Here is a 57,671-nt window from a genome sequence, read left to right on the forward strand (position 1 = left end):
CCTTCGTGCCGAGCCCTTCGCGTTCCGCGAGCGAGGCCAGCATCTCGGTCAGGTCGCCGATCGACTCCACGAACTCACGGAAGTCCTCCGGGCCGTACGCGGCCAGTCCGACGACGTAGAAGAAGCCACGGGTGCGCGACAACTGCTCCGGCCGGGTGTAAGCGCGCCAGATCGCCCCGACGAAATCGTCGAAGGTGCCCTGCTGGGCGGCCTCCAGGAGTGACTCGTTGTCACGGGACCGCTGCGCCTTGAGCATGGCGGCCAAGACGCCCGAGAGCGACCCGAAGTGGTATCGCAGCAGGGCGTGGCTGGTCTCGATCCGGGCGGCGATCTCACGGAGTGACATCTCCGGCGGGGGAAGGGCCTCGCCGAAGGCGTCGAGAAGCCGTCCCAGGAGTCGCTCGCGCGCGCTGCCCTTGCGTTCCGAGGTTGACAGGATCACTCCCACAGTTTATCCATTGGAAAAGATGGATGAGCGGTTCCGTGTTGCTTCGCACATGGTCGCAGTCAGCTCGCAACGACGGAGGATCGACCTTGGGACCTGCTCATGTAGTCGGCGCGACGGTCATCGACGGATCGGGGCGCGATCCCAGCAACCTCGACATCACCATCGAAGACGGCCGCATCACCCAACTCGGTGCCTCCAGCGCGCACGGCGAGCGTCTCGATGCCGAGGGGCTGACGATGACGCCCGGCCTGATCGACGCTCACGTCCACCTGGGTCTGTCGAGCCCGATCCAGCCGCACTTCTCGTTCCGGGTAAGCGCCGCCGAGATCGCGGCGGACATCTTCGCCACGGCCGGTGCGACGCTCGACGCCGGCTTCACCACCGTTCGCGACACCGGCGGGATCGACGGCGGTGTCGTCACCGCGATCGCGAAGGGCAAGGTCAGAGGGCCGCGCGTCCTGTCGTGCGGACCTGTTCAGTGCCAGATCGGCGGGCACGGCTACTACGGAGCCGAATGGGAACCCACCGAGCTGTGGAGCAGCCACCACATCCCGGGCCTGTGCGCCCTCTCCATGATGGCGGGCAACGCGGACGAGTTGCGGCACAACGTCCGCGAGGCCTTCCGTCGCGGAGCCTCTTTCCTGAAGCTCTGCGTGACCGGCGGCGTGGTGGGCGCACATGACCGGCTGACCGACACCCAGTTCACCGTCGAGGAGATCGCCGTCGCGGTTCAAGAAGCTGCGGCACGGAACACCTATGTGACGGTTCACGCCCACAACAACGAGGGCATACGGAACGCGGTCGAGGCCGGGGTGCGCTGTGTCGAGCACGGCACCGGTCTCGATGAATCCACAGCGGCTCTGATGGCCGCTCGCGACGTTGCCCTCGTGCCCACGTTCGCCGTCGTCGAGCAACTGCTGCACGACACCGCCGGAGCCGGACTCGCCGAGTCGACCCGCGACCGGGCCAAGGGCACACGTGAGCGGATGACGAAGGCACTCGCTGCCGCCAAGCACGCGGGAGTACGGATCGGGCTGGGATCCGATCTCATCGGTCCGGCCCAGGACCGTCGAGGCAGAGAACTCAGCCTGCGCGCGGCCCTCGAGACGCCGATGGAAGCGCTCGTGGCGGCGACCAGGACCAACGCCGAGATCCTCGGCCTGTCCGGCCAGGTGGGAGTCATCGCTCCCGGCGCGCAGGCAGACCTCGTGCTCTGGAACGGCAACCCGCTCAAAGAACCGGAACTGTTCTCCGACCCCACCAACGCCGTCCTCGTGATCCAGGCCGGCCGCATCGTAAAGGACCTCAGATGAGCACCATGTGGCAGGGCTGCCTCGCCCACACCGACTACTTCGAGATGCGCTCCAGCGGCGGGCACGACTACGGAGTCTGGGTCACCACGCCACCGCGCTACGACCCTGCCGCTGCGCAAGCGCCTGTCGTGTACGTCCTCGACGGCAACTGGGCCGTGGGCATGACCGCCCCACTCATCGTCACGCAACTGGACCCCATGCAGTCGATTCAGCCCTACATCCAAGTCAGCGTGGGTTACGCGGGCGAGGAAGCGGAGCACTGGGAGCGGTTGCGCAACCGCGACCTCGTGCCCCCCGGCGAACCCATCGCGAAGGAGTACATCGACGCGGTGGAGATGGGGATCGAAACGGGCACGATGACTCGCGAGCAGGCCGACGCCTACCTCGCCGAGTTGAGCGACAGCCGCGGGGACATGTTCCTGAACTTCCTCACCGACGACCTGCACCCGCGGATCGAACGCGACTACGGCACAGCCCCGAGCGGTCACGGCCTCTTCGGCTACTCCTACGGCGGACTCTTCAGCCTCTACGCCTGGCTCACCAACAGCACCCTCTTCGAGAGCATCGGCGCGGGCAGCCCCGGCATCGTCAATGCGGACAGTCAGGTCTTCGCACGTCTTCAAGCGATGGGTGACACCCTGCCTGCCACCAAGCTTCACGTGACCTTCAACGACCGAGAGATCCTCGGAGACCTGGCGGTCTACCAGAACCTCGCGCAGAACGTCGCCACGTTCCTGCACCGCCTCACCTCACGCGGCGGATCCGTCACCAGCGCGCTCATGCACGAGACGCATGTGACGGGGTTGCAGGCATCGTTCCTCAGCTACCTCAGGACCTGCCGTGCCCAGTGACAACGGCTGACGCGGTGGCCCGAAACGCGGAGAGGGGCCCCGGTGCCGACCGGGGTGCTCTCCGCGTCCGCGGGCGGCCTACTCGCAGCAGTCGCATCCGGGCGGGTAGGTGCCGAACGCGTCTGCCCCGGCGCCGGCGGAGGGAACCGGAGCGGCGGCGGAAGGCGCGCAGCAGCCCTTGCCCTGCCAGGCGTCGCGGCCTTCTCTGACGGCGATGGCGGCGATGACGAGAGCGGCGACGGGGTCGGCCCAGGACCAGCCGAGGGTGGCGTTGAGGACCAGCCCGAGCAGGAGGACAGCGGACAGGTATGTGCACAGCAGCGTCTGCTTGGAGTCCGCGACCGCGGAGGCGGAGCCGAGTTCGCGGCCGGCCTTGCGCTGGGCGGCGGACAGGAACGGCATGACCGCCAGGGACAGCGCGGCCAGCACGATGCCGGGGACGGAGCTTTCGGCCTCACCGGTGCCGGCCAGTGCGCGGACGGCGTCGGCGCTGACATAGGCGGCCAGGGCGAAGAAGGAGACGGCGATGATCCGCAGAGTGCGCTGCTCGCGCGCTTCGCGGACGGCGTGGTCGGAGGCGGAGAACTGCCAGGCGACCGCGGCGGCGGAGGAGACCTCGATGACCGAGTCGAGTCCGAAGCCGATCAGGGCCGTGGAGGAGGCGAGGGAACCGGCGGTGACGGCGACGACCGCCTCGATGACGTTGTAGGCGATCGTGGCCGCGACGAGCAGGCGTATCCGGCGGGTGAGCGCGTCGCCGCGGGCCGACGAGGGCCCGATGGATATCGATACCTCAGCGGCCATGGTCAGCAGCAGCCCTTCTCGTCGGCGTCCGGACATGTGCGGTCGGTCTCGACGGCCACCACGGCGGTACGCAGATCGTCCAGCGCGTGGCCAAGGCGTTCGTCGGCCAGCTCATAGCGGGTGCGGCGGCCGTCGGGCACGGTGACGACCAGCCCGCAGTCGCGCAGGCACGCGAGGTGGTTCGACAGCCGCGTGCGGGAGATCCCGAGGGCGTCGGCGAGGTCGGCCGGATAGGCGGGGGCGTCGCGCAGGGCGAGCAGGATGCGGCAGCGGATCGGGTCGGCGAGCGCGCGGCCGAACCGGGCCAGCACCTCGATGTCGGAGGCAACAGTCAGCACTCCGCGAGAGTACATTGCATCCTGAATTCAGGAAAGCGTGGATCCGCTTCGGGAGTGCCTGGTGCCTGGTGGACGCGGCGACGGCGACGGCGGAGCTCCGGTCCTCTGTCCGTCCGGACACGGTGCTGTGTCACGCGATGGAGATGGCCCCCGTCAGCAGGGCGAAGGCGAGGTGCGCGAGGGAGACGGGGACGCCCCAGCGCGGCGCTGTCTTCCGGAAGTCGCCGAGGTCCGCCTTGACCAGGCCGAGCGGCACCCACAGGGGAGCCGACGTGGGGTCCGCCCTCACCGAGGCGTCCCCGCTCCCAGCGGCGGCGGACGACGCCGAGGACGTCTACCTGCGCATCGCGGCCGACCGCCTCGCCGGCCGACTGCCCGACCGGGTCACCGAGAACGCCCTCGTCCGCCGCTACGACCTGATGCCAGGACAGCTCGCCCACGTCCTGCGCCGCGTCGCCGTGGAGGGCTGGATCGAGCGGCTCCCCGGGTACGGCTGGGAGTTCCAGCCCATGCTCACCTCGATGGACTCCTACCAGGACAGCTACCGGTTCCGGCTGACCATCGAGCCCGCCGCCGTCCTCGAACCCGGCTTCGTCCTCGACCGCGACGCCCTCGAAACTGTCCGCGCCCAGCAACAGCGCCTGGTGGACGGGGAGATCCGCACCATCGGCAACGCCCAGTTGTACGACCTCAACAGCCGCTTCCACGAGACGGTCATGGCGTGCAGCCGCAACACCTTCTTCATCGACTCCCTGCGCCGCGTCGACCGCCTGCGCCGCCTCATCGAGTACCGGCGCACACTCCAACGCGACCGCGCCGCCGTCCGCTGCGCCGAACACGTGCGGATCGCCGACCTCCTCCACACCGGGTCGCAGCTCTGCCGCAGGTCCACGCCGAGCAGCACCTCCCGGGCCGGGCCCTGGCCTGCCGCCTCGGCGGCGCTCCCGGCCCCGTCCGCCTCGTCCGCCCCGTCGGTCCCGCCCGCTCCGTCCGCCCGGACGAGGACCACGGGGCAGTGCGCCCGTGCCACCGTCGCGTGCCCGAGGGAGCCCAGCAGGAAGCCCGCCGCGCCGGAGAGTCCGAGGCTGCCGAGCGCCAGCAGCTCGGCCTGCTCCGTGACGGCGCGCAGCGCCTCGCGCGGTTCCTGCACGATCCGGTCCGCCTCCACCGGCAGGCCGGGGTGGCGCGCCGAGAGCAGAGAACGGGAGTGGTCGAGCAGCTCCTCGGCGCGTTCACTGGGCACGGTCAGCGCTCCGGTAGGGAGCGTCTCGTCGGCGTACACCAACCAGAGCGGAAGGCCACGGCGTACCGCCTCCCGCGCGGCCCACCCGGCGGCGGCGAGGCTCTCGGGCGAGCCGTCCACCCCGGCGGCGACGGGTCGGGGCATGACACACCTCGGATCGTCTCGGGCCATGGTCGCTCCTGGGCGCGGACGCGCTCTGAGCGCGGGCCGCGGGTGCGGCCTGCCCCACGGCACCTGTGTGTTCCAGGTTCGCCGTTCGCCGCGGCCGTGCTCAGGGGCCGTAGGTCCCTCGCCGAGGGCTGCACGGTACCGCCCTCGACGTCCAGGAACCTGTCGCGGCGCAGGTGCGTGTGACGCTCAGTCGGCCCAGGCCCAGTCGGCGACCTCGGGCAGGTCGGTGCCGTGTGCGCGGATCCAGGCGTGGTGGCGGGTGCGGGTGTCCTCCATGGCCTGACGTACGGCGGCGGCCCGCACCGCCAGGTCAGGCACCCGGTCGATGACGTCCATCACCAGCCGGTAGCGGTCCAGGTCGTTGCGGACGACCATGTCGAAGGGCGTGGTGGTGGTGCCCGTCTCCTTGTAGCCGCGCACGTGCAGATGCGGGTGGACGGTGCGGCGGTAGGCGAGCCGGTGCACGAGCCAGGGGTAGCCGTGGTAGGCGAAGACGACGGGCCTGTCGCGGGTGAACAGGGCGTCGAACTCGGCCTCGGTCATGCCGTGCGGGTGTTCTTCGTGCGGCAGCAGCCGGGTCATGTCGACGACGTTGACGACGCGCACCGCGAGCTGGGGCAGGTGCTGCCGCAGCAGTCGCGCGGCGGCCAGGGTCTCCTGGGTGGGGACGTCCCCGGCACAGGCGAGGACCACATCCGGTTCGCGGCCGCCGTCCTCGTTCCCGGCCCACGGCCAGATCCCGGCGCCGCGGGCGCAGTGGGCGCGGGCCTCGGCCATGCTCAGCCAGTCGAAGCAGGGCTGCTTGCCCGCGACGATGACGTTGACGTAGTCCCGGCTGCGCAGCGCGTGATCGGCCACCGACAGCAGAGTGTTGGCATCCGGCGGCAGGTAGACCCGCACCACCTCGGGGCTCTTGTTGAGGACGTGGTCGACGAAGCCGGGGTCCTGGTGGGAGAAGCCGTTGTGGTCCTGCCGCCACACATGCGAGGTGAGCAGGTAGTTCAGCGAGGGGACGGGGCGGCGCCAGGGCAGTGTGCGGGAGACCTTCAGCCACTTGATGTGCTGGTTGACCATCGAGTCGACGATGTGCGCGAACGCCTCGTAGCAGGAGAACAGGCCGTGCCTGCCGGTCAGCAGATAGCCCTCCAGCCAGCCCTGGCACAGGTGTTCCGAGAGGACCTCCATGACCCGCCCGTGCCGGTCCAGGTGCTCGTCGGTGCCGGTGGTGGCGGCCTGCCACGCCTTGCCCGTGGCGTGGAAGAGGTCCTGGAGGCGGTTGGAGGCGGTCTCGTCGGGGCCGACGACGCGGAAGTCGCGGCGCTCGGCAGTGGCCTCCATGACGTGCTCCAGCATCCCGCCGAGCACACGGGTCGGCTCGTGCGTGCTCGCCCCCGCCTTGTCGACGGGGACGGCGTACCGTTCCAGCGGCGGCAGCGGCAGGTCCCGGGTGAGCAGGCCCCCGTTGGCGTGCGGGGTGGCGCCCAGCCGGAGGGTTCCCCCGGGCACACACTCCAGCACCTCGGGCCGTGGCGCGCCCTGTGCGTCGAACAGTTCGCCGGGGCGGTAGGAACGCAGCCAGTCCTCCAGTTGCCGCAGATGGCCGGGGTGGTCGCGGACGCCGGACAGCGGCACCTGATGGGCGCGCCAGGTGCCCTCGATGGGTACGTCGTCCACGGTGCGCGGGCCGGTCCAGCCCTTCGGGGTGCGCAGCACGATCATCGGCCAGCGGGCGCGTTCGGTCACGCCGCCCTCGCGGGCGGTGCGCTGGAGGAGGGCGATGCGGTCGAGCGCGGTGTCCATGGCGTGGGCCATGGCACGGTGCACGGTGTGGGGGTCGTCCCCGGTGACGTGGAGCGGGTCGTGGCCGTATCCGCGCAGCAGCTCGTCGAGTTCGCTCCCGGGAAGCCGGGAGAGGACGGTGGGGTTGGCGATCTTGTAGCCGTTGAGGTGGAGGACCGGCAGCACCGCGCCGTCGTGCACCGGGTCGAGGAACTTGTTGGCGTGCCAGGAGGCGGCCAGTGGCCCCGTCTCGGCCTCGCCGTCCCCGATCACGCAGGCGACGAGGAGGTCCGGGTTGTCCAGCGCTGCGCCGTAGGCGTGGGCGAGGGAGTAGCCCAGTTCGCCGCCCTCGTGGATCGAGCCCGGTGTCTCCGGCGCGACGTGGCTGGGTACGCCGCCGGGGAAGGAGAACTGCCGAAAGAGCCGTTCCATGCCGGCCGCGTCCCGGCCGACGTCGGGATACGTCTCGCTGTAGCTGCCCTCCAGCCAGGAGTTGGCGAGCACGGCGGGCCCGCCGTGTCCCGGCCCCCAGACGCAGACCGCCGGTTGCGAACGGGCCTTGACCACGCGGTTGAGATGGGTGTGGACGAGGTTGAGTCCGGGAGACGTGCCCCAGTGCCCGAGCAGCCTCGGTTTGATGTGTTCGGGACGCAGCGGTTCGGTGAGCAGCGGGTTCGCCATGAGGTAGATCTGGCCGACGGTGAGGTAGTTGGCGGCGCGCCAGTGCGCGTCCAGCGCGGACACCTCCGCGTCGCGGAGCGGGTGCGCGTCCGAGGACCGCGCCGCCGCCCCCTCCTGCGCGCCCGCCCCCTCCTGCGCGCCCGTCCTCTCCCGTCCGCCCGCCTTCTCCTGGCCGGGTGACATCCGGTCCTGGGGAGCGGCGGGGGCGGGCTGCGGGGCGTCCGGTCGCTGTGCGGGGGTCGCGGGCACGGGGGCCTCCATGCGGTGGCGGATGGGCGGAGAGGGGCACGGTCCTCCGGAGCCGCGTCGGCACGGAGCCGCGTCGGCCACGGAGGCGTCGGCATCGCCATGCTCGGGGCGAGGCCGGGACGGCGGAAGGGACCGAGGGGGCCGGCCAGGGGGGCCGGGCGGCCCTGCGGAGAGGGCACGGCACGGGAGCGGGCCGGTCGGGCGACGGCGGGAGCCGACCGGGGCGGAGCCGCCCGGACCCGCCCATCGGCCCGCCGAACCGTACCCGGACGACCCGCCGGAGTGGCCTGTGCGGCCCCGGCGCCGCGGGCGCGGCACGCGGCACCGTGGGAGCGGAACAGGACGTACCGATCCGTGAAGCGCGAAGCGTGGAAGAAGCGCGGAACGCGGAACCGAGACGAAAGGGGTGGAGAGCCATGGCAGTGCACGAGCCCGCACACCACCGGCACGGTTTCCGGCCGGTCTGGCGGCAGGCCGGTACAGCGAGGGCCGCGAAGCCGGGGGAGAAAACGGCCGTCGTCGCGACGACGTCGACGGTGACGGCGTCCCGCGTCGTCGCCTCGGTCCGCTTCGTCACCGGGTTCGTCTTCCTCTGGGCTTTCCTCGACAAGACCTTCGGCTGGCACTACGCCACACCTCCGGGCAAGGGCTGGATCGACGGTGGCTCGCCCACGGAGGGGTTCCTCGGCGGCGTCGCCGTCGGCCCCCTGGAGACCCCGTTCCACAACTGGGCCGGGGACGCCTGGGCCGACTGGCTGTTCATGCTCGGCCTGCTGGGGATCGGCGTCGCGCTGCTCGCCGGGGTCGCGCTGCGGCTCGCCGCGCTGGCCGGGACGGTCATGATGGGGCTGATGTGGGCGGCGGAATGGCCCCTCGCACAGCACCTGTCCGACGGTTCGCCCAGCATGTCCACGAACCCGCTCGTCGACTACCACGTGGTGTACGCCGCCGTGCTGATCGTCCTCGCGGCGCTGTCGGCCGGTGACACCTGGGGACTGGGCAGGACATGGTCCGGGCTGCCGTACGTACGCGACCACCGCTGGCTGCGCTGACCTCGCTACGCCTGACACCCGGCGCTACGTCTGACGGCCGACGCTTCGCCTGACACCCGGCCCGTTCGCCCCAGGGCCTCAAGAAGCCACGGGGCAGGGCCGGGTGGACCGCGCCCCAGGGCCTTGTGGCCCCTCTTCTCCGCGAACACACGACAAGACGCTGGAAACAGGAACTCCGCCCCGCCCGCCTCACCGGAAGGTGTCAGCCATGAACCGTACCGTCACCGTCGGCGTCGACGGCTCCCCCGAAAGCCGCGCGGCCGCCGACTGGGCGGCCCGCGAAGCGCTGCTGCGGAAGCTGCCCCTGCGCATCGTGCACGTCTGGAACTGGGCGCCCTACACCTTTGCTCCTGGCGCCCTCTTCGCCGAGGCCGAACGGCACTGGGCCGAGCGCATACCCCGCGAGGTCGGCACCGACATCAGCGGGCGCTATCCAGGGCTGGAGGTCAGCGCCGAACGCTTCGAGGGGGAGACCGCCACCACTCTGCTCGCCGCTTCCGAGGACGCGGAGGTGCTGGCGCTCGGCTCCCGGGGACTCGGTGCGGTGGTCGGCTTCCTCGTCGGTTCGGTCGCCATGGCGACCGTGGCGAGGGCCGAACGCCCCGTCGTGCTCGTCCGCGCCGGCGAACGTGCCCAGGACGAGTACCGGTCCGACACCGAGGTCGGCACCGGGGGCGAGCCCGTCGGCGGCACCGCTTACCGCAACGTGGTGCTCGGCCTCGATCTGGCCCGGCCCGACGACACCGTCATCGGCCACGCCTTCGAGGCCGCGACCCGGCGCGAGACCGGCCTGCGCGTCGTCCACACCTGGTCCCCGCCGACCGCCTACGACTTCGACCCCGGACTGGTCGGCGAGGAGGTCATGGCGGAACTCGCCTCCCGCGCGACCACGGCGCTCGCCGAGGTTCTGCACTCGTGGCGGGGCAAGTACCCCCAGGTCCCCGTCTTCGAGCAGGTACTGACGGGCCGGCCCGCCGAACGCCTCGTCGCCGCGTCCGCCGACGCCTCCCTGGTGGTCGTCGGCCGTCGCATCCGCCGCTCCCCGCTGGGCGCCCACACCGGCTCGGTGGCCCACGCCGTCATCCACCACGCCACGGCCCCGGTCGCCGTCGTGCCGCACGAGTGACAGCCCGCCCGGCCCGGAGCCGTCACCGCGACGGCACCGAGCCGGAACCCGGGCTTCCGGGGCCGGAACCCGCCGATGGGCCCCGCCGTCGCCGCCTCACCGGACGGGCGGTAACTCCCGCTCGGAGGCGCTGCTGTCGAGCGGGCCGCTGCTAGAGCCATACGGGTCTGCCGCGCAGGACGGACGTGTGACGGCGCGCGAAGCGCGCGGTGTCGCGGTGCCAGCGGCCCGCGTAGAGGGCGCCGCCCAGGACGACGGCGTCGTACGGCGCGGGCGTGCGCACGTCGGCCGCGGGTTCGGCCACCGCCTCGCACCCGGCCGAGTTCAGTGCGTCGACGATCCAACCCGCGATCTCCCGCGTCGAACCGTTCTTGCTGCCGTAGGCGACGAGTACGTGGCTGGGCATGTGCGCTCTCCTGCCGTCCTGCCGTAGGACCTGGTATCCGGGAAGGGACCCGCACATCGCCCCTCCCGTACGAGAACCGTGCGACGGCCCGGCCCGGCCCGGCCCGGCGCGGAGGGACAGGGACCGGACGGGCCACTTCTCGGCCGCCGGGCCGCCGGGCCGTCGGGCGGAGCGAAGCGGGCGCGGCGGGAAGGGGGCGCGCTCCCGGGTGGCCGGTTTCCCGCGTGCCGGGGAACCGAGGTCGGGATTGTGGTGCTGCCCATGTGGTGCCCCGGGCCCGAGCCGTTACGTTGAGTCCTCCGGGCCAGGACGCGAGCGCCGTAGGGGTGACGATGGACAGCGGTGGTGCGGGGAGCATTCCACGGTTGCGTCTCGATGAGCTGCTGGAGGAGCTGGAGCGGCGGATCAGCACGGTGCGCGGGACGCAGGACCGGCTGCACGGGCTGCTGGAGGCGGTGCTGTCGGTCGGGCGGGGGCTTGAGGTGTCCCAGGTGCTGCGGCAGATCGTCGAGGCGGCGGTGGTGCTGGTGGACGCCGAATACGGCGCGCTGGGTGTGGTGGGGGAGGGGCAGGAGCTGGCGCAGTTCCTGCCTGTGGGGATGGCCGAGGAGCAGGTCGCGGAGATCGGTGACCTGCCCAGGGGGCACGGCCTGTTGGGGCAGCTCATCCGGCATCCGGAGCCGCTGAGGCTGGCCGAGCTGTCGGACCATCCGGCCTCGTACGGTTTTCCCGACCGGCATCCGCCGATGCACTCGTTCCTCGGGGTGCCCATCCGGGTCAGGGACGAGGTGTTCGGCAACTTCTACCTCACCGAGAAGCGCGGGGCCGAGGAGTTCGACGCCGAGGACGAGGCCGTTCTCGCCACCCTCGCCGTCGCCGCGGGCGTCGCCATCGAGAACGCCCAGCTCTACGAGGAGGCGCAGCGCCGCGAGCGGTGGGCGGCGGCGAGTGGTGAGATCACGGGGGCGCTGCTGTCGGGCGCGGCACGTGGCGAGGTACTGGAACTGGTCGTCAGCCGGGCACGGGAGATCATTTCGGCGGACCTGGGTGTGGTCGCGGTGCCGCTGGAGGGCGCGGAGGGGCTGCGGACGAGCTTCGCCGTCGGGGAGGGCGCCCAGGCGCACAGGGGAGTCGTCCTGCCGCACGAGGACGGGTTCATGGGTGCCGCCTTCCACACGAGGGAGCCCGCCACGAGCGCCGACATCCAGCACGATCCCCGGGTGGAGAAGGCCCCAGGGCCCTGGGCGGGTTTCGGGCCCGCGCTCGCGCTGCCGCTGGACACGGGCAAGGGCGTGCGGGGCGTGCTGGTCGTGGCCCGGCGGGCGGGCCGGGAACCGTTCGCGGAGAACGAGACCACGCCCGCCGTCGGCTTCGCGTTACAGGTGGCGCTGGCCATGGAGGTGGCGGAGGGACGGCAGGACGCCGAGCGGATCGCGCTGCTGGAGGAACGGGACCGGATCGCGCGGGACCTGCACGATCTGGCCATCCAGCGGCTGTTCGCGACGGGGATGACGCTCCAGAGTGCCCAACGGCTCTCCGAGCACCCCCAGTTGTCGGACCGGCTGGCCAGGGCCGTGAAGGACCTGGACAGCACCATAAAGATCATCCGTTCCACCATTTTCGGTCTGCGTTCGCACGAGACGGGGGAGGCGCGGGGGCTGCGGGCCCGTACGGCCGAGACGGTCGGGGAGGCCACGGCCATGCTCGGGTTCACTCCGGCACTGCGGGTGGAGGGGCTGGTGGAGACGAACGTGCCGCCCTCGGCCGCCGACCAGATGCTCGCGGTGCTCAAGGAGGCGCTGAGCAACGTGGCGCGGCACGCCAGGTCCGGGGCCGCCGAGGTGCGGGTCGCGGCAGGGGACGGGCGGCTGACGCTGACGGTCACCGACGACGGGTGCGGGGTGCCGGAGGGGGCACGCCGCAGCGGGCTGCGGAACCTCGCCGAGCGTGCGGAGCGGCTGGGCGGCACGCTGGAGTTGACGGGGCCGCCCGGCGGCGGCACCCGGCTGGTGTGGTCCGTACCGGTGTCCGCGCCCACGTCCGCGCCCACGTTCGCGCCCGTGCCGCCTCGTGACGAGGGAGCCGATGGCACGGCCTCTCGCGACGAGGAAGCCCACGAAGAGGCGTCACCCGGCGAGGGGTGACGAAGGGTCAGCGGGGCCCGTCGGCCCCGCCCCTCCCTCCGCCGGCCCCGGAGCCGTCCTCTTCCGCCCGCGGTGGGTCCAGGTGCGTGGCCATGACGGCCGCCTGTATGCGCCGCTGCACGCCCAGTTTGCCCAGCAGCCGGGAGATGTTGTTCTTGACGGTCTTCTCCGACAGGTAGAGCCGCTTCCCGATCTGACGGTTGGTGAGGCCCTCGCCGATCAGCCGCAGGATGTCCTCCTCCCGGGGCGAGAGCCCCGCCAGCCGCTGGTCCCCCTCCGGTTCCCGGGGCGTCCCGGAGTCGTTCCGCAGGGAGTGCATGAGCCGCGCGGTGGTGGCCGGGTCGAGCATGGACCTGCCCGAGGCGACCGTGCGTACGGCGTTCACGAGGTCGGGTCCCTCGATCTCCTTGAGCACATAGCCGGCGGCGCCCGCCATGATCGCGTCGAGCATCGCTTCCTCCTCGTCGAAGGAGGTGAGCATGAGGCAGGCGAGCCCGGGGAGCGCCGAACGCAGTTCCCTGCACACCGAGATGCCGTCGCCGTCGGGGAGCCGGATGTCCAGTACGGCGACATCCGGCCGGAGCGCGGGCACGCGTGTCAGCGCCTGGTCCGCTGTGCTCGCCTCACCGATGACGTCGATGTCCGGCTCACTGCCGAGCAGGTCGATCAGTCCCCGTCGCACGATCTCGTGGTCGTCGAGGAGGAACACCTTGAGGGGGTTCTCCCCGGAGAAACCCTGACTGCCTGTCATCTGCGCTCCCTGGACTCCTCGCGGCCTGTTCCCAAGAGCCTCTACGGCACCGCCCGGCGGGTCCAGAGCCGAACGGCCCTCGTGCGGGGCCGCCGGGTGGGGCAACCGGTCCCGTCACTCCCCGTCCGGCTCCCGCCCGTCGTCCAGGCTTCCGGGGATCCCGGCCGGACGGGTGCCCGGAGCGGGGGTGGGCTCCCCGGGGCCGGTCCCGTGGTCCCACGCGCCGGTGAGACGGCAGTCCACGCCGACCACTCCCTCCACGGCGCGCGCCAGGTGTCCGGCCACGGGTACGAGGGAGGCGTCACGTACCGTCCCGGTGAGGGTGACGACACCTTCCCGCACGGTGACGTGGAGGGGGGCGACGGGGACGGGGAAGAGGTGCCGCAGTTGCTCCTCGACCTCAGCCGCGATCTCCTTGTCGTGCCGCAGGAAGACCTTCAGCAGGTCACTGCGGCTGACGAGCCCCTCCAGGAAGCCCGAGGCATTGATGACTGGAAGCCGTTTGACCTGCCGACGGGCCATGATCCGCGCGGCCTCCGGCAGCGAGGCGTTCGCGCGCACGGTCACGGCGGGCGCGCTCATCAGCTCCCCGGCGGTCGAGGCGCCCGCCTTGGCGAGGGCGTCGAGGCGCCGCGATCCGTTCTCCGGGGCCAGGTCCCGGTACTCCTCCTTGGGCAGCAGGTCGGCCTCGGACACCACGCCGACGACACGGCCCTCGCCCTCCAGCACCGGGACGGCGCTCACCTTCCACTGTTCCAGGGTCCTGACGATCTCCTTGAAGGCCGCGTTCCGGCCTACGGCGACGACCGTCTGAGTCATCACGTCGCTCACGGTGTGCGGGCTTTGGTTCACGATGTCCTCCCTCCGACGCGGCGGCCAGGGCCGCTGGGCGGGCCGCGGAAAGCGGCGGTCATGACGGGCTCCCACTGCCGTGGGGCCCGTAGAGGTCGAGCAGCCGGACCCGGGCCGCCTTGAGCCGTCGGGCGACGGTCTCCGCGACGAAGACGGCCACGGCACGGCCCAGCACGGGGTCCTCGTCGCACAGGGCGCGCACGGCGTCGGCGTCGAACTCGTAGGCGTGCACCTCGGTGGTCGCCACCGCGCCCAGATGCCACTCGTGGGGAGTGAACAGCCAGGACCAGCCCAGGAGTTCGCCGTGCCGCAGGATCTCCACGACCGCGGGGCCGCGGCCCGGCACACGCACGTCGAGCGCGACGGTGCCGCTCCGGACGAACCAGAAGCGGTCCGCCCTGCCGCCCTCGTGGAAGAGGCGGGTGCCGACGGGGAAGTGGACCTCGTGCGCGAGCGCCATCAGCCGGTCGCCATGACCGGGCGGCAGCGTCGCGAGGACCCGGCTCTTCGTGATCATCTGTCTCTCCTGGTCTCGTTACCCACAGTTCTCCACAGTGGGCGGGCCACGCCGGGCAGCTTGGCCATGCCGGCCATGCCGGGCACGTGGTGCCGGCCCCTTTCACTCGTACTCGGCCGGGGGCCTGTCACAGCTTGCGCAGCCAGCCGTCCCCGACACCGTCCAGCGCTCGCTCGGACGGCTGGAGATGCGCGTCGTCGATCCGGTAGGTCAGCTCGTCGACGACGGACACCACTCCGTCGACCTGCTCCGCCAACCGCACGGCGAGAGGCACGTCGCTGCGCTTGTCCAGCTCTCCCCTGAGCGTCACGACGCCCTCGAAGACGCTGACCTCGATGGCGTCCCTGGGCAGCCAGAGCGAGCGGACCAGCACCTCGTTGACGACCTCGGCGCGGATCTCCGCGTCCCGCCGCAGGAAGACCCGCAGCAGGTCGTGCCGGGTGACGATGCCGACGAGACGGCCCGTCCTCGGGTCGGTGACGGGCAGCCGGTTCACGCGGTGCCGCGCCATGATCCTGGCCGCCTCGGTGACGGTGGCGAGCGGCCCCACGGTGACGGCGGGTGCCGACATGAGCTGACGGGCCGTCACTGCCTCGGCCTTCACGGCCGCCTTGCGCGCCCACCTGGGGAGGACCAGCCGTCGCAGCCACGGGGGCCGCTCAGGGCGGTCGAGTGCCTCTCGCCGCCGCTGCTCCCCTGTGGCCTGCCGGGCCATGAGGTCGCTCTCCGAGACGACGCCGAGCACACGCAGTTCCCTGTCCACGACCGGCAGCCCGCTGATCCGCCGGTCGGCGAGCACGGCGGCCACCTGCTTGAAGGTCGCACCAGGGCCCACGCGGGTGACGTCGCCGGTCATCACGTTCTCGATCCTGCGGTGTTTCATCGCGGTCACCTCTCCTCCGGTCTCCTCCGGTCTTCTCCGGTCGCGGTCGCCGAGAACAGCGTCCGTCCGTGGCGAGGGGGAATCTCAGGGCCGCAGGGGGCCTTCGCGGGGTCCGACCGGCTCCGGTGCGGGGTCCGTGTTGCCCCCTCCGTACCGGGAGGGCGTGAGGTCAGCCGGCCGGGACGCGGGGCACGAAGGCGACGGGGCAGCGGGCATGGTGCGCGACCGTGTCCCCCACCGGGCCGAGGCGTCCGGGCGTGCTCCGGCCCACCACCAGCAGACCGGCACCCGCCGAGGCCCGAACCAGGGCCCGTGCCGGGCTGAGGCCACGCACATCGGCCAGGACCTGGACCCGCGGGTACCTCAGCCGCCACTCCCGCAACACGTGGGCCAGTGCCCGTACTTCCTCGTCCTCCCACACCGCGCGGTCCTCGCCGCAGACCGCGAACGGCTGCCACGGGTCGTCACGGGCAGCGGGGTTCCAGGCGTGCACTGCTCGCAGCCGGGTGCTGTGCCGCGTGGTGGTCGCGGTCGCGGTCGCGGCGAACGCGTATGCCATGACCGCGCCGTCCGGGGCACGGGCGTCCACGCCCACCACCACCTCCGACCGGCTCTGGACCGCTGAGGCCGCCGGGGTGGCCGGGGAAGCCGCTGTCCGTCCGCGCGGCTCCGGAAGTCCCTCCGGAAGTCCCGTCGGCACCAGCGCGATCGGGCACGTGGCCTGCGTCAGCGAAGCCAGCGCGGTGGAGCCGAGCAGCAGCCCGGGGAAACCATCAACGCCCCGCGTGGTGGTGCTGGCCGATACGGGGGCCGGTGACGGCGTTCCCCCTTCACAGCGCCAGGGCGAGGGCCGGACCGTGGCCGCCACGCCCGTCTCCCCCGCGGAGCGGGGAACCGCAGGAGGTGGTGCGGCCGAGCCGCTGCCCAGCGCTCATCACCCGGACACCGGGGGAGGGGCACCGGACCGGACGGTCCCGTACACATCGGCGGCGGCCCGGCGCTGGGCCCTCGTCGCGGCGACGAAGGACGCGGACACGGTAGTGGCCGCGCGGCGTCGCGGGCGCCGCCCCGCGTCGCCGTACGGAGCCAGGAGCGGCCGTAAGACCCTGGACGTGCTGCTGCGGATCTCGCACTGCCCGGTCACCGTCGTCCCTGTCTTCGACGGGCCTGCCGGTGACGGCGCGGGCGTCGGCTGAGCGGCCGTCGGCGGTGTGCGTCTCGGGGATCCGTGGGACGTATGCGGGATCGGGCAGCCTTCGGGGGCCATGGGAGGTCAGCGACTCTGGATGTTCCGGACGGCCTTCGGCAGCGGACGGAACTCCTTGAGCCCGGAGCCGGCGGCTCCGGCGGCGGCTCCCGCGAGCAGGACCGGGAGCGGGGCGGTCACGGCCGGATGACGTTCAGGCCCGCTTCGGCGGCGGCCTCGAAACCGTCGTCGATGGCGACGACTTCCCGTCCCATCGCGTCCAAGAGGGACGCGGCGATCGCCGCGCGCATCCCGCCGGCGCAGTGCACCCACACCGTGCCGCCCGGCACCTCGTCGGCCCGGCTGTGCAGCTCGTGGAGCGGAATGTGCACCGAGCCCTCGATGAAGCCCTCTCCGCGCTCGGAATCCCGTCGCACGTCCAGCACCACCACGTCCGTAAGACCGGCGGGACCGGCGAGACCGGCGAAGCGGGCGCGGGGGAAGGAGGCGAGCCGTTCCCCTTCGCGGACCCGGGCGGCCGGGCCTCCGGTGGTGGCGGCCGGGCGACGCGCCGCCCACTCGTCGTCCTCACGGACATCGACCCGCGTGAGCTGCCCGTCCACGGCGCGGCGACGGGCCTCGGCGGGAGACAGTTCGGCGGGGGTGCGGCCGTCGCCGGAACCCGGGCTCTGCGCCGAGGCGGGCAGAACCGTCCGGATCGCCTCGTAGTTCGAGGCGTGGGCGACGGCGATCTGCTGCCCCGTCATCGGGCAGACGTTCATCGCCTCCTCCCAATGGGAGGTGGACTCCCATTCCGCCACATTGACGAGGGAGAACCTGCTCCCTGGGACGATGGTGCGGAACATGTATGTCCGAATGAACCCGGGCTGAGCGGCCATCACTTCCGCGGCACCCTGCCAGGCGTCGAGATACGCGCTTTCCCGCTCCTCGCCGATCTCGATCGGAATGATCACGACGTGGCGATTTTCCATCTGCTGCCTCCTCTGTTCCACAAGGGAATGGTGTTCCGCGAGGGAACCGCGACTCCCGGCGTGCCGATCAGCACTTTCTGGGCGCAGCCTGCGCGCACACGCCCATGAGCGGCAAAGGCGTTTGCTGAATCGGCAACACGGCCGCGGGCGGTGCGTGATCCTGCCGGCCGTGTCACTCACCACAAAGGGCCCGCCAGCAAGCTGACGGGCCCTCATGAGCGATCGAGGCTGATTGTCCGCTGCTTCCCGCGGCAGGCGTCAGGCCGGGCCGGAGCCCTCCATGGCCTGGACGAGGGACCTGGGGCGCATGTCGGTCCAGTGGGTGTCGATGTACTCAAGTGCCTCGTCGCGGCCGGTCTCACCCAAGGCGGTACGCCAGCCCTCGGGGACGTCGGCGAACGAGGGCCACAGCGAGTGCTGCCCCTCGTCATTGACCAGGACCAGGTAGGTGCCGTCCGGGTCGTCGAAGGGATTGCTGCTCATCCGGTCACTCCTTCTCAGCGGATTCGTCTTCACCGGGGTGGTGTGACATTCGCAAACGACTCACGGGGAGAGGGGCGGCACAAGCCGGCACCCCGGCGCCCGTGCGTGGTCGGCCTCCTGGCCCCGGTGTCCGTGTCGACCGCATGCCGCTCGGTCCGCGCACAGGATCCGGCGGGAGGGCCAAGGTGAACACTTTACGTTGCGGGCGCTTCCAAACCTCTCCCACCTGCCTCTTTGGTGATCCGCAAGCAAACGTGAGATACAGCATATTGCCGCGTCTTTACTCGCCCATTGCCTGCCGTGTTTCGATGAGTCGGTCCGCTTCTTGATCGCTCCGACCACATCCGACGGCGTCGCCGGCACGGCACCGGCAGGACCGATGGGGATGCTCATTCTCATGCCCGAAAACCGACCTGAACTGCGACTCTCCGATGCTCAACTCGGGGTCTGGCTCGCGGAGCGTGCTGGCTTCAGCCGCCCCGGCGCCTATCAGTGGGCCGAGTACCTCGTCCTGGACGGAGACGTCGACGCCGGCCTCCTCGCCGCCTCGGTGACCAGAGCGGCGACCGACTGCGAGGCGGTCAACGTCCGCATCGTCGGGGCAACGGATTCTTCGCCCACGCAACCGCTTCTCCGGACCCCGGAACACACCGTCGAAGTGGTCGACCTCCGGGAGACGTCCGACCCGGACGCCGCCGCGCGGGAGTGGATGCGGGCCGCTCTGGCCGAGGCCGGAGGCAGCGACGCCGGGCCGCTGTTCCTGGGGGCGGTGCTGCGCGTCACCGACGACCGCACAGTGGTGTTCCACCGGGTCCACCACATCGCCCTCGACGGCGCGGGCATGGCCCTGTTCGCCGAACGTGTCGCCGAGGTCTACCGCTGCCTGTACGACGGGCGCGCCGTTCCGGAGTGCGACTGGAGCGGACTCCGTCCCCTGGTGCACGCCGAGGCCGCCTACCGGGAGGCGGCGGAACGCGCCGAGGACCGGGACTGGTGGCTGGAACGGCTGGCCGGAAGGCCGGACTTCTTGAGCCTCGGCACCCACCCGGCGCCGGCCACGGAGCACTCACTGCGGCTGACCAGGGTTCTGCCGGAGGAGGAGTTCGCCAGGCTGCGGGACGCCGCGCAACGGCTCGGACACCGCTGGACCCGGCTGCTCACCGCGGCGACCGCCGTCTACCTGCACGCGATGACCGGCAACCGTGATGTCGTACTGAGCCTGCCGGTCGCCGGCCGCCCGCCCGAACTCACCCGGGCCGTGCCCGCGATGACGGCCAACGTCCTGCCCCTGCGGTTGCGCGCCGACCCGTCGGCCACCGTCGGCGCCCTGCTCGACCAGGTCGCCGGGGAACTGCGGCTGGTGCGCCGTCACCAGCGTTACCGGGGTGAACACCTGCGCCGCGAGCTGGGCTACCCCGAGGACGGCAGAAGGTTCTTCGGCCCTGTGCTCAACATCCAGCGGTTCGACCGGCCGCTGCGGTTCGGCCCGGTGACCGCCACGGCCCACAACCTCCAGGCGCCACCGTCGGAGGACCTCTCGATCGTCGCCTACGACCGTGGCGACGGCGTGCTGCGCCTCGACTTCGACGCCAACCCCGACAACTACGGCGAAGACCTGCTGCACGACATCGCCGACCGCTTCCTGCACGTGCTGTGGCAGGTGGCGGACGCCGACCAGGACACACCACTGGCCCGGATCGCGCCGGCCACCGCGCCGGAGCGCCGGCACAGCGCCGCGCTGGGCACGGGCGACCGCACGACGGCCGCGCCCGCAGGGACGCCCGCAGGGACGGCCGTCGGCCGGTTCGCGGAACAAGTACGCCGCACGCCCGACGCGTTCGCGGTGCGCTCGGCGGAGACCGGTGAGCGGCTGACCTACCGCGAACTGGACGCGCGGAGTTCCGCGCTGGCCGCCGAACTCACCGCGGCCGGGGCGGGCCCTGAGCGGACCGTCGCCCTGCTGCTCGAACGGTCGGCCGACCTGGTCGTCGCGGCACTCGCGGTGGCGCGGACGGGTGCCGCCTACGTCCCGTTGCAGCGGGACGACGCGCTCTCCCGGCAGGAAGCGGTGCTCTCCGACGCGGGAGCGCGGGTGCTGCTCACCGACCGGCACACCGAGGGTGACCCCGTCGTGCCGCTGGCACGCGACCGTGGAGTGCGGCATCTGGACGTACGGGCAAGGACAAGGGGGTTCGGGGCCACGGAGCCGCGGGTCGCACCGGAAGCGCTGGCGTGCGTGATGTTCACCTCCGGCTCGACGGGACGCCCCAAGGGCGTCGCCATCACCCAGGGCAACCTCGCCGGGCTGGCCGCCGACCGGTGGTGGTCCGAAGGCGGCGCCGACCGGGTGCTGCTGCATTCGCCGCACGCCTTCGACGCGTTCAACCTGGAACTGTGGGTGCCGCTGCTGACCGGCGGCGAGGTGGTCGTCGCCGCACCGGGACGGCTGGGCCCGGCCGAACTGTCCCGGCTCACGGCCGGCACCGGGATCACCGGACTGTGGCTGACCGCCGGACTGTTCCACGCCATCGCCACGGAGGACCCCGCGTGCCTGGCCGGAGTGCGCCAGGTGTGGACCGGCGGTGACGTGGTGTCTCCCGCGGCGGTGCGCGCCGTGCGCACCGCGCTGCCGGAACTCACCGTCGTCAACGGGTACGGCCCCACCGAGACAACGGTGTTCGCCACCAGGGGCGCCGTCGGCGAGAGGGCGCCCGAAGACGCGGGATCCGAGGACGCCGGGTCCGAAGACGCGGGGCCGGTCCCCATCGGGACGCCGCTGGACGGCAAGCGGGTGCTGCTGCTCGACGACGCGCTGCGCCCGGTGCCACCCGGCGCGGTGGGCGAGCTGTACCTCGGGGGCGTCGGGGTGGCGCGCGGCTACCTGGGCCGGGCGGCCCTCACCGCCGAGCGCTTCGTGCCCGACCCCTACGGGCCGCCCGGCGCCCGCGTCTACCGCACGGGCGACCTGGCCCGCTGGAACCACGAAGGGCGGCTGGAGTTCGCCGGGCGCACCGACGGGCAGATCAAGCTCCGCGGCTACCGCATCGAACCGGGAGAGATCGACGCCGCACTGCTGGCCGAGCCCGGCGTGCGCCAGGCCGCGACGATCCTGCGCGAGGACCGGCCGGGAGTGCGGCGGCTGGTCTCCTACGTGGTCACCGAGGGTAAGGGCGAGGGCGACGCCGCCGCGCTGCGCGACGGTGTGGCGGAGCGGCTGCCGCCGTACATGGTGCCGTCGGCCGTGGTCGGGCTGGACCGGCTGCCGCTGACCCGCAACGGCAAGCTCGACCGGTCCGCACTGCCGGCGCCGGAGTCCGCGAGCACGGGCACGAGCACGGACACGAGCACCGGCACGGGCACAGACACAGGCACGGGCGGGGCTCCTCGCACCGCCGTCGAGCAGCGGCTGGCCGAGCTGTTCGGCGAGGTCCTCGGCCTGTCCGAAGTACCGGTCGACCAGGACTTCTTCCAGCTCGGCGGCGACAGCATCAAGGCGATCCAGCTCGCCGGAGCGGCCCAGCGTGCCGGTCTCGCCGTCGGCACCCCCGACGTGTTCCGCACCCCCACCGTCTCCGGCCTGGCCAGTGGCGTCGGAGCGGAGCAGCCGGAGACGGGGCAGCGGGTCGCGCTGGGCGACGCGGACGACCCCACGGTCCCGCTGACGCCCATCATGCACTGGCTGCGTGAACGCGGCGGCCCGGTCGACGGCTTCACGCAGTCCCTGACCGTACGCACCCCGGCGGGCATGACCGGGGAACAGGTGCGCGCGGTGGTGCAGGCGCTGGTCGACCACCACGACATGCTGCGGCTCTCGCTCACCACCACGGCGGGCGGCCTGTGGGCCCTGGAAGTGCGGCCGCGCGCCACCGTCGAGCTGAACCGGCAGGACACCGTGCTCGACCCCGGGCACGGGCGAGTGGTCGACGCACGCTGGCAGGACCGCGGCCCGGCGGAGGCGGGCGAACTGACCCTCACCGTGCACCACCTCAGCGTCGACGGTGTCTCCTGGCGCATCATCCAGGAAGACCTCCGGGCCGCCTGGGAGGCCGTGAGGGACGGGCGCACACCACGGTTGCAGCCGACGGGCACCTCCTTCCCCCAGTGGGCGAAGGCACTGGTCCAGTACGCGCACCACCCGTCCGTGCTGGAGGAGTTCGCCCGGTGGCAGCCGGACCTGCCGGACCTGCCGGAAGCACCGGTCCGGCCGGACCAGCCGCTCCCCGAGGATCCCCCCGTCGCAGACCGCGCGCTGGACCGCACGGTGGACACCGAGGACACCCGGCTCCGCCACTCCGTCACCCTCTCCGGCGCACTCACCGCACACCTGGTGACCGAGGCCACCGCCGCCTTCGACTGCTCGGTGCACGAGCTGCTGCTCACCGCGTTCGCCCTGGCCGCCGCCGACTGGCGGGAGGGCCCTGACACGCTGCTGGTGGATCTCGAAGGCCACGGGCGCGAGGAGTTCGCCGCCAACCTGGACCTGTCCCGTACGGTCGGCTGGTTCACCACCCTGTTCCCCGTGGTGCTCGACCCCGGATGCTCCTGGGCGGAAGCCCGCACCGATCCGGCCGCGCTGGACGGCGCGGTGGCCATGGTCAGGGCCTGCGTACGGGATGCCGCGCGCGCCGGACTGAGCCACGGGCTGCTGCGCCACCTCAACCCGCAGAGCGGCCCGGCACTGGCCGCCCGCCCGGCGCCGCAGTTCGCGTTCAACTACCTGGGCCGGTTCGACGTCGGCGGCGAAGGGGACTGGGCGGTGGTGGCCGACACCACCGTGTCCGGTCCTGACACCGGTGGCGGGCTGGCGATGGCGCACACCGTCGAACTGGACACGGTGATCGCCGACCACCCGGACGGCCCCCGGCTGGTGGCGAACTGGTCATGGCCGGGCGGGCTGCTCACCGAAGCACGGATCCGTGACCTCGCGGACCGGTGGTTCGACGTGCTGACGGCGCTGACGCGGAGGGCCCGCACCCGGGCGAAGGGCGAGCTGCCACTGCCGCCGCTGGCACAGGGGCTGCTGTTCCACTCGCTCTACGACCACGACGGCGCCGACCCCTACCTCGTCCAGTTCGTCTTCGACATCGGCGGACCGCTGGACCCCGCCGCGCTGCGCGACGCACTCCACCGCCTGCTGCTGCGCCATCCCCAGCTCTCGGCGGGCGTCCGGAACAGCCCGTCGGGACGTCCCGTCCAGGTGGTCGTACCGGACTTCGCCGTGGAGTGGCAGGAGATACCCGCGCACGAGGACCTGGAGCGTTTCCTCGACGCCGACCGCAGACGGCGGTTCGACCTGGCCAGCCCCCCGCTGGTCCGCGCTGCACTGCGGCACCGTGCCGGCGAACGGCACACCTTCGTACTGACCACGCACCACCTGCTGCTGGACGGCTGGTCCATGCCGGTCCTGATCGAGGAGTTGTTCGCGCTCTACGCAGGCCGCGCACTGCCACCCGCGACGCCCTACCGCGACTTCCTCGACTGGCTGTCGACAAGGGACTCCCGCGCGAGCGAGGCCGCCTGGCGCGCGCTGCTCTCCTCCGTCGACGGTCCGACGCTCGTCGGCGGCGCAGGGCGACGCGGTTCGGCCGCGGCCCGCCACCGGCTGACGGCCGAGCTGGACGAGGCCACCAGCGCACGCGTCGACGCCGTGGCACGGCAGCACGGGCTGACCGCCAACGTGGTCGTTCAACTGGCGTGGGCGGTCCTGCTCGGCGCCCTGACCGGCCGCGACGACGTGGTGTTCGGCGCGACGGTCTCCGGCCGCCCCGCGGAACTGCCCGGCTCGGAGCGGATCGTCGGCCTGCTGATCAACACCATCCCCGTACGGGTCCGACTCGACCCCCGCCTGTCGGTCGCCGAGTCCCTCGCGGAGCTGCGCGCCCAGCAACTGTCCATGCTGGACCACCAGCACGCCGACCTGACACGGTTGCAGTCGATCGCCGGGCACGCCGAACTCTTCGACACGGTCGTGGTCTTCGAGAACTACCCGATCGACGAGGACGGGCTGCGCGATCTCGTGCCAGGGCTGGAACTCAGGGACGTCCAGGGCCGGGACGGCACGCACTACCCGCTGACGCTGATCGCCATGCCGGGCGACGGCCGCCTGCGGCTCCGTCTCGACCACAGCACCGACCTGTTCGACGAGGAGGGCGCCCGCCGCCTCCTCGACCGCCTCGGCGCACTCCTCGACCGGATCACCGCCCGTCCGGAGGCAGGGCTGGGGCAGCTCGGTCTGCTGCTCCCGGACGAAGAGGAAAAGCCCGCGGACCGCGAAGCGGAACCCGTCCGTGGCGTGCAGCCCGCGCGCCACGCGCTGCCCGCGCTGTTCGAGGAGCAGGTGCGCCGACGGCCGACGGCCCCGGCCCTCACCTGCGGGGAGACCACCCTGTCGTACGGGGAGCTGAACGCGCGCGCTAACCGTCTCGCGCGGCTCCTCGTCGAGCGCGGGGCCGGCCCTGAACGCCTGGTGGCCCTGGTGCTCGGCCGTTCGACGGACCTCGTGGTCGCGGTGCTGGCCGTGCTGAAGTCGGGCGCCGGCTACCTGCCGCTGGACCCGGCACACCCCGAGGAGCGGGTGCGGCAGGTGCTGACCGACGCCGCACCCGTGCTCGTCGTGACCGGCGAGCCGCTCGCGGTCCCGCATCCGCAGATCGTGCTCGACGGCACCGAGCAGGGCGCCCCTTTCCCCGAGGGCGACCTCGGTCTGTCCCCGCACCCCGACAGCGTCGCCTACGTGATCTACACGTCGGGCTCCACCGGAGCCCCCAAGGGCGTCGTGGTGTCGCACCACAACGTCGTGCGGCTGCTCTCCGTGTCCGACGACCGGTTCGGATTCGGCGACGAGGACGTGCACACGCTGTTCCACTCCTACGCCTTCGACGTCTCGGTGTGGGAACTGTGGACGGCGCTGGGCCGCGGCGGCCGCCTGGTGATCGTGCCGGACGACGTCGCCAAATCGCCCCGGGAACTCGTGGGGCTGCTCGCCCGGGAAAAGGTGACCGCGCTGAGTCAGACCCCCTCGGCCTTCTACCAGCTCATGCGGGCCGAAGCGGAGGCCGCGCCGGGCGGGCTGCCCGCGCTGCGGGCCGTCGTGTTCGCGGGCGAGGCACTGGAACTCTCCCGCATCCGCTCCTGGCACGGCCCCGGACGGCCGAAGCTCGTGAACATGTACGGGATCACCGAGACCACCGTGCACTCGACCTACGCCGAGCTGACCGATCCCGACGAGACCGCCGGTGTCATCGGCACCGCGCTGCCCGATCTGCGGCTGCGTCTGCTGGACCACGCGCTGCGGCCTGTCCCGCCGGGCTGCACGGGCGAGATCTACGTGGCCGGTCCCGGAGTGACACGCGGGTATCTGGGGCGGCCCGGTCTCACCGCGGGCCGTTACGTCGCCGACCCCTTCGGCGCACCCGGAGCCCGGATGTACCGTTCCGGTGACCTCGCACTGCGGCGGGCCGACGGCACACTGGAGTACCTGGGCCGCGCCGACCAGCAGGTGAAGATCCGCGGATACCGGATCGAACCCGGAGAGATCGAGCGGGTCCTCGAACAGCACCCCGCCGTGGAGCGCGCCGTGGTCCTCGCCGACGCGGACCCCGACGGCGGCAGACTGCTCTGCTACGTCGTGACGAAGGGGGAGGCGGCCCCCGCAGCGACCCCCGCCGGACTGCGCGAGTACGCCCGGACGGTCCTGCCCGCGCACATGGTGCCCGCGTTCGTCCTGCCCGTCGACGGGATCCCGCTGACAGGCAACGGCAAGCTGGACCGCCGGGCCCTGCCGCGACCGGAGACCGCGCTGCCGGTGAGCCGCCCGCCGGCGACCGCACGCGAACGGCTCCTGTGCACGCTGTTCGCCGAGACACTGGGGGTCCCCGAAGTCGGCGCGGAGGACAGCTTCTTCGACCTCGGCGGGCACTCACTGCTGGCCACCCGCCTCATCAACCGGGTGCGGGCCGAGACCGGCCACGAGCTGAGCATCCGCGCCCTCTTCGACGCCCCCGTCGTCGCCGACCTCGCGCGGTGCCTGCCGGAGCAGCCGGACGGCGCACCCCGGGCCCGGCCCGCCGCGACTGTACGCCCGGAGCGGATACCGCTCTCGCCCGCGCAGCGCCGGCTGTGGTTCTTCAGCAAGTTCGCCGGGCCCAACCCGGTCTACAACATGTCCTTCGCGGTCCGGCTGAGCGGCCCCCTGGAGGCGGAACACCTGCACGCGGCCCTCGGCGATGTGCTCGTCCGGCACGAGAGCCTGCGCACCACCGTCACCGAGACCGACGGCGAGCCCTGCCAGCACATCGGCACGGCGGAGACGCTGCCGTTCGAGAGGGTGACCACGTCGGAGGCCGAACTGCCCGGCCTGCTCGCCGAAGCGGCCACCCACGTCTTCGACCTCACCGTCGAACTCCCCGTCCGCGTCCTGCTCTACGAGACCGCACCCGAGCGGTACGTGCTGCTGATCCTGCTGCACCACATCGCCGCCGACGGCTGGTCGCTGGGCCCACTCGCCCGCGACCTGTCCACCGCCTACCGGGCCCGCCTCGCCGGCGAGGCCCCGCGATGGGCGAGCGAGCCCGTGCAGTACGCGGACTACGCGCTCTGGCAGCGGGGGCTCGACCTCGACGCCGGGATCGCCTACTGGACCGAGACCCTGCGCGGCGCCCCGGAGGTGCTGCCGCTGCCGTTCGACCACCCCAGGCCGCCGGTGTCCGCGCACCGAGGGGAGACCGTCGCCTTCGCTCTGGACGCCGATCTGCACACACGGCTGGAACGGCTCGCACGGTCCACCGGCACCAGCCTGTTCATGGTGACGCACGCCGCGATCGCGGTGCTGCTGTCGCGGCTCGGCGCCGGTGCGGACATCCCCATCGGCACACCGGTGGCCGGGCGGCACGACGAGGCGCTGCACGACACCGTCGGCTGCTTCGTCAACACGGTGGTGCTGCGCACCGACCTCAGCGGCACACCGACGTTCGCCGAACTGCTGGAGCGGGTCCGCGCCACCGACCTCGACGCGTTCGCCCACCAGGAGACGCCGTTCGAGCAGGTGGTCGAGGCGGTCAACCCGCCGCGCTCACTGTCCAGCCACCCGGTCTTCCAGGTGATGCTGGCCTTCCAGGACACGCCGCCCGCGGTGTTCGACCTGCCGGGCCTGCGGGCCGAGCCGGTCGCAGCGCACGGTGGCGCCTCCCGCATGGACCTGCTGTGGAGCCTGCGCGGGCACCACGGCGACGACGGTGCGGCGGCCGGTGTCGAAGGCGAGCTGGAGTACGACACCGAGCTGTTCACCCCGGCCTCGGCGCGGCTGCTGCTCGCGCGCCTGGAAGGAATCCTGCGCGCTGTGGTGGCGGACCCGCACCGCCGCGTCGCCGACCTCCCGGTCCTCGTCGCGGGTGAGCACGAGCGGCTGACCGGCCACTGGAACTCCACAGCCCACGACGTTCCCGGGGCCACCGTGGCCGACCTGTTCGCCGCCCAGGTGCTCCGCACCCCCCACGCACCAGCCGTACGGCACGGGGACACCGTGCTCACCTACCGGGAGCTGTCGGAGCGGGCGGCCCGCACGGCGGCGCGGCTCCGCGCCCGCGGCGCAGGGCCCGGCAGCCTGATCGCGCTGGAGCTGCGGCGCGACGCCGAACTGCCCGCAGCGCTGCTCGCGGTCCAGTCGATCGGTGCCGCCTATCTGCCCGTCGACCCCTCGCTGCCGCCGGAGCGGACCGCGGCGCTGCTGGCGGACGCCCGCCCCCTGCTGGTGGTGCGCAACGCCGACGGCCCCACCGCCGACGGACCCGCACCCGACGAGCTCACACCCGACGGGCTCACCGTCACCGCCGGGTCAGACGACCCGGCGTCCGTACCGGAGAACACCGCGTACGTGACGTACACCTCGGGCTCCACCGGGCGGCCGAAGGGCGTCGTCGCGCCCCACAGCGCGCTGACCAACGTGGTGCTCGCCCTGCGCGAGCAACTCGCGGTCGGCCCCGAGGACCGCGTACTGGCCGCAGCCCCCGCGAGCTTCGACATGTCCAAGCCCGAGCTGTACCTCCCCCTGGTCACCGGTGCCACGATGGTGCTCGCCGGTGAGGGCGCGCTGCGGGACCCGGACGAGCTGTCGGCACTGCTCGACCGCCACCGGGTCACCGTGATGCAGGCGACCCCGTCGCTATGGCAGACCCTCGTGACGCGACGCCCTGACCAACTGCGCCGCATACGCGCGGTCGTCGGCGGCGAACCCGTACCGCCGGAGCTGGCCGGGACGCTGACAGGGCGTACGGCGTCCCTGCTTGCCTGCTACGGCCCGACCGAGACCACGGTCTGGTCCACCACCCACACGGTGGGCCGCGTGACGACCGCAGCCGTGCCCCTCGGGCGTCCCCTGCGGAACACCCGGTGCCATGTGCTCGACGCCAGGCTGCGGCCGGTACCACCGGGCGTGACCGGCGAACTGTACGTGGCCGGTGCGGGCGTGGCCACGGGCTATCTGCACCGCCCCGGCCTCACGGCGACCCGGTTCGTCCCCGACCCGTTCGGCCCGCCGGGAGACCGGATGTACCGCACCGGCGATCTCGCGTCGTGGACCGCCGACGGGGTGCTGCGCTTTCACGGGCGGACCGACGACCAGGTGAAGATACGCGGTCACCGCGTCGAGCTGGGAGAGGTCGAGGCGGTGCTGGCCCGCCACGACGACGTCGAAGCCGCCGCGGTGGCCGTGCACGACCGGGGGGCCGACGACCGCCGCCTGGTCGGCTACGTCGTCCCCACCGGCGCCGATCCCACCGGCGCCGACCTGGACTCGGTGAGCGCACACCTGGCCCGGCACCTTCCTGACTACATGGTGCCCGGCCGCCTGCTCGCGCTGGACCGGCTCCCCCTCAGCACCAACGGCAAGCTGCTGCGCGACCGGCTGCCCGAACCGGACTGGGCAGCGGTGCGGGACTCCCCGCCGCCTTCGAGCCTCCGCGAGCACCTGATGTGCGAACTCTTCGCCGAGGTGCTGGACCTGCCCAGGGTCGGCCCCGGGGACAGCTTCTTCGAACTGGGCGGGCACTCGCTCCTGGCGGCACGGCTGACCGACCGGGTGCGGAACGTGCTCGGGCTGGAACCGACACTCCGGAACGTCTTCGAGGCGGCCACCCCCGCCGCGCTGAGCCGCCTGCTGGACCGCACACCCGCCACCCCCGCACCCGCAACCCCCGCACCCGCCCACCTCGTGCCGTTCCGGGCCGAAGGACCGGCGGGGCCGGTCTTCTGCGTCCACCCGCTCAGCGGGATGAGCTGGCTGTACTCGGGACTGCTGCGGCACATCGGCCGCGACCATCCGGTGTACGGCATCCAGGCCGAGGGCCCCGGGGGAGTGGCGGACCTGCCGGGCACCGTCGAAGCGATGGCCGAGCGCTATGTGGACCTGGTGCGCTCAATCCACCCCGGCGGCCCCTGCCACCTGGTCGGCTGGTCCTTCGGCGGGCTCGTGGCGCACGCGATGGCGGTACGGCTGCACGAACTCGGCGAGCCGCCCGGGTCGCTGTTCCTGGTGGACACGGTCGCAGGTGACGGAGCAGGTACCGGAGCCGGACCGGAGGCGCCCGTCGACGACCGGCGCGTGCTCAGGGTGCTGCTGACGGCGGCGGGGTTCGACGACGAGCGCATAGCCTCGACGGACCTGGACTTCGACACCGTCTCGGCACTGCTGCACCGGGAGGGCAGTGTGTTCGCCCGGTTCACCGAGGACGACATCAGCCGCGTCATCGAGGTGTCGCGTCACAACGACAGGCTCACGCGGGCCTACCGTCCACCGCGCTGCCCAGGGGACACCACCTACGTCGAAGCGGCGCCGGACGGGCCGCGCCGGGTCCCGCACCACGAGCTGTGGCGGCCCCACGTCGGCGGCGACCTGACCGTCCGTCATGTCACCGCGTCGCACCACCGCGTGATGCAGCCGCAGCACGTGGACGAAGTCGGAGCACACCTCCGCGACCTGCTGAGGAGGCGGAGTTGACCAGCGCGGAGACCAGCACCGTGCCCGGTGCACTGGCCGAGCTGCCCGCCGGTACCCGGGTGGTGATCCGGCTGCCCAACGGCCGAGGACTGGCGGACGTGCTGCTCGCCTGCTTCGACCTGCGCCTCGTCGCCGTACCGCTGCACCCGCGCACCACCGCCCGAGCGGTGGCCGGCATCGCCGGACGCGTCTCCGCCGCAGCGCTGGTGGACGCCGACGGCCTGCACCGCACCGGTCTGCCCGACGTGCACACGGCCCCGGACGACCTCGCCTTCATCATGTTCACCTCGGGCTCCACAGGCCCGCAGAAGGGGGTCATGCTCAGCCGGCGTGCGGTACTGGGCAACGCGTCCAGGACCGCGGCGCTGCACGGGCTGGCACCCGACCGGCCCCACGGCACCTGCCTCCCGCTCTACCACTGCAACGCGCTGGTGATGTCGCTGCTCGGCACACACCTCACCGGCACACCGCTCACCCAGCAGGCCGCCTTCGACCCGGCCGGCTACTTCGGGGCGCTGGACGCCGCAGGAGCCAGGACCGCCTCCATCGTGCCCGCACTGCTGTCGGACCTGCTGGAGGAAGGACCCGACTGGCCGGAGAGCCTGGAGTACCTGATCACCGCGGCGGCGCCGCTGACCACCGACCTCGCCCGCCGCTTCCACCGCCGCTACGGGCCGCGCCTGCGGCAGGGCTACGGCCTCACCGAGGCGGTCAACTTCAGCTTCACCATGCCCCGGCTCGACGACGCGGAGTTCCGCGAACAGTATCTGGAACACGTACCCCCGGTCGGTGCGCCGCTGCCGGACACCGAACTGCGGCTGGAGTCCGGCGAAGTCTGGATCAGAACCCCCGACCTGATGACCGGCTACTGGCAGGACAGCCGGACCACAGCGGCCACGGTCACCGAAGACGGCTGGCTGCGCACCGGCGATCTCGGCGAACTGCGCGACGGCCTGCTCGTGCTGCGCGGACGCGCGGGCGAGCGCATCAACCGGGGCGGGGAGAAGCACTACCCGCTCGACATCGAGCACGGCTGGCGCCGGGCGGGACTGTCCGGCAGGTTCGCGGCAGTCCCGGTGGACGAACCCTCGCTCGGCCAGGACATCGGGCTGATCGCCACGGAACAGCCCGTCTCCGCCGTACGCGAACTGTACGAGCGGGCGCCGCTGCGCCCCGCAGCGGTCCAGTTCGGCGGGTTCCTCGCGACGTCCACCGGCAAGCCCCAGCGCAAGGCGATGAGCCGGGCCCTCACCACCCGCCGGCTGGCCTCCGCACGGTACGAACGACTGCTGCGCCACGCCGCGGCCACCGCCCGCGACCTGCTGCGCTCGGGAGCCCGCCACCACGGTCTGCGCGCACTGGCCGCACAGGCCGACGGCCACCCGGCAGCGGGAGCGGGAGCGGCACCGGGAGCGGGACCGGGAGAGGACGCCGTTCTCGACGCCCTCGACTTCATGCGGAAGCACTGGCACGACGAGGACGGCGCGGAACTGTCCCGGGCCAAGGCCCACTGGCACACGACGCTGCTCACCGGATGGCCCCTGGCGGAGCACGCGGAACTCGCCGCCGAAGTGGCCGCCTGCCACGGCCACGAGACACCGCCGGTGCCGTTCGGAAGCGAGGCGCGACTCGGCGGCGGCACGCTGCTCGTGCTCCCGCACGGACCCGCTGCCGACGGCCCCGGCTGGCCGCTGGGCCCGCTGCTGGCCTTTCTGAACGGTTCCACCGAGGAGGAGGAAGGCGAGCCGGACCGCTGGACGCGGCTGACCCGGCTGCGCGACCGCGGATTCCCGACAACGGGCTGCTCGGTGCTGCGCGCCGGGCGGCACGACCTGGGCGGCGTGCTGTGGGCACGGCAGCCGGACCCCGGACCGATCGACGAGCACACTGGAGCGACTGGATGACGCAAAGCACCGAAACGCCCGGCCGGACGAACCGGATGAAGGAGTCTCCCGACCACGAGGACGAGATCCTCGACGTCGAGCGGCATCAGGACCCCTCCCGGAACCGGCTGACCCCCGTGGTGCGACTGCCACCGGACGTCGCCCTGAGCGTGGTGGAAGCGCTCGCCGGCCTGGTCCGGGCGGCACACCGCACGGAGCGGGAGCGGCCCACCCCCGCCGGCGTGCTCAAGCAGGCGCAGGAGTTCGAGGAGGGCGACGTCTTCATGCTGGAGCCCCCCTTCGAGGGCTACTTCGCCGACCGCTACCTGATGGACTTCTACGACACCGCCGAACGCGACATCTGCTCGCGCATGCATCTGCACACCGGGTTGCGGTTCGTGCGGATGATGACGGGTCCCGAGACCACGATCCGGGTCTCCAGCCTGTCCCCGATATCCGTACGCCCCGCGACGGGGGACTGGGCGGGCCCGATGAGCACATTCACCGACGCGCTGCCCGGTACGCCCGCCGGGGTGCACCGGGACCGGCACAACGTCATCGTGCCGCCGAACTCCTGGGTGGACATGCAGATCCCGCGGGGGGTGTCGCACCAGTTCAACGCGGTCGGTCCGAACGCGGTGATCGACTCGGTGCACCCGGAGGAATCCATCGAGACACTGCGCGAGGGAATGTCGGGCTACCGGATGATGGCCCAGACCATCTTCCTCGCCAAGGACAAGAGCCCTGCCAGCACCTGCGCCGACACCACCGCACCGGCCGACACCCCGCACCCCTGACCACGACACCCCGCACCGGAGCGGCGTCGACCGGGTCCGGGAACCCGGTGCGTTCCCCTCCGCGTGGTGGCGGAAGTGGTGACGCCGGTCGTGCTGTGAACGTCCCGCCACGTGGGTGCCCCGGCCACCGGGCGGGGCACCCACGTGGGCGGGGTCAGGAGTGGGTGGGGATGGGTGCGGTGGTGGTCCTGCGGCGGGAGACGACGACGGTGGCGGTGCCGGTCAGCAGGGCCACGACCGCCGCCGCGAGCACGGCCGCGGCGGGAAGCGGGGTGCCGGTCGAGGCGAGTGCGGAGTCCCCGGTGCCGCCGACGGTCGCGGCGGCGCTGCCCGAGGTCCCCGAGGAGCCGGAGGTGTCCGAGGCACCTGCGGTGCCGGTGCCGCCGCCGTTGTCGCCGCCGGGCAGGGTGGCGTCCTCGTCGAGGGAGATGTTCACGGTGACCGGGTCGAGGGCTTCCCCGGCCTCATAGAAGCCGCCGAACGCCTTGGCGCCGTCGGCGGTGAGCTTCGCCGGTGTCCCGGAGAGGGTGAGGATGCCGTCCTTCGCCGCGAGGTCGCCCTCGGGCAGGTCCAGGGTGGCGAGCGCCAGGCCGTCGTAGGTGGAGACCTCGTGCGTGGTGCGGTCCTTGGCGCGTACGTCGGCCGCCAGGGTGCCCTTGCCGTCGGCGACGGTTACCGCGAGGCCGCTGAGCTTGAGGTCGAGGGCGTAGGAACCGTCGGACTCCTTGTGCCCGAGGAAGCGCACCGAGCCCTGGAAACCGGCCGACAGCTTCTGGTCCGCCGAGTCGAAGGAGCCTTCGGCCCCGGAGAAGCGGTAGACGGAGCCGGACTCGGCCGCGCCGTCGGCCAGTTCGATCCTGCCCGAGGCGATGGGCCCGGTGACGTAGGAACGGAAGGACTCCTTGACGCCCCAGTCGAGGTTCCCGTCGACCAGGGCGCCGTCCTCGGCCGCGGTACCGGACGAGGGGGTGTCCGCTTCCGTGCCCCCGGTGCCCGATGTGCCGCCGGCACTGGACGAACCGCCGGTGCTGCCCGAGCTGCCCGAGCCGGACGAGCTGCCCGTGCTGGAAGAGCCGCCGGAACCGCCGGAGGTGGTCCCGCCGGACGGGTCGGCGGGGCCGGGGTCCTCGCCCGCCGCCGTGGTCATGGCCAGCGTCGCCGGGTCCAGTTCGGCGCCCTCCTCGTAGAACCCGGCGAACGCCTCGGCGCCCTCCGCCGTGAGGGTGGCGGGTATGTCCGCGAGCACCGTGCTGCCGTCCTCGCCCTGGCCGGGTGTGACACCGTCGAGGGCGAGGTCGGCCAGGGGCACGTCCTGCTCGGCGGAGTGCTCGCCGTTGTTGTCGCTCTCCACGTCGGCGGTGAGGGTGCCGGAGGTGGTCGTGGTGTCCACCTTCAGGTCGCTGAGGGTGATGTCGAGCGCGCCGTGGTGGCCCTCGAAACGCACGGAGCCCTTCACCGTGGCGGACGCGGCGTGCGTCTGGGAGTCATAGGTGCCCTTGGCGTCGCCGAAGGTGAACACGCCGTTGTCCGCGGCCTGTTCGGCGCCGTCGGACACGGTGATCTTCCCGTCGGCTATCGGGCTCGTCAGATATCTGCGGAAGGACTCCTTGACGCCCCATGTGAGGGAGCCGTCCACGATCTGCGAGGGCGACGCGGCGGCGCCGTCCTCGGCGGCGTGTGCGGGGAGTGCGGTGAAGGCGGTGCCGCAGACGAGGGCCGCGGTGGCGGTGGCGGCGGCGAACGCCAGGGGGCGTCGGGGTGTGGGTGTGGACATGGCCGGTTCTCTCCTCGGTGGTGTCTCGGGGGTGTGGCGGGACGGGGGGTGCGGGGCGTGTTCGCGGCGGGGGAGCGGGTTGGAGCGGGTGCTCCGTCCGACGCGACGGGCCGAAGCGGGCGGTGCCAGGGTGTGCCGGGGCGTGCGCGGCCGAGGTCAGCCGGTGCCGGATTCGTCGGCCGCCCGCGCGGCGCGGGCGCGGCGGCGCAGCAGGAGGACGCCGCCCGCCGTGAGGGCCGCGAGGACGGCCGCGCCCGCGGCGACGTAGGCGGTGACCGGCGCGGCCGTGTCCTCGGTGGCCGACGTGGAACGGTCGTCGGCGGCGCCTTCGGCGCGTGGGGAGGTGTCGCTGCCCAGATCCGGCAGCGCTGGCAGCCGGGCCTCGCCGGTCACCGCGACGGACAGGGTGACCGGATCCATGGCGGTACCGGCCGGGTAGAGGGAGGCGAACGCCTTCGCGCCGCGTGCGGTGAGCTTCGCGGGGGCCTCACCCACGGTGGCGAGCCCGTCCTCCGGTTCGAGGTCACGGGCGGGGAAGGTGACGAGCGGGACCTCCGTGTCGGTGGTGCCCTCATGGGTGACGTCGGCCGCGAGGGTGCCGCTGTCCTCGGCCACCCGCACCGTGATCCGGCTCAGCTTCAGATCCAGGTCGTGCCCCGTGAAGCGGACGCTCCCGGCGAAGCGGGCCGTCAGCGTTCCGTCGTCCTCGTCGTAGGTGCCGGTGCCCTCGGGGAAGCGGAAGACGGCGCCGCCGTCGCGTGCCCCGTCGGCCGTCTTCCAGCGTCCCTTGGCGACGGGGCCCGTGACGTATTCGCGGAACGTGCGCCGTACGCCCCAGTCGACGGCGGCGTCCTCGAAGCCGCTGCGCGCGTCCTTCCCGTTCTTCGCCTTCTTCTTGCCGTCCTCCTTCTTGCCCTTGTCCTCGGAGTCCTGGCCGGACGAGTTCCCGTCCCCGGTCTTCGGGGCGGACTCGACGACGTCGACGGAGAGGCTGACGGGATCGAGCGCGGTGCCGTCCGAGTAGTAGCCCGCGAATGCCTTGGCGCCGTCGGACGTCAGGGTCGCGGGGACGTTGTTCAGCGCCACGGGGCTGCCACCGCCGCGCATGTCCACACCGGACAGGTTCAGCCGGGCGAAGGGCACCTGCGCGGAGCGTGTCACCTTCCCCGAGCCGCGGGCCTTGCTGACCAGGTCGGCGTACAGGGTGCCGGAGCCGCCCTCGGCGCGGACGGTCGGGCGGCTGATGCGCAGGTCGAGTTCGTTGCCGCCGTCGGGCCCTTTGTGTCCGGTGAAGTGGACGCCGCCCTCGAACGCCGCGTGGAAGGCGCCGGTTTCCGGGTCGTAGCTGCCGCTCGCCGAGTGGAAACGGAACCGGTTGCCGCTGGTCGTCGACGCGCCGTCCGTAGGCGTGTGACTGCCCTGCGCTATGGGCCCCGTCACATAGTTCTGGAAGGAGGATTTGATGCCCCAGTCGAGCCGGCCGCCCCGCACGGTGCGGCTCTCCGCGTGTGCGGCGGATGCCGGGAGCAGGGCTCCGAGCAGGACCGCCAGTGTGGTCAGCGCCACGGCGGCGCGTCTGTAGGGGCGCATCATGTGCCTTTCTCCCGGGGGACGGACGGGGCGGAGCGGAGGAGGCGGACGCACCTCCGGCACGGGCACACCTGAAGCCAGCCCCAGGCACGCCGGAGGATCGCCGGGTAAGGGAAGGCTAACCTAAGCTATGGTCGTCGGGAACTGCCAACATGACGACAGGACGGTGGACTTCGGTGCGCATGCCACGACTGGGCGCGGCCGCTGCCGCGGCACTGGCCCTGCTGCTTCCCCTCACCGGCTGCGCGCAGGGGGGAACGAGCCCCGTCGCGGGCGAGGCCAAGGGGAAGGCCGCCGCCTCCGCCGCGCCCGCCGACCGCGTGGAACCCCTGTCCGGCGACCCCGCACCGCGCCTGCCCGCCACCGTGGAGGGCGACGACGGCCGTCGTGTGACGGTGCGTCAGGCAGAGCGCATCGTGCCCCTCACCGGCAGCATCAGCGAAATCGTCTTCACCCTCGGCCTCGGACCGCGCGTGGTCGGCCGCGACATCACGGCCACCTTCGAACAGGCCGCGAAACTCCCCGTGGTCACCCGCGGCCACGAGGTCTCGGCGGAGAGCGTGCTCTCCCTCCGGCCGGATGTCGTCCTCGCCGACTCCACCACGGGACCGGCCCAGGCCCTCGACCAGATCCGCTCCGCCGGTGTCCCCGTCGTCGTCCTCGAAGCGGCCAAGGAGCTGACGGACGTGGCGGACCGGATCACACGGGTCGCGACGGCACTGGGTGTGCCCGACGCGGGCAAGGCACTCACGAAGCGCACCGACCGGAGGATCGCCGCAGCGCGCGAGAAGATCCCCGCACACCACGAGAAGCCCCGCGTGGCGTTCCTGTACGTGCGCGGATCGGCGTCCGTGCATCTGATCGGCGGGCGCGACTCGGGCGCGGGGTCGCTGCTGGAGGCGGCCGGTGCCCTCGACGCGGGCACGGAATCGGGGCTGACGAAGGACTTCACCCCCATCACGAGCGAGGCGCTGGCGAAGGCGGCACCGGACGCGTTCCTCGTCATGACGAAGGGGCTGGAGTCGGTAGGCGGCGTGGACGGCCTGCTCGAACTGCCCGGCGTCGCCCAGACACCCGCCGGGCAGCGGCGCCGTGTCGTCACCGTCGACGACGGCGTACTCCTCAACTATGGCCCGCGCACCGATCAGGTCCTCACCTCTCTGGTGCGCCAGCTCTACCGGGACGGCGACCGGTGAGCCGCGCCACCACCGAGCCGGACCCGCACACCACCGGCTCCCCTCACCACGGGGAGCCGGACCCTCACCACGGGGAGCCGGACACCCGTCACGGCGAGCCGGATGCCGCACACCCCGAAGCGGAACCGCCGCGCGCACCCGCACCCGCACCCGTACCCCGCCGCTCGCGCGCGGCGCTCCTCACCTCCGGCCTCGTGCTCGCTCTCCTCGCCCTCGCGTTGCTCTCCGCGGCCCTGGGCGCCTACCGCATCCCGCTCGGCGACGTCACCGCATCGCTGTTGCACCGTGCCGGGGCGGGCGGCCACCCGCTCGACAGGGTGGCCGAGAGCGTGCTGTGGGACGTACGCCTGCCGAGGGTCGCACTGGCCCTGCTCGTCGGCGCCTCCCTGGGCACCGCGGGCGCGCTGATGCAGGGTGTGTTCGGCAACCCCCTGGCCGAGCCCGGCGTCATCGGGATCTCCTCGGGCGCGGCCGTGGGCGCCGTCGCCTCGATCGCCCTGGGGCTCACCTTCCTCGGCACCTGGACGGTGACCGTCGCGGCCTTCGTGGCCGGTCTGGTGACGGTCCTCCTCGTCTACGCGCTCTCCCGCTCCGGCGGACGCACCGAGGTGGTCACCCTCATCCTCACCGGGATCGCCGTGAACGCCTTCGCGGGCGCCCTGATCGGTCTGCTGATCTTCTTCGCCGACAACGCGCAGGTCACCCAGATCACGTTCTGGCAACTGGGCTCCCTGGCCCAGGCGACCTGGCCCAAGGTGCTCGCCGTGCTCCCCTGCGCGGCCGTGGGCCTGGCCGTGGCGCCGTACTACGCGCGACGGCTGGACCTGCTGGCCCTGGGGGAGCGTTCGGCGCGGCACCTGGGCGTGGACGTCGAACGGCTGCGGATCGTCCTGGTGGTGGCGGTGGCGCTGCTGACCGCGGCTGCCGTGGCGGTCGCGGGAATCATCACCTTCGTCGGCCTGGTGGTGCCGCACCTGCTGCGCATGGCCGCGGGTCCTGGGCACCGCTTCCTGCTCCCCGGAAGCGCCCTGGGCGGCGCCGTGGTGCTCCTCGGCGCCGACCTCGCGGCCCGTACCGTCGCCGCTCCGGCGGAACTTCCGCTCGGTGTGCTCACCGCCCTGCTGGGCAGTCCGTTCTTCTTCTGGCTGCTGCGCAGGACCCGTCGCGGACAGGGAGGCTGGGCATGAGCGCACCCCGACCGTCACCCCGGCACACCGGTGCCCCGGACTCCCCGCCCCTCCCGCCCCTCCCGCCCCTCGCGCCCGGTGTGCTGCGGCTGCTCGCCCGTCGTCTGCGCGGCCTGCTCGCCGCTCGCCGTCACGGAAGCGGACGCGAGGTGGCCGGTGCGCGGGACGCGAAGGCGACGACGTCCCGGATACGCGCCCGCGTGCTCTGCCCGCGAGGACACCGCAGGCCGCCCGAACCGCCCGCACCCGGTGAGGTGCTGGCCCGCACCGAGCACCTCGGGGTGCTGCGCGGCGGGCGGAGGGTGCTGCACGACGTCGGCCTCACCGTCGGCGCAGGGGAAGTGCTGGCACTGGTGGGCCCCAACGGCGCCGGAAAGTCGACGCTGCTGGCCGCCCTCGCGGGAGACCTGGCGGCCGACACCGGCACGGTCACCCTCGCGGGACGCCCCGCCGCCGACTGGAGCGCGCCGCAACTGGCGATGCGGCGCGCGGTGCTTCCCCAGTCCGCTGAACTGTCCTTCCCCTTCCCCGTGTCGGAGGTCGTCCGCATGGGGCGCGCCCCCTGGGCCGGCACCGCACGTGAGGACGAGGACGAGGCGGCGGTGGGCGCGGCGATGGAGGCGGCGGAGGTGACCGCGCTCGCGCACAGGCCGTTCCCCACTCTCAGCGGAGGCGAGCGGGCCCGCGTGGCGCTGGCCCGGGTGCTGGCACAGCGCACCGCGCTGCTGCTGCTCGACGAGCCCACCGCCGCGCTCGACCTGCGCCACCAGGAACTGGTGCTGCGGGTGTGCCGCCGCGAGGCCGCGGCGGGCGCCGCCGTGGTCGTGGTCCTGCACGACCTGGGCCTGGCCGCGGCCTACGCTGACCGTGTGGCACTCCTGCGAGCGGGACGGATCGCCGCGCTGGGGCCGCCCGCGCGGGTGTTCACCGAGCCGCTGCTGAGCGAGGTGTACCGGCAGCCGGTGGAGGTCCTCGCGCACCCGCGCTCCGGAACACCGCTGATCGTCCCGCACCGCGAACCGCCGCCCTCAGAAGCGACCCAGCGGCGCGGCTGAAGGACCGTCAATCCCCGTGCATCACATGCTGGTTGACCCGCCCCGGCCGAACGGGAGCGGCGCGGGCCGCTCCCGCCGCGTGGGGCCGGACCTCGACCGGCGGGTCAGACCTCGACCAGCACCTTGCCCCGGTTGGCCTCCCGGTGCACGTACAGGCTCTGGTAGGCCGCCGGGATCTCGTCGAAGCCCTTGCGCACGGTCTGGTCGTAGTGCAGCTCGCCGCGCCGGACCAGCCCGCCCAGTTCCCTGTGCATCTCGGCCAGCAGCGGCTCGGTGAACCACTCCTGGGCGAAGATGCCGCGGATCGTGGTGCGCGGGAACATGATGTACGGCAGCAGGCGCGGCCCGGTCAGTTCGCCGTTCACCGTCGTCGCCCACTGCCAGCAGACCGCGACCTGACTGTCCACATTGAGCATGGTGAACACCGCGTCGGTGATCGAGCCGCCGAGGTTGTCGAAGTAGCGGTCGACCCCGTTCGGAACGGCGAGCAGCAGCGCCTCGCGGACCTTCTCGGCGTCGTCCGCCTGGTCGTACAGCACGACGTCGTCGAAGCCCAGCTCCCTCAGATACGCGGCCTTGTCCGGCGACGCGGTGGTACCGACCACCCGGCGGGCGCCCGCGCGCTTGGCGAGCTGGCCCGCCAGCGTGCCGACAGTTCCGGAGGCGCCGCTGATCAGCACGGTGTCGTCCGGCCGGATGGTCATGAAGTACTTGAGTGTGCCCCAGGCCGTCAGGCCGGGCGCGCCCATGATGCCGAGCGCCGTGGACAGCGGCAGTGTCTCGTCGTGGAGTGCCGGGTCGAGACGGCGGTAGGCCGGGAAGACCATCGGGAAGCTGCCGTGTTTCCACACCTCCTCGCGGCCGTCGTGGACGACGTGGCTGCGCCAGCCGCCGAAGCCCTGCACCAGGTCCCCCACCCGGAACGCGGCATCAGGGCCCGCCTCGATCACCTCCAGGACCGAGTCACCGCCCATGTGATGTCCGACGGGCGTCTCCAGTGCCAGACCGTTCTGGTACGGGTCCACCGAGACGTACCGGGTCCGGAAGAGCATCTCGTCCGGCCGGAGTCCGACGTCGGTCTCCTCGGTCACCTTCTGGTAGATCCGGTCGACGTCGGGCACGCCGCCGAGGTGCTCTCGGACCACCCATTTGTCGATCTTCATGTCAGCTCTCCTGTCGTCATGTGGCGGGATCGGTGAGCGCGGAGCCGGACAGGGCGGGGCCGGGGGCCGGCGCGGCGGCGGGACCGGACTCGCCGGGCTGCCGGGAGTGCCGCGGTGGCGGGCCGACGGGGATGATCCGCTGCGTCGGCGGTGGTGCGCTGCTGTCGGTCTCGGCGGTGAACTCCAGCCCGTCGTCCCGGCAGATGAACTGCATGACGTGGCGGCCTGCGGCGGCCGCCCGGATCAGACCGCCGATGGTCGCCCAGACCCCGGAGAGGTAGAAGTCCGAGAGTCCGGGCAGCACCGGACCGTTCTTCTTGATCTCCTTCTCCAGGGTCTCGGCACCCTCCACAAACGGGTTCCACCCGGGGAAGGCCCCGTTGTGGACGCCGGTGTAGCGGACCTGGGTGAGCGGGGTGGAGACGTCGGCGACGGCCACCGCGTCCGAGAGACCGGGGAACCGCTCGTCCAGGAAGGAGACGACGCCGTTGCGGACCCGCCGCTTGGCGGCCGTGTACTCCCGGCCGTGCTTGACCGGCAGCGTGTGCAGTTCCTCGCCGCGCCGCACCCGCGGGGACCGCTCCGGCCCCTCGCGCAGCGCCCGCCAGGGGGCGATGTCGGAGAAGTAGGTGACGTACACGACGGTCGACTCCCTGGGCGCCAGCTCGGGGTAGTGGCGGGTGCGGAACTGGACGTTCATGGACGGGCAGCGCATTCCGAGGAGCCCGCTCGTCGCCCGCTCGGGCAGCAGGTACGTGGTGCACGGATCGCCCTCGGGAAATGGCTTGCGCAGCCCCAGGAACAGGGACACGTACCCGGGCATGAGCTGGCCGGGCTCGTCGATCAGCGAGGTGTAGAGCCGCCGGTAGGTGTCGTTGAGGTACCGGCCCTTGAGCAGCTCCATCACCGTGGTGCGGCCGTCGGCGGCGGAGACCACGATGTCGGCGCGGAACTCCCGGCCGTCGCTCAGCCGTACGCCCACCGCCCGGTCCCGCTCGACCAGGATCTCCTCGACCTTGGCGTTGTAGGTGATCTCGCCTCCGCACTTGCGGTACCGCTCCTCGATCGAGCGGACCAGGCCGAGCGAGCCGCCCTCGGGCACCCCGGCGGACTGGTTGGCGTGTGCGGCGAGCTGAAAGTAGAACGGCAGCACGGGGAAGGCCGGGTGCTTCTCGTAGAGGATGAAGTTGAACGCCTCGCGCAGGAGCGGGTCACGGAACCGCCGCGCGTAGTCGGTCATCAGCACGGAGAGCGACTTTCGGACGGTGTTGAAGTAGGGGATGAACGAGGCCAGCATCCGCCAGCGCTCCGTCCGGCTCATCAGCCCGACCGGTTTGAGGAACGGGTAGACCGCCAGCGCCTTGCGGAAGGTCCGGATGCCCTGGCAGAACTCCCGGACAGGGGCGGCGTCGGCCGGGGACAGGTCCAGCAGATGTGCCTCCAGCCGGTCCGGCTCCGAGTAGAAGTACACCGCCCGGCCGTCCTGCCCGCGGACGATGTTGAATGCGTCGAAGTGCCGCATCTCCTTGCCCTGGAGCGCGCCCAGCTCCAGCCAGATCTGGTACATCTCGTTGCCCGGTCCGTTGCCGAGCAGCCAGCTCACGCACCAGTCGAAGGTGAAGTCGCTGCGGTCCCAGCTCGTGCAGGATCCGCCCGGGATCTCGTGCATCTCGAAGACCTGCGTCTGGTAGCCGTTCATCCGGGCGTAGCAGCCGGTGGAGAGACCGCTGAGGCCGCCGCCGATGATGATCATCGTCTCGCGGCGGCGGCCGCCGCCCCGACGGTGTTCTTCGTGCCTGGATCGCGTCATGTCTCGGGCCTTTCGACCTTGGATTTGTCGTTGCTCGCGCAGGGCTGTGCGGTCTCAGGAGACGGGGGTGGCGACGGCGGTGAGGACGGACCGGGCGAGACCGGCGTTGCGGGCGGCGTATTCGCGGTCGAGCATCTCGGCGTGGGTGCCGAAGCCCCTGACCACCGTCGTCCCGGTGACCGAACTCCCGTGCCAGGTGCCGTGCTGCCCGGACTCGTACAGGGCCGTCTTGCCGTCCTCGGACAACACGCTCAGCGCGGCGGCGACCGTCCCGTGGTTGGGGGTCCGGCTGGCGAACCGCAGGTAGTCACGCGCCTGGTCCCGCGTCTCCTCGGCGACGGTCTCCGAGCCCGTGTGCCGCTTCAGGTGCCCGGCCAGCTCCTCTTCGAAGGCCCGGACGTGCTCGTCGGTGAGGGGGAACGGCTCCGGGATCCGGAACGAGTCGACGATCACCACATGGGACACCGTCCGGCCGCGCCGCTCCAGTTCCTTGGCCACTTCGAAGGCGAGGTTGCCGCCGAGGGAGTAGCCCAGCAGAGCACATGGGCCTTCAGGCTGGAGGGACTCCGTCAGATCGGCGTACCGGGAGACCTTGTCGTCCCCCATGACGTAGTTGAAGGCGACCGTCCGGTACTCCGTCAGATGGGCCGCGAACTCGCGGTAGACCAGGCCGTGACCGCCGGCCGGCGGGAAGCAGAAGAGGCTCTGCCGCCGCTCCTGGTGGAAGCAGAGGTAGGGCTGGGCCCCTTCAGTCCGGCCGGTGGCGATGTGCTCGACCGTGCGCGCCATCCCGTGCAGGGTGGTGGCCTTGAACAGCCCGCTGACCGGGATGGTGACGTGGAACTCGCCCTGTAGGGCGTGGATCAGTTCGATGAGCTTGATCGAGCTGCCGCCGCACTCGAAGAAGTCGTGCTGGAGCCCCGGCTCCTCGACACCCAGCAGAGTCCGCCAGTGCTCGGCCATCCGGGTCTCGTAAAAGGTGACGGGCGGATCGGCGGGCTCGTCGTCGTCGGCCCGGGGCGCGGGCAGCGCGTCGGCGTCCACCTTGCCGTTGGCCGTGAGCGGCAGCGAGTCCACCTCGGTGAAGTGCGCCGGGATCATGAAGGTCGGCAGATGACCGGCCAGGTGCAGGCGGAGCCCGCGGCGTTCCCACGTCTGGCCGGGGGCCGGAACACAGTAGGCACAGAGCACGTTCTCGCCGCCGCCGTCCGTCCGCACGATCACCACGGCCTGGTCGATGCCGGGGTGTTCGGCGAGCCGGGTCTCGATCTCGCCCAGCTCGATCCGGTGACCGCGCACCTTGATCTGCGAGTCGGCCCTGCCCACCAGATGGATCCTTCCCTCGGCGTCCCACCGGGCGAGATCGCCGGTGCGGTAGGCCCGGACCGGTTCGCCGCCGCTGGCCCCGCCGGTCCCGCCGGTCCCGCCGAGTGGCAGGGTGGCGAAGCGGGCCGCGGTCCGCTCCTCGGCTCCGACATAGCCGAGCGCCACTCCGGAACCGCCGATCCACAGCTCCCCGGTCACTCCGGGCGGCACCACCCGGCCGTGCCGGTCCAGGACGTAACAGACGCTGTTGGGGAACGGCCGTCCGACCGGGACCATCCGGCCGGGCTCCAGACCGTCCGTCGGGCCCTCGAAGTAGGCGCTGTCGATGGTGGCCTCGGTGACGCCGTAGGAGTTGACCAGCCTGGTCTCCGGACCGCAGAGGGCGCGCAGCCGCTCGTGCTCCTCGACCTTCCACGCGTCCGAGCCGACCACCAGCAGCCGCATGAACTCCAGCCGGAGCCCCGCCCGCTCGCAGTGGCCGACGACCGTCCGCGCCACGGCCGGGACGAACTCGGCGGCGTCGACCCGTTCGGTGAGCATCACCTCGTAGAGCCGGGCGGTGTGGAACAGCAGTTCGCGGCCCACCAGCACGAGCGTCCCGCCCGAGCACAGGGCGCGGACCAGGTCCCCGGTGAAGACGTCGAACGCGAGGCCGGCCATCTGGAGATGCACCCGGGCATCGGTGTCCAGCCGGTACTCGGTCCGCCATGCCTCGTAGACCGAGGCGAGGTTGCCGTGACCGACGCACACGGCCTTGGGGCGGCCGGTGGAGCCCGAGGTGTGGATGACGTAGGCCGGGTCGTCGGGGCCGACCCGCGGCCCGGTGAACTCGCGTGCGGGACCGTCTAGTTCGGTGGTGGTGACCAGCCGTGCGGGCAACCGGCCGAGCCGTTCGGCGTCGTCGGCGACCAGCAGTGCGGCACCGGCATGCTCGACCATCGACGCCAGGCGGCCCGTCGGGTGGGTGGGATCGAGCGGCAGGTAAGCGCCGCCGGTACGGAGGATCGCCAGCAGGGTGACGACGAGTGCCGGAGACTTCTCCAGGCAGACGGCCACCACCGAGCCGGGCCCGGCTCCCAGCGCGCTGAGCCGGGCGGCGGCCCGCCCGGAGCGCTCGGCCAGCTCGCCGTAGGTGAGCCGCTCCGCCGGGCCCGACTCGCCCGACTCACCCGGTGCGACGACCGCGGTCGCGTCGGGACGGGCCTCCGCGGCACGCAGGATCAGCTCGTGCACCGGACCGTCGGGCACCACCCGCCGCCCGGCGCCGCTCCACTGCTGGAGCACCAGGGCACGATCCTCGGGGCCGAGCAGCTCCAGCCCGGTGGCCGGCTGCCCGGGGCCGGTCTCCGTCAGCGCCGCCAGCAGGCGGACGTAGTGGCCCGCCAGCCGGGTCACGGTCCCGGGGAGGAAGAGGTCGGTGTTGTACTTGAGGACGCAGTGGAAGCGCTGCTCCTTCTCGTCCTCGTAGGCGGACAGGGTGAGGTCGAACTGCCCCTCCTCCTCGGGGAGTTCGATGTAGTCGAGGTGGTAGCCGTACTTCTCGGTGGCCACCTTGTGATGGAGCAGGATGAACATGGCCTGGAAGACGGCGGAGCGGCTGGGGTCGTGGTGCAGGCCGAGCTCCTCCACCAGCAGCACGAAGGGGTACTCCTGGTTGTCCAGGCCGCCCAGCACGGTGGCCCGCACCCGGTCCAGCAGCTCCGGCACGGCCGGCTCGCCCGCCAGCGAGACGTGCAGCGGCAGCGGGTTGACGAAGTAGCCGTAGACTCCGGCGAACTCCTCGTCGGTGCGGCCCGTCACCGGGCTGCCGACGATGATGTCGTCCTGTCCGGAGTATGCGTGCAGCAGCAGGTAGTAGGCGCTGAGCAGGACCACGAAGACGGTGACGTTGTGCTCGCGGGCCAGCGCACGCACCCGGGCACTGGTCTCCTCGTCGAGCGCGAAGAACTCCGAGGCACCGTTGTGGGTCTGGACGGCCGGGCGCGGTTTGTCGGTGGGGAGGCCGAGGGCCGGTATCTCGGCCGGAAGGTGTGTACGCCAGTACTCCAGGGCCTTCTGCGCCTCACGGCCGGCCAGGAACTCGTTCTGCCGGTTGAGGAAGTCCACGTAGCGCGCGGTGACCGGGGGAAGCTCCGGCGCCCGGCCCTGGCACAGCCCCTCGTAGACGGCGAGCAGTTCCTCGATGAAGGTGAAGGTGGAGATCGCGTCCGAGATGATGTGGTGGACGCCCTTCATGAGCACCCAGCGCGCGGGCCCGCGCCGGAAGAGCCGGAACCGCACCAGCGGATCGCGCTCCAGGTCGTACGGCCTGCGGTACTCCCGCACGAGCATCGTGCGGATCTCGTCCCAGCCCAGATGCGCGACGTCGAAGACCTCGAAGTCCGGCTCCGCGTCGGCGGAGATCCGCTGGACGACCTGATCGCCGTCGAACATGAAGTTCGCCCGCAGACTGGGGTGCCGTTCGACCATCGCCCGGAAGGCGTCGGCCATCAGCTCGGGGTTCAGCTCCACCCGTACCTCGACCGCGCCGCCGATGTTGTAGGCGAAGCCGTCCGGGTTGAGCTGCTTGAGGAACCACAGCGCCTTCTGATTGTGCGTCAGCGGATACACCGACGCGTCCTCGTACCGCTCGATCTCGGCCGCGCCGGATCCGGCGCCGTCCTCGTCGAGCAGCTCGGCCAGCACAGCGTGGAGCTGGTCGACCAGATCGCCCACCGAGGTGTTGCTCAGCAGCGACACCACCGGAAGCGTGGTGCCCAGTTCGGTGTTCAGGCGGGCGCGCAGCTCCATCGCGAGCAGCGAGTCCATACCGAGATCACCGAGCCCGGTGGCCGGGACGAGCTGTTCGTGGGGCACCCGGAGCACGGTCGCGGCCAGCCCGGTGAACCGCTCGGTGAGCAGCGTCAGCCGCTCGTCCTGGCCGGCCGTCCGCAGGGCTTCCAGCAGGCTGCTCTGCCCGGCGGCCGCCGGGGCCTGTTCCCGTGCGGCGGCGGCCAGCTCGGAGACCAGCGGCGGCGGAGCCGGGTACCAGGAGAGGAAGACCGGCCAGTCGGCCACGGTGGCGACCAGCAGTTGGGCGCGGTCCTGGCCGAGCACCCGCTCCAGCACGGCCATGCCCGTCCCGGGTGCGAGGGAGGACATGCCGCGGTTGTTCCGGTAGTGGTCGATCAGACCGAGTTCCTCGATCATCCCGGTGGCCCAGGGACCCCAGTCCAGGCTGAGCGCGGGCAGGCCGAGGGCCCGCCGGTGATGGGCCAGCGCGTCCAGGAAGGCGTTCCCGGCGGCGTAGTTGGTCTGGCCCGCCGTGGTGAGCAGCGAGGCGATCGAGGCGAAGAGCACGAAGTGGTCGAGCGGTTCCGCGGCCAGGTGCCGGTGCAGGGCGAGTGCGCCGAGCAGCTTGGGTGCGCAGACGGTATCGAACACTTCCCGGTCCAGCTCGGGCACGAGGGTGTCGCGTACCTGTCCGGCCAGGTGGAAGACACCGCGGACCGGCGGCCGGCCGAGCTTCCGGTACTCGGCCAGCCAGTCGGCGAGCGCGGACTCGTCGGTGACGTCCAGTGTCGCCAGGATCGGCTCCGCGCCGAGCGCCTCCAGTTCGCGCAGGTAGGCGGCCCTCCGCCCCGCGGGGCTCTCCGGGGCGAGGTCGCGCCATCGCTCCCGCGGGGGCATGGGGCTGCGCCCGGCCAGGATCAGCCGACGGGCGCCGCGCCGGACCAGAGTGCGGCAGAGCACACGCCCGAGCGCGCCGAACGCGCCGGTCACCAGGTAGGCCCCGTCCGGACGGAGGCTGGGGGGCAGCGGGCGGCTCAGGCCCTGGGCGGGGCGGAGACGCATGGCCAGCCGCCGCCCCGCGCGCAGGGCGATCTCGTCCTCGTCGGCGAGCGTGAACTCGCGCAGCAACGCCTCCGCCTCCTCGTCGGCGGACGCCGCGGCGGGGCCGAGGTCCACCAGCTTCCCGGGGTGTCCGGGCAGTTCCTGGTGGCGGAGCACTCGGCCGATGCCCCAGGCGGGGGCGCCGAGCGGTTCGACGGGCTCGGCGGGGTCGGTGGCCTGCGCAGCGCGGGTGACGATGTGCAGCCTGCTGCCGGGCAGTTCGACGGGCAGCAGCGCGGCGAGCGCGACCAGGCTGTAGGCACCGGTGCCTGTGTGGCCGGTCACCGCGGCGCGGTCGGCCGTGTCCAGCACGGGCCGGTCGAGGTTCCAGAGATGGACGACGGCGGCCGGATCGGGGGCTCCCGCTGTTCGCCGGTCCGTGAGCAGGCGCTCCAGGTCGGTGGTGGAGCCGGGGTCGACGACGGACTCACGGCCCTCGGTGACGGTCCGGTAGCCGGTGCCGGGCCGGACCAGGTGGCAGCTTCCGCCGCGCGCGGTGATACGGGCGGCCAGCGCGTCGGCGACGCCCTGGCCGTCGGCGAACAGCAGCCACCGGTCGGGGTGCTCGACCGGTGGAGCGCTGGGTCCGGGCGCCTCCGGCAGCTCGCTCCAGACGGGTTCGGTGAGCCAGCCGTCGATGGTACTGAGGCCGACGGTGGTGGCGGCCTGCTCGATGTCGGCGGCCCGGAAACCGGTGATCCCGCCGAGCGGCACACCGTGCTCGTCGTGGACGGCGATGTCGCCCACCAGCTCCGTCCCGCCGTCGTGGGTGACCGTGGCGTGTGCCCAGAGCGGCCGGTCGCCGGTCGCCTCCAGCCGGACCTCCGCGATGCTCAGCGGCAGCCTGATGCCGTGCGTCGCCGGGTCGGCGGGGCCGAGCAGTTGCGGCGTCAGCAGCGTCTGGAAGAAGGCGTCCATCACCACCGGGTGGACCTGGTGGTCCGCGCCCTGCCCGGCGACCGCCGACGCCGGCCGCACCCTGGCCAGCGCCTCGCCGGGGCCGATCCACACCTCGTCGATGCCCTGGAACGCCGGGCCGTAGTGGTATCCGAGGGCCGCCAGCCCGGCGTAGCAGTCGGACCCCGACAGATGACGGGCGGCCCTGCCGCGGATCGTCGCGATGTCCAGCGGGCGTCCCGGGCGGCGCCGCTGGCCGGGACGGACCGCACCGGAGGTGTGGACGGTGCCTCCGGCACCTTCGCCGGTGAGGGTGGAAACGGTGAAGCCGCCGTGATCGGCTGAGAGGGTGAGGTGGACCCTGCGGCTCTCCTGGTCGGGCAGGTAGAGCGCCTTGCGCAGTTCGATGTCGGTGAGAGTGGCGTCGGTGCCGCCCGTCAGCGAGCGGACCGCCTGGACCGCCATCTCCAGATATCCAGCGGCGGGAAAGAGGACCTGCCCCTGGATGCGGTGGTCGTCCAGATACGGCAGCGCCTCGGCGTCCAGCCGCGCCTCCCAGGCAGGTTCGGCGCTGACCAGTCTGCGGCCGAGCAGCGGATGGTCGGTCCGGCCCTGCCGGATCTGTGCGACCGGCCGGGGCTCGACCCAGTGCCGGTCACGCTTGAACGGGTAGCGGGGCAGGGGGACGGGCCGTCCGGCGGGCTGGAGGACCGACCAGTCGACCTCGGTACCGAGACCGTGGAGCGCTGCCAGTGAGGTGGCGAAGGTGACCTGCTCGTCCTCCTGACGGCGGATCGACGGCAAGGTGAGCACCTCGGGACGCCCGGTGTCGCCCAGGCGCTCCTCCACCACTTCCTGGACCGAGCGGCCCAGCACCGGGTGCGGGCCGATCTCCAGGAAGAGGCCGTACCCGTCGTCGGCCAGCCGCTCCACCGCCTGCCGGAAGCGGACGGTGTTACGGACGTTCTGCCACCAGTACTCCGCGTCCAGCTCGGTGCCGTGTGCGGTGCCTTCGCGGCCGGTGAGGTAGAGCGGCACCCGGGCCGGGCGGGGAGCGAGGTCCGCGAGCGACTCCAGCAGCTCGTCCTTGACGAGATCCATCTGGGCGCTGTGGTACGGCACGTCGACGCTCAGCGGGCGGGCGAAGACCCGCGCGCCGGTGAGCGAGGAGGCGAGCTCGGCCAGCGCCTTCTCGTCCCCGGCCAGGGTGAGGGAAGCGGCACTGTTGACCGCGGCGACCGAGACCGCGCCCCCGTACGGGCGAATCCTGCGGTGGGCCTCTTCCTCGGGGAGGGCGACGGCGAGCATGCCGCCGCTGCCTGCCAGCTTCTGCTGGAGGCGGCTGCGGTGCAGCACCACCTTGAGCGCGTCGGCCAGGTCGTAGACGCCTGCCTCGTAGAAGGCGGCGACCTCGCCGGTACTGTGGCCGACGATGGCATCCGGGCGGACGCCGCGGCTTCGCCAGAGAGCCGCCAGTCCGACCTGGAGGGCGAAGTTGGCGGGCTGGGCGAGCCAGGTCTCGGCCATCCGGGAGTGCGCCTCGTCGGCGGCCAGTTCGTCCAGCAGCGACCAGTCGGTGAGTTCGGCGAGATGTCCGGCGCAGCGCTCGACGGCCTCGCGGTAGACCGGTTCCGTGGCGAAGAGCCGGCGGCCCATCGCCCACCACTGCGGGCCCATGCCGGTGAAGACCCAGGCCAGGGCGCGGTGTCGCGGTTCGCGGCGGTGGCCGGTGAGGACACGGGGGTGCGGCTCGCCGCGCAGATAGGCGGAGAGGGCCTCGTCCAGCGACGCGCGGGAGTCGTAGACCACCGAGAGCCGGGCGTCGTGGTGCTGGCGGCGGTGGGCCAGGGTGTGGCCGAGGTCGGACAGGCTGACGGGGGCGCCGTCGTGGACTCCGGCCAGTTCGGCCTGGATGCCGGCCGCCAGCTCGGGCAGCGCGGCGGGATCGCGGGCGGTGAGCGGCAGGATGGTGCAACCGGCGGGCTGCCCGGTCACCGGCCCGTCCGCCGACTCGCCCGCCGTCTCGGTGGGGACTTCGGCGAGGACCTCGGAGCGCACCTCGGGAGGCACCTCGGGGGCGGCTTCCAGGAGGACGTGGGCGTTCGTACCTCCGAAGCCGAAGGAGTTGACCCCGGCCCGCGCGGGCCCCTCGTGCGCCGGCCAGCGGGTGGGCTCGGCGGGGATGTCGTAGGGCAGGGTGGCGGGGTCGATCGCCGGATTGAGGCGCTCCAGGTTGATGTGCGGCGGTATGACGCGGTGCTTGAGTGCCAGGGCGGTCTTGATGAGCCCGGCCAGCCCGGAGGCCGACTCGGTGTGCCCGATGTTGGTCTTGACCGAGCCGACGTAGCACTTGTCTCCGGGACGGCGGCCGATCGCCAGCGCCTTGGCCAGTGCGTTGGCTTCGACCGGGTCGCCGACCGGAGTGGACGTGCCGTGTGCCTCGACGTACTGGAGGCTGCCGGGGGCGATGCCGGCCTCCGCGCAGACCCGCTCGATCAGGGACACCTGGGCTTCCGGGTTGGGCACGGTGATGCCGTTGGTGCGGCCGTCCTGGTTGACGCCGCTGCCGATGACGACGGCGTGGACCGGGTCGCCGTCGCGCAGCGCGTCGGAGAGCCGTTTGAGCGCGACCACGGCGACACCCTCGGCCCGGACGTAGCCGTCGGCCGCGGCGTCGAAGGTGCGTGAGCGGCCCTGCGGGGAGAGGAAACCCCCCTTGGTCTCGGCGATGGTGTACTGCGGCGCGATGTGCAGCAGCGTGCCGCCGGCCAGCGCGAGTTCGGTCTCGCCGCGGAGCAGGCTCTGGGTGGCGAAGTGGACGGCGACGAGGGAGGAACTACAGGCGGTGTCCAGGGAGACGCTGGGGCCACGGAAGTCGAAGCAGTGCGAGAGACGGTTCGACACCATCGTCATCATGGTGCCGGTGGCGGTGTGCGCGGCGAGGCTCTCGAAGGAGAGGTCGGAGAACTGGAGGATCTTGTAGTCCAGGGTGAACGCGCCGATGTAGACGCCGACCTCGCGGCCCGCCAGCTCGGCGGGTATCTGCCCGCCGTCCTCCAGCGCCTCCCAGGACACTTCCAGCAGTTTCCGCTGCTGCGGGTCCATGTGGTCGGCCTCTCGGCCGCTGATGCCGAAGAAGGACGGATCGAATTCGTCGAAGCCCTCGATGTAGCCGCCGCGGCCACCGACCAGCCGGCCCGGCTTGGCCTTGTGCCTGCTGCCCAGGGTGGCCACGTCGTACCGGCTGGGCGGGGTCGGCGTGATGCAGTCCTTGCCGTCGACCAGGTTCCGCCAGAACGACCGGTGGTCGCAGGCGCCGCCCGGCAGCCGGCAGCCGATCCCGATGATGGCGATCTTCTCCCCGTCACCGGCGGGAACGGGGACGCGGGAAGTCGCTCCGGCGGAGAGTGCTCCGGGGGAGCAGGCAGAGCATAAGTCCGTCATGGTCGAGTCCTGCCTTTCGGGGAGGTGCCCTGGCCATTCGATGGAGCGGGGGCCCAGGGACTCTGGGGACGGGTGTCATGCGGGTGCCGTGGGTCAGGAGCGGAAGGCGTGCCGGCCCGGAACCCCGCGACGGCTCGACCGGTGAACGGCCGCTGTCGCGCCGCGTGCCACGGCCCGGGTCACTCCGGCTGGTCGGCTGATCGGTCGGCCGGTCGGCCGGTCGGCCGGTCGGCCGGTCGGCCGGGGACGGCTTGGCGGTGTCCACCGGAGTGCTGTGCTGTGGACAGGGCGGAAACCGGACCGGCCGGGAGACGAGAGCCGGAGGCAGGGGCGTGCGGGGACGCGGGTGGTGCGGGCGTGACGGGGCCGGGCCGGAGCCGCCGGGGCGGAGCGGTCCGCTGGTGCTGGGCGGGGACGGCGCCGACAGGGCCGGTCCGGGGTGGTGACCGGTGGAAGGCGGCACGGCGGACGGTCGCACAGGGGTGGTCGACCGGTTCTGGGCCGGGGCAAGCCGGGGTGGCCGAACTGGTGGGATCGCGCGGATCGGAGCGGGACGGCGGATCGGAGCGGGACGCCGGTCAGACCGGCTGGCGTGGCCGGGGTTGTGCGCTGTCGACTCGTTCCGTGCGGCGCCATGCCTGAAGGTGACTGGCCACTACCGCACCGGTACGGGGGAAGTCGGCGGGATACTGGAGACCTACCGCCACCGGCTTCCGGCCGGGCCGCCAGGTGAAGCTGCCGAAGACGTGGTCCCAGAGGGAGAGGTCGGAACCGTAGTGCCCGGCCTCCGAGAGATCGATGCTGTGGTGCAGCCGGTGCAACTCCGGACCGGCGAAAACATGGTTGAGCACACCGATCCGGACATCGATGTTGGCGTGCACGAAATAGCCCTGCACGATCACGAACAAGCCCACCACGAAGACCGCTTGCGCCGAGAATCCGGTCAGCGCGAGCGTCAACTGGACGACGCCCTGGGTGAGTATGACGTCGACGACGTGGTTGACCGCGTTGTTGCCGACGTTCACCTTGGCGGGTACGTGGTGCACGCCGTGCAGTCGCCAGAGCCGGCGATTGGTGTGGCACCAGCGGTGGATCAGATAATTGGCCAGCGAGCCGAGCAGCAGTGCCGCGGGAATCTCCGCCCAGAGCGGCAGCGCGGGATGTACGGGTGCCACCCAGCCGACGACTGTCGCCACGGGAAGCTGGGCCACGGCCCCGCCGAACATCGTCAGCACGAAGTACACACTGTACGCACCCCACTCGGACGCACTCGGCGACCACTCGGGTTCATACGGAATCAGTCGTTCGAGCAGCGACAGGCCGCCGACGACGCCGAGCAGGAAGAACACACTCACCATGCCGAGATCCCAGCGCAGGTGCAGAGCCGCCACGGACACCGAAGCAAGCGTGAACAGCATGACAGGGTATGCGACATGCCGAAGCGCGGTTCGGAGCTGCCCATGCATAATGCGCCCTCCACAGCTCACTGCGAATGAGAACTTCGACGATGCTAGCGGTTGGGTGAAAGGTGAGGGGAGGGTGTCCCTTCGGTGATCGCGCATTTGTCCAGATATCAATGAACCCTTTCCGGTCTGCTGATGGCGCGGAGTGTTTCCGGAAATCCTTCTTCTGCGCGGTACCGGCTCCCCTCCCACCCGCAGGAGGCGGCAGGCCGGCGCGATCATTTCCCCTTGGTCTCCGTCGAATTCCACTTCAGGTGCTGTAGGCTCATCCGGCACTGCTTCCTCTGTTGCCTCAAATGCACGTCACCCGATGTCCAGTTACGAGAGGAATATTTTCGGACGCGAGTGAGGGTGAGGCTTCGCGATGTGCTGGAACGCCGTTTTGGCCGACGGGGTATCCCATGGCAGGGAAACTGACGTGAAGATGCGGCTACTCGGCGGTGCTGTTGTCGGAAACGTCGCGCGAATTGAGACAGGAAAGTCCGGTGTGGCCAATAAGCAGCCCGTTCACCGGCAAGGGGAAGTGGTAATTCCGTCCGGTTCCAGCCCGTGCGGCTGCCGGTTTTCCGCCAAGGCGGGGTGACGGCTGGCGGAACGCGGGCGGGCAGGCGGGTCGGCGGGGACGCCGTCGCCGTCCCCGCCGATGTTCACTGGTCCGCCACGATGCGCCACCGGTTGTCGGCTGTGCCGTTGTCCGAGTCCTGGACCGCGAAGGCGCCGACGGCGGCGGAGTGGTTCTCGATGCCGAGCGGCTTGCCGCTGTGCGCGTTGCGGATCACGCAGGTGCCGTCCCCCTGGTCGAGCAGTGTCCACCGGTGGTCGGCTGTGCCGTTGTCGGACCACTGGAGGACGGCCGCGTTGTCCGCTGTGGACATGTCCCGCACGCCGAGCACCTTGCCGCTGTGCGCGTTGCGGAACCGGACCGCGCCCGCGTCGTCGATCACCTCCCAGCCGTGGTCGGCGGTGCCGGAGTCGTGCCACTGGAGGGCCCGGCCCCCGTCGGCCGTGGACATGTCCTGGATGCCCAGCACGAGGCCGCTGCCCACGTTGACGAGGCGGACGCGATCGGTGCCGCCGATGCGCCAGTAGACGGTGTAGTTGTGGCCGTGCGCCTCGTGGAACGGGCCCAGTCCGACGGAGGAGCCGTTGGCGGTGGCGGTGAAGGCGAGGGAGGAGTCGCCGGTCCGCCGGATCGAGGCGGTGTTCAGCGAGGGGAGGGAGCCGAGCGCGCTGTTTCCGTAGTCACCGGACAGGACTGTCGGGCCGTAGGTGACGGCGGCGACGTCCGGATCGTCGTTGGCGGCGTGCAGGACGACCCGCATGGGCAGACGGACGGTGACCGTGTCGCCCGGGGACCAGGAGCGGGTCAGCTTCGCGTAACTGCCCGGCGTGGTGGCGATGTTCTGTGCCACACCGTTGACGCTGACGGTGGCTCCTGAGGTCCAGCCCGGGATGCGGACGCGCATCGCCCATGTGCCGCCCGCGTCGCCGGTGACCTTCAGCGTCGTGGTGTCGCCGACCGGGAACGACGTGGTCTGGGTGACCGTGATCCCGCGCTGCGACCAGTCGAGGACGGAGGGCACGAACAGGTTCACGGTCAGGGTGCTGTCGTCGCCGTCGCGGAAGTAGACGGAGTCCATCAGCCTGGTGTGCATCTCCAGGCCGGTGCCCTGGCAGCACCAGAAGGTTCCGTAGTCGGTGCTCCATGTGCCGCCGCCCCATGCCGGGCCCACACCGCGCCGGGACCCCGGTGCGAGGGGGGTGAAGTAGGTGACGTGGCCGTGGCCGTCGGCCGGGTTCTGCTGGCCGATCATCTGGTTGAGCCACGCCCGCTCGTAGAAGTCGAACAGGGCGGCCCTGTCCGGGGTCAGTGCGAACAGCTCGCGGGTGAGGCTGAGCATGTTGAAGGTGTTGCAGCTCTCGCACGTGTCCTTGTGCAGATACGCGGCGATGGCGTTCGGCGCGCGGAAGTGCTCCGCCTGGCTGTTTCCGCCGATCGCGTAGGTGTGTGTGCCGACGCAGATGTCCCAGGCGTGGGTGGCGATGTCCCGGTAGCGGGTGGTCCCCGTGGCCTTGTACTCGCGTGCAGCGCCGATCCACTTCGGCACCTGGGTGTTGGCGTGCAGCCCGCTGAGCCGGTCCTGGCCGGCGGCCAGGGGGTCGAAGACGGCGGCGTGGTCGAAGCGCCGGGCGACGGCGAGCCACCGTGTGTCGCCGGTCTGCTGGCAGAGGTCCGTCAGCACGGCGTTCATGCCGCCGAACTCGGTCTCCAGCATGGCCTGCGTCTGCTGGCCGCTCAGCCGCCCGGTGCGCCAGTCGACCCACCCGGCCAGGGCCAGCAGCACGTCGCGTGCCTGGGTGCTGCCGAGCAGCCGCCACACGTCCAGCAGACCGGCGAGGGTCTTGTGGACGGTGTAGTACGGCACGTTGCCGTTGGTGAGCGTCCGCTGTTCGAGCGCGGTGAACTCCGACTCGGGGTATCCCGAGAGGTATCCGGCGCTGAACCCGGCGGCGCTGTTGTTGGCCTGGCACTTGGCCAGCTCCGCGACCATGTAGAGGGCCTTGTCCCGGCAGACGGTGTCCCCTGTGACCGCGTACGACTGCGCCCAGGCCGTGAGGAAGTGGCCCTGGACATGGGTGCGGAAGGGGAAGGTGGGCGCGTCCCAGCCACCCGTGGCGGCAGCGCCCTTGGTGGAGAGCCGGTGGTTGGCGCGGAAGTTGTAGAGCAGCCGGTCGGTGTCGACGAACCGCAGATAGCTGCGGGTGCGGTTCTCGTTGTCCAGCCACCTGCTCGCGGTCAGCCGGACCTGGCCGAACGCGAAGGGGTGCGCGGACACGCCGATGTCGGGCCTGGCGGGGGGAAGCACGGCGGCGCGGGCGGGAGAAGCGGCGGCCAGGGGCCCGGCGGTGGAGGCGACGGCCGTGGCTCCGGCGATCTGGAGGAGACGGCGTCTGCTGACGGAGGAGGACATCGTGCGGCCCTTTCTGCGACGGGGAGGCCGGGCCTTCGTGCACGGGGGAGCGTGGTGTGTCCCGGCGGAGGGGCGGGGAGGGGCGGTCCGCTCAGGTTCTCCATGCGTTCGAGATATCGGACGCTGTTCGTTATGTCGCCGGAACGATAGCGGCGCCGCCATGAGGCGTCAACGCTTGTCGGTGGACCGGGGCGGCCGGGGTGGACGGGGGTGGACCGGGGGCGGTGGGGGTGAAGTTGACGGTGCGTCGGCGCAGGACTCCGCGCCGGAACCGTCGGCGCCGGGACCGTCGGCGTCGGGCCATCGGGCGCGGACTGTCAGTGCCGGATCAGGCCGCCGACGGGAACGGGTGCGACGTGGCCCGTCGGCGGGCGGGTCCGGGCCAGGGCGAGGCCGACGTCGACGAGCGAGGACCGGTGCAGGCGGGCGGCATCGGGGACCGGGGTCCACACCGACTCGGCGATCTCGCCGTCCGGCTCGGGCCGCAGGAGGCCACCGGTGATACGGACCTGGTAGAAGATGCCGACGTTCTGGTGCTCAGGCCCGCCGGGGACGGTGCGTTCGGCCGAGGGGATCACCCTTGAGTCCACGCCCAGCAGGCGCTCCACCACCGCGTCGCAGCCGGTCTCCTCGGCCACCTCGCGGATCACCGCGTCGAAGGGGTCCTCGCCGTGCTCGACCCTGCCGCCGGGCAGGGTCCAGTTGGACTCGCCGGCGGCGGAGACGTGACGGGCGAGCAGGACCCGCCCGTCCTCAATGCACACGGCGTACGCCGCCAGCCGGAAACTCATCCGCGCACCTCCCGCAGGACCGTACCCCGGCATCCGGGCCCCGGATACCGGATTTCGGCATAGGCTGCTGCTTCCTGTCGGCGCACGTCTGTGCCCGACCGCACGCGCGTGCCCGGCCAACTGCCGTACAGAGCCGGGCAGTTGGCCTCGGAGGACGGTCAGTGAGCTATTTCGCCATCCAGTCGGACG

Annotated in this window: 33 protein-coding genes and 4 pseudogenes (2 of these 37 only partly in view); 14 read left to right on the plus strand and 23 right to left on the minus strand. The window is 72.1% G+C overall.

Features of this window, described 5'->3' with window-relative positions:
• Positions 1-442, minus strand: partial view of a TetR/AcrR family transcriptional regulator gene (locus ACWGJ2_RS19200; protein WP_453347315.1) — the 5' portion only. The gene continues 125 nt to the left of window position 1, outside the view; the window shows 442 of its 567 coding nt (coding positions 1-442); it begins with the start codon at positions 440-442; its stop codon lies off the left edge, out of view.
• 29 nt (positions 443-471) lie between these two features.
• Between ACWGJ2_RS19200 and ACWGJ2_RS19205 the strand changes: the two genes are divergently transcribed.
• Positions 472-1,761 carry an amidohydrolase family protein gene (locus tag ACWGJ2_RS19205; protein ID WP_453347316.1) on the plus strand — a complete coding sequence of 430 codons (1,290 nt, stop codon included), beginning with the start codon at positions 472-474 and terminating at the stop codon, positions 1,759-1,761.
• On the plus strand, positions 1,758-2,612 hold the full coding sequence (locus ACWGJ2_RS19210; RefSeq protein ID WP_453347317.1) for an alpha/beta hydrolase: 855 nt from the start codon (positions 1,758-1,760) through the stop codon (positions 2,610-2,612). Before ACWGJ2_RS19205 ends, ACWGJ2_RS19210 begins: the two co-directional genes overlap by 4 nt.
• 78 nt (positions 2,613-2,690) lie before the next feature.
• On the opposite strand, the gene ACWGJ2_RS19215 is transcribed toward ACWGJ2_RS19210, so the two are convergent.
• The 3 genes from ACWGJ2_RS19215 to ACWGJ2_RS19225 all read right to left on the minus strand — a co-directional run bounded on the left by ACWGJ2_RS19215 (position 2,691) and on the right by ACWGJ2_RS19225 (position 4,043).
• The gene (locus ACWGJ2_RS19215) at positions 2,691-3,416 is read right to left on the minus strand and encodes a cation transporter (RefSeq protein ID WP_453347372.1); all 726 of its coding nucleotides are present in this window, start codon (positions 3,414-3,416) and stop codon (positions 2,691-2,693) included.
• Positions 3,417-3,418: 2 nt separating this feature from the next.
• On the minus strand, positions 3,419-3,754 hold the full coding sequence (locus ACWGJ2_RS19220) for an ArsR/SmtB family transcription factor (RefSeq protein WP_453347318.1): 336 nt from the start codon (positions 3,752-3,754) through the stop codon (positions 3,419-3,421).
• A 130-nt stretch (positions 3,755-3,884) separates the two neighbouring features.
• Positions 3,885-4,043 carry a hypothetical protein gene (locus tag ACWGJ2_RS19225; protein ID WP_453347319.1) on the minus strand — a complete coding sequence of 53 codons (159 nt, stop codon included), beginning with the start codon at positions 4,041-4,043 and terminating at the stop codon, positions 3,885-3,887.
• Between the two features lie 232 nt (positions 4,044-4,275).
• Between ACWGJ2_RS19225 and ACWGJ2_RS19230 the strand changes: the two are divergent.
• A pseudogene (locus ACWGJ2_RS19230) lies at positions 4,276-4,611 on the plus strand (FCD domain-containing protein); the annotation flags it as partial.
• 197 nt (positions 4,612-4,808) lie between these two features.
• On the opposite strand, the pseudogene ACWGJ2_RS19235 reads toward ACWGJ2_RS19230, so the two are convergent.
• Positions 4,809-5,168, minus strand: a pseudogene (locus ACWGJ2_RS19235) (universal stress protein); the annotation flags it as partial.
• 186 nt (positions 5,169-5,354) lie between these two features.
• On the minus strand, positions 5,355-7,877 hold the full coding sequence (locus tag ACWGJ2_RS19240; protein ID WP_453347320.1) for a phosphoketolase family protein: 2,523 nt from the start codon (positions 7,875-7,877) through the stop codon (positions 5,355-5,357).
• A 416-nt stretch (positions 7,878-8,293) separates the two neighbouring features.
• Between ACWGJ2_RS19240 and ACWGJ2_RS19245 the strand changes: the two genes are divergently transcribed.
• Together ACWGJ2_RS19245 and ACWGJ2_RS19250 are read left to right on the plus strand one after the other, a co-directional pair.
• The gene (locus ACWGJ2_RS19245) at positions 8,294-8,929 is read left to right on the plus strand and encodes a hypothetical protein (protein ID WP_453347321.1); all 636 of its coding nucleotides are present in this window, start codon (positions 8,294-8,296) and stop codon (positions 8,927-8,929) included.
• Positions 8,930-9,137: 208 nt separating this feature from the next.
• Positions 9,138-10,055, plus strand: a complete 918-nt coding sequence (locus tag ACWGJ2_RS19250; protein WP_453347322.1) for a universal stress protein — start codon at positions 9,138-9,140, stop codon at positions 10,053-10,055.
• Between the two features lie 151 nt (positions 10,056-10,206).
• Here ACWGJ2_RS19250 and ACWGJ2_RS19255 read toward each other — a convergent pair whose 3' ends face one another.
• Complete coding sequence (locus tag ACWGJ2_RS19255) at positions 10,207-10,461, minus strand: flavodoxin domain-containing protein (protein WP_453347323.1); 255 nt, start codon at positions 10,459-10,461, stop codon at positions 10,207-10,209.
• A gap of 332 nt (positions 10,462-10,793) precedes the next feature.
• Here ACWGJ2_RS19255 and ACWGJ2_RS19260 point away from each other — a divergent pair, with 332 nt between their 5' ends.
• Positions 10,794-12,605, plus strand: a complete 1,812-nt coding sequence (locus tag ACWGJ2_RS19260) for a GAF domain-containing protein (protein ID WP_453347324.1) — start codon at positions 10,794-10,796, stop codon at positions 12,603-12,605.
• A 7-nt stretch (positions 12,606-12,612) separates the two neighbouring features.
• Here the strand turns inward: ACWGJ2_RS19260 and ACWGJ2_RS19265 are convergent, their stop codons facing one another.
• From ACWGJ2_RS19265 to ACWGJ2_RS19285, 5 genes are all read right to left on the minus strand, one after another.
• Positions 12,613-13,356 carry a response regulator gene (locus ACWGJ2_RS19265; protein WP_453347325.1) on the minus strand — a complete coding sequence of 248 codons (744 nt, stop codon included), beginning with the start codon at positions 13,354-13,356 and terminating at the stop codon, positions 12,613-12,615.
• 114 nt (positions 13,357-13,470) lie between these two features.
• A complete protein-coding gene (locus tag ACWGJ2_RS19270) occupies positions 13,471-14,208 on the minus strand; it encodes a CBS domain-containing protein (RefSeq protein ID WP_453347326.1) in 738 nt (245 codons plus the stop codon).
• Positions 14,209-14,266: 58 nt separating this feature from the next.
• Positions 14,267-14,725 (minus strand): cyclic nucleotide-binding domain-containing protein, encoded by a 459-nt coding sequence (locus ACWGJ2_RS19275; RefSeq protein WP_453347327.1) that lies wholly within the window; start codon positions 14,723-14,725, stop codon positions 14,267-14,269.
• A gap of 127 nt (positions 14,726-14,852) precedes the next feature.
• The gene (locus tag ACWGJ2_RS19280; RefSeq protein ID WP_453347328.1) at positions 14,853-15,608 is read right to left on the minus strand and encodes a CBS domain-containing protein; all 756 of its coding nucleotides are present in this window, start codon (positions 15,606-15,608) and stop codon (positions 14,853-14,855) included.
• 169 nt (positions 15,609-15,777) lie between these two features.
• Positions 15,778-16,167, minus strand: coding sequence for a universal stress protein (locus tag ACWGJ2_RS19285; protein WP_453347329.1), 390 nt, complete (start codon positions 16,165-16,167; stop codon positions 15,778-15,780).
• On the opposite strand from ACWGJ2_RS19285, the gene ACWGJ2_RS19290 reads away from it, so the two are divergent.
• Positions 16,166-16,804, plus strand: a complete 639-nt coding sequence (locus tag ACWGJ2_RS19290) for a hypothetical protein (protein WP_453347330.1) — start codon at positions 16,166-16,168, stop codon at positions 16,802-16,804. The genes ACWGJ2_RS19285 and ACWGJ2_RS19290 overlap by 2 nt on opposite strands.
• A 187-nt stretch (positions 16,805-16,991) precedes the next feature.
• On the opposite strand, the pseudogene ACWGJ2_RS19295 reads toward ACWGJ2_RS19290, so the two are convergent.
• The 3 genes and pseudogenes from ACWGJ2_RS19295 to ACWGJ2_RS19305 form a co-directional block, all read right to left on the minus strand.
• Positions 16,992-17,363, minus strand: a pseudogene (locus tag ACWGJ2_RS19295) (rhodanese-like domain-containing protein); the annotation flags it as partial.
• A 225-nt stretch (positions 17,364-17,588) separates the two neighbouring features.
• Positions 17,589-18,002, minus strand: a pseudogene (locus ACWGJ2_RS19300) (antibiotic biosynthesis monooxygenase family protein); the annotation flags it as partial.
• Positions 18,003-18,044: 42 nt separating this feature from the next.
• Entirely contained in the window at positions 18,045-18,269 is a 225-nt protein-coding gene (locus ACWGJ2_RS19305) for an MbtH family protein (protein ID WP_453347331.1), read from the minus strand.
• Positions 18,270-18,666: 397 nt separating this feature from the next.
• Between ACWGJ2_RS19305 and ACWGJ2_RS19310 the strand changes: the two genes are divergently transcribed.
• From ACWGJ2_RS19310 to ACWGJ2_RS19320, 3 genes are read left to right on the plus strand one after another with little or no spacing between them, the layout of a single operon-like run.
• Entirely contained in the window at positions 18,667-30,261 is an 11,595-nt protein-coding gene (locus tag ACWGJ2_RS19310) for an amino acid adenylation domain-containing protein (protein ID WP_453347332.1), read from the plus strand.
• Positions 30,258-32,165: a class I adenylate-forming enzyme family protein gene (locus tag ACWGJ2_RS19315; RefSeq protein WP_453347333.1), complete on the plus strand. Its 1,908-nt coding sequence runs from the start codon at positions 30,258-30,260 to the stop codon at positions 32,163-32,165. The genes ACWGJ2_RS19310 and ACWGJ2_RS19315 overlap by 4 nt, the downstream gene beginning before the upstream one ends.
• Positions 32,162-32,941: a hypothetical protein gene (locus ACWGJ2_RS19320; RefSeq protein ID WP_453347334.1), complete on the plus strand. Its 780-nt coding sequence runs from the start codon at positions 32,162-32,164 to the stop codon at positions 32,939-32,941. The genes ACWGJ2_RS19315 and ACWGJ2_RS19320 overlap by 4 nt, the downstream gene beginning before the upstream one ends.
• Positions 32,942-33,095: 154 nt before the next feature.
• Here ACWGJ2_RS19320 and ACWGJ2_RS19325 read toward each other — a convergent pair whose 3' ends face one another.
• Together ACWGJ2_RS19325 and ACWGJ2_RS19330 are read right to left on the minus strand one after the other, a co-directional pair.
• A complete protein-coding gene (locus ACWGJ2_RS19325; protein ID WP_453347335.1) occupies positions 33,096-34,715 on the minus strand; it encodes an HtaA domain-containing protein in 1,620 nt (539 codons plus the stop codon).
• Between the two features lie 156 nt (positions 34,716-34,871).
• The gene (locus ACWGJ2_RS19330) at positions 34,872-36,305 is read right to left on the minus strand and encodes an HtaA domain-containing protein (RefSeq protein ID WP_453347373.1); all 1,434 of its coding nucleotides are present in this window, start codon (positions 36,303-36,305) and stop codon (positions 34,872-34,874) included.
• A gap of 152 nt (positions 36,306-36,457) precedes the next feature.
• Here ACWGJ2_RS19330 and ACWGJ2_RS19335 point away from each other — a divergent pair, with 152 nt between their 5' ends.
• From ACWGJ2_RS19335 to ACWGJ2_RS19345, 3 genes are read left to right on the plus strand one after another with little or no spacing between them, the layout of a single operon-like run.
• On the plus strand, positions 36,458-37,501 hold the full coding sequence (locus tag ACWGJ2_RS19335) for a heme/hemin ABC transporter substrate-binding protein (RefSeq protein WP_453347336.1): 1,044 nt from the start codon (positions 36,458-36,460) through the stop codon (positions 37,499-37,501).
• The gene (locus ACWGJ2_RS19340) at positions 37,498-38,688 is read left to right on the plus strand and encodes a FecCD family ABC transporter permease (protein ID WP_453347337.1); all 1,191 of its coding nucleotides are present in this window, start codon (positions 37,498-37,500) and stop codon (positions 38,686-38,688) included. Before ACWGJ2_RS19335 ends, ACWGJ2_RS19340 begins: the two co-directional genes overlap by 4 nt.
• On the plus strand, positions 38,685-39,743 hold the full coding sequence (locus ACWGJ2_RS19345; protein WP_453347338.1) for a heme ABC transporter ATP-binding protein: 1,059 nt from the start codon (positions 38,685-38,687) through the stop codon (positions 39,741-39,743). The genes ACWGJ2_RS19340 and ACWGJ2_RS19345 overlap by 4 nt, the downstream gene beginning before the upstream one ends.
• A 104-nt stretch (positions 39,744-39,847) precedes the next feature.
• Here ACWGJ2_RS19345 and ACWGJ2_RS19350 read toward each other — a convergent pair whose 3' ends face one another.
• The 6 genes from ACWGJ2_RS19350 to ACWGJ2_RS19375 all read right to left on the minus strand — a co-directional run bounded on the left by ACWGJ2_RS19350 (position 39,848) and on the right by ACWGJ2_RS19375 (position 57,482).
• A complete protein-coding gene (locus tag ACWGJ2_RS19350) occupies positions 39,848-40,906 on the minus strand; it encodes an MDR family NADP-dependent oxidoreductase (protein WP_453347339.1) in 1,059 nt (352 codons plus the stop codon).
• 16 nt (positions 40,907-40,922) lie between these two features.
• On the minus strand, positions 40,923-42,716 hold the full coding sequence (locus tag ACWGJ2_RS19355) for a phytoene desaturase family protein (protein ID WP_453347340.1): 1,794 nt from the start codon (positions 42,714-42,716) through the stop codon (positions 40,923-40,925).
• Between the two features lie 54 nt (positions 42,717-42,770).
• A complete protein-coding gene (locus ACWGJ2_RS19360) occupies positions 42,771-52,256 on the minus strand; it encodes a non-ribosomal peptide synthetase/type I polyketide synthase (RefSeq protein WP_453347341.1) in 9,486 nt (3,161 codons plus the stop codon).
• 578 nt (positions 52,257-52,834) lie between these two features.
• Positions 52,835-53,722: a sterol desaturase family protein gene (locus tag ACWGJ2_RS19365; protein ID WP_453347342.1), complete on the minus strand. Its 888-nt coding sequence runs from the start codon at positions 53,720-53,722 to the stop codon at positions 52,835-52,837.
• 644 nt (positions 53,723-54,366) lie between these two features.
• Positions 54,367-56,691, minus strand: a complete 2,325-nt coding sequence (locus tag ACWGJ2_RS19370; protein ID WP_453347343.1) for a beta-L-arabinofuranosidase domain-containing protein — start codon at positions 56,689-56,691, stop codon at positions 54,367-54,369.
• Between the two features lie 317 nt (positions 56,692-57,008).
• Positions 57,009-57,482 carry an NUDIX hydrolase gene (locus tag ACWGJ2_RS19375; RefSeq protein WP_453347344.1) on the minus strand — a complete coding sequence of 158 codons (474 nt, stop codon included), beginning with the start codon at positions 57,480-57,482 and terminating at the stop codon, positions 57,009-57,011.
• 161 nt (positions 57,483-57,643) lie between these two features.
• Here ACWGJ2_RS19375 and ACWGJ2_RS19380 point away from each other — a divergent pair, with 161 nt between their 5' ends.
• Positions 57,644-57,671, plus strand: the start of a protein-coding gene (locus ACWGJ2_RS19380) for a cupin domain-containing protein (RefSeq protein WP_453347345.1). 512 nt of this gene lie beyond the right edge of the window; only the first 28 of its 540 coding nucleotides appear in the window; the start codon lies at positions 57,644-57,646; its stop codon lies beyond the right edge, outside the window.

The organism is Streptomyces sp. NPDC054796 (assembly GCF_053611545.1).

Coding starts and splice junctions, on each gene's coding strand:
- ACWGJ2_RS19250 (WP_453347322.1), top strand. CDS start 9,138: ATGAACCGTACCGTCACCGTCGGCGTCGACGGCTCCCCCGAAAGCCGC.
- ACWGJ2_RS19285 (WP_453347329.1), bottom strand. CDS start 16,167: ATGGCATACGCGTTCGCCGCGACCGCGACCGCGACCACCACGCGGCAC.
- ACWGJ2_RS19275 (WP_453347327.1), bottom strand. CDS start 14,725: ATGATCACGAAGAGCCGGGTCCTCGCGACGCTGCCGCCCGGTCATGGC.
- ACWGJ2_RS19320 (WP_453347334.1), top strand. CDS start 32,162: ATGACGCAAAGCACCGAAACGCCCGGCCGGACGAACCGGATGAAGGAG.
- ACWGJ2_RS19360 (WP_453347341.1), bottom strand. CDS start 52,256: ATGACGGACTTATGCTCTGCCTGCTCCCCCGGAGCACTCTCCGCCGGA.
- ACWGJ2_RS19215 (WP_453347372.1), bottom strand. CDS start 3,416: ATGGCCGCTGAGGTATCGATATCCATCGGGCCCTCGTCGGCCCGCGGC.
- ACWGJ2_RS19375 (WP_453347344.1), bottom strand. CDS start 57,482: ATGAGTTTCCGGCTGGCGGCGTACGCCGTGTGCATTGAGGACGGGCGG.
- ACWGJ2_RS19330 (WP_453347373.1), bottom strand. CDS start 36,305: ATGCGCCCCTACAGACGCGCCGCCGTGGCGCTGACCACACTGGCGGTC.
- ACWGJ2_RS19310 (WP_453347332.1), top strand. CDS start 18,667: ATGCCCGAAAACCGACCTGAACTGCGACTCTCCGATGCTCAACTCGGG.
- ACWGJ2_RS19255 (WP_453347323.1), bottom strand. CDS start 10,461: ATGCCCAGCCACGTACTCGTCGCCTACGGCAGCAAGAACGGTTCGACG.
- ACWGJ2_RS19280 (WP_453347328.1), bottom strand. CDS start 15,608: ATGAAACACCGCAGGATCGAGAACGTGATGACCGGCGACGTCACCCGC.
- ACWGJ2_RS19355 (WP_453347340.1), bottom strand. CDS start 42,716: ATGACGCGATCCAGGCACGAAGAACACCGTCGGGGCGGCGGCCGCCGC.
- ACWGJ2_RS19305 (WP_453347331.1), bottom strand. CDS start 18,269: ATGAGCAGCAATCCCTTCGACGACCCGGACGGCACCTACCTGGTCCTG.
- ACWGJ2_RS19245 (WP_453347321.1), top strand. CDS start 8,294: ATGGCAGTGCACGAGCCCGCACACCACCGGCACGGTTTCCGGCCGGTC.
- ACWGJ2_RS19205 (WP_453347316.1), top strand. CDS start 472: ATGAGCGGTTCCGTGTTGCTTCGCACATGGTCGCAGTCAGCTCGCAAC.
- ACWGJ2_RS19260 (WP_453347324.1), top strand. CDS start 10,794: ATGGACAGCGGTGGTGCGGGGAGCATTCCACGGTTGCGTCTCGATGAG.
- ACWGJ2_RS19350 (WP_453347339.1), bottom strand. CDS start 40,906: ATGAAGATCGACAAATGGGTGGTCCGAGAGCACCTCGGCGGCGTGCCC.
- ACWGJ2_RS19370 (WP_453347343.1), bottom strand. CDS start 56,691: ATGTCCTCCTCCGTCAGCAGACGCCGTCTCCTCCAGATCGCCGGAGCC.
- ACWGJ2_RS19325 (WP_453347335.1), bottom strand. CDS start 34,715: ATGTCCACACCCACACCCCGACGCCCCCTGGCGTTCGCCGCCGCCACC.
- ACWGJ2_RS19290 (WP_453347330.1), top strand. CDS start 16,166: ATGACCGCGCCGTCCGGGGCACGGGCGTCCACGCCCACCACCACCTCC.
- ACWGJ2_RS19265 (WP_453347325.1), bottom strand. CDS start 13,356: ATGACAGGCAGTCAGGGTTTCTCCGGGGAGAACCCCCTCAAGGTGTTC.
- ACWGJ2_RS19210 (WP_453347317.1), top strand. CDS start 1,758: ATGAGCACCATGTGGCAGGGCTGCCTCGCCCACACCGACTACTTCGAG.
- ACWGJ2_RS19345 (WP_453347338.1), top strand. CDS start 38,685: ATGAGCGCACCCCGACCGTCACCCCGGCACACCGGTGCCCCGGACTCC.
- ACWGJ2_RS19365 (WP_453347342.1), bottom strand. CDS start 53,722: ATGCATGGGCAGCTCCGAACCGCGCTTCGGCATGTCGCATACCCTGTC.
- ACWGJ2_RS19335 (WP_453347336.1), top strand. CDS start 36,458: ATGACGACAGGACGGTGGACTTCGGTGCGCATGCCACGACTGGGCGCG.